At 62.4% G+C, this 57671-nt stretch carries 47 protein-coding genes, 1 tRNA gene and 1 pseudogene (1 of these 49 running past the window's edge); 24 read left to right on the top strand and 25 right to left on the bottom strand.

Features of this window, described 5'->3' with window-relative positions; genetic code table 11:
• Positions 1 to 493: 493 nt before the first annotated feature.
• Positions 494 to 568 (bottom strand) — tRNA-Gln (locus KJQ96_RS26245).
• Positions 569 to 844: 276 nt separating this feature from the next.
• Here KJQ96_RS26245 and KJQ96_RS26250 point away from each other — a divergent pair.
• Positions 845 to 2626, top strand: a complete 1782-nt coding sequence (locus KJQ96_RS26250; protein WP_213289301.1) for an acyl-CoA dehydrogenase — start codon at positions 845 to 847, stop codon at positions 2624 to 2626.
• A 202-nt stretch (positions 2627 to 2828) separates the two neighbouring features.
• On the top strand, positions 2829 to 4145 hold the full coding sequence (locus KJQ96_RS40445; RefSeq protein ID WP_249734550.1) for a hypothetical protein: 1317 nt from the start codon (positions 2829 to 2831) through the stop codon (positions 4143 to 4145).
• A gap of 57 nt (positions 4146 to 4202) precedes the next feature.
• On the opposite strand, the gene KJQ96_RS26260 is transcribed toward KJQ96_RS40445, so the two are convergent.
• On the bottom strand, positions 4203 to 5339 hold the full coding sequence (locus KJQ96_RS26260) for a hypothetical protein (RefSeq protein ID WP_213289302.1): 1137 nt from the start codon (positions 5337 to 5339) through the stop codon (positions 4203 to 4205).
• A 621-nt stretch (positions 5340 to 5960) separates the two neighbouring features.
• Between KJQ96_RS26260 and KJQ96_RS26265 the strand changes: the two genes are divergently transcribed.
• On the top strand, positions 5961 to 6176 hold the full coding sequence (locus tag KJQ96_RS26265; RefSeq protein WP_213289303.1) for a hypothetical protein: 216 nt from the start codon (positions 5961 to 5963) through the stop codon (positions 6174 to 6176).
• Positions 6177 to 7246: 1070 nt separating this feature from the next.
• Here KJQ96_RS26265 and KJQ96_RS26270 read toward each other — a convergent pair.
• The 4 genes from KJQ96_RS26270 to KJQ96_RS26285 form a co-directional block, all read right to left on the bottom strand.
• Positions 7247 to 9610 carry an ATP-binding protein gene (locus KJQ96_RS26270; RefSeq protein WP_213289304.1) on the bottom strand — a complete coding sequence of 788 codons (2364 nt, stop codon included), beginning with the start codon at positions 9608 to 9610 and terminating at the stop codon, positions 7247 to 7249.
• A gap of 10 nt (positions 9611 to 9620) precedes the next feature.
• Positions 9621 to 11066, bottom strand: a complete 1446-nt coding sequence (locus KJQ96_RS26275; protein WP_213289305.1) for a metallophosphoesterase — start codon at positions 11064 to 11066, stop codon at positions 9621 to 9623.
• A 347-nt stretch (positions 11067 to 11413) separates the two neighbouring features.
• A complete protein-coding gene (locus tag KJQ96_RS26280; RefSeq protein ID WP_213289306.1) occupies positions 11414 to 11617 on the bottom strand; it encodes a type II toxin-antitoxin system VapB family antitoxin in 204 nt (67 codons plus the stop codon).
• 133 nt (positions 11618 to 11750) lie between these two features.
• The gene (locus KJQ96_RS26285) at positions 11751 to 12713 is read right to left on the bottom strand and encodes a ring-cleaving dioxygenase (RefSeq protein WP_213289307.1); all 963 of its coding nucleotides are present in this window, start codon (positions 12711 to 12713) and stop codon (positions 11751 to 11753) included.
• Positions 12714 to 12990: 277 nt separating this feature from the next.
• Here KJQ96_RS26285 and KJQ96_RS26290 point away from each other — a divergent pair, with 277 nt between their 5' ends.
• The 8 genes and pseudogenes from KJQ96_RS26290 to KJQ96_RS26325 all read left to right on the top strand — a co-directional run bounded on the left by KJQ96_RS26290 (position 12991) and on the right by KJQ96_RS26325 (position 22623).
• Complete coding sequence (locus KJQ96_RS26290; protein WP_213289308.1) at positions 12991 to 14655, top strand: bifunctional UDP-sugar hydrolase/5'-nucleotidase; 1665 nt, start codon at positions 12991 to 12993, stop codon at positions 14653 to 14655.
• A 281-nt stretch (positions 14656 to 14936) separates the two neighbouring features.
• Positions 14937 to 15863, top strand: a complete 927-nt coding sequence (locus KJQ96_RS26295) for a histone deacetylase family protein (protein ID WP_213289309.1) — start codon at positions 14937 to 14939, stop codon at positions 15861 to 15863.
• A gap of 130 nt (positions 15864 to 15993) precedes the next feature.
• Positions 15994 to 16245 (top strand): exodeoxyribonuclease VII small subunit, encoded by a 252-nt coding sequence (locus KJQ96_RS26300; RefSeq protein ID WP_028346794.1) that lies wholly within the window; start codon positions 15994 to 15996, stop codon positions 16243 to 16245.
• A 145-nt stretch (positions 16246 to 16390) separates the two neighbouring features.
• Positions 16391 to 17689: a hypothetical protein gene (locus KJQ96_RS26305; protein ID WP_213289310.1), complete on the top strand. Its 1299-nt coding sequence runs from the start codon at positions 16391 to 16393 to the stop codon at positions 17687 to 17689.
• A 328-nt stretch (positions 17690 to 18017) separates the two neighbouring features.
• The gene (gene dxs / locus KJQ96_RS26310) at positions 18018 to 19964 is read left to right on the top strand and encodes a 1-deoxy-D-xylulose-5-phosphate synthase (protein ID WP_213289311.1); all 1947 of its coding nucleotides are present in this window, start codon (positions 18018 to 18020) and stop codon (positions 19962 to 19964) included.
• Between the two features lie 99 nt (positions 19965 to 20063).
• The gene (locus KJQ96_RS26315) at positions 20064 to 20636 is read left to right on the top strand and encodes a nucleoside 2-deoxyribosyltransferase (RefSeq protein ID WP_213289312.1); all 573 of its coding nucleotides are present in this window, start codon (positions 20064 to 20066) and stop codon (positions 20634 to 20636) included.
• Positions 20629 to 21383 (top strand): annotated as a pseudogene (locus KJQ96_RS26320) (TlyA family RNA methyltransferase). The gene KJQ96_RS26315 and the pseudogene KJQ96_RS26320 overlap by 8 nt, the downstream one beginning before the upstream one ends.
• The gene (locus tag KJQ96_RS26325) at positions 21376 to 22623 is read left to right on the top strand and encodes a methyltransferase (protein ID WP_213289313.1); all 1248 of its coding nucleotides are present in this window, start codon (positions 21376 to 21378) and stop codon (positions 22621 to 22623) included. The pseudogene KJQ96_RS26320 and the gene KJQ96_RS26325 overlap by 8 nt, the downstream one beginning before the upstream one ends.
• Positions 22624 to 22801: 178 nt before the next feature.
• Here the strand turns inward: KJQ96_RS26325 and KJQ96_RS26330 are convergent, their stop codons facing one another.
• Positions 22802 to 23674 carry a DUF1194 domain-containing protein gene (locus KJQ96_RS26330; protein WP_213289314.1) on the bottom strand — a complete coding sequence of 291 codons (873 nt, stop codon included), beginning with the start codon at positions 23672 to 23674 and terminating at the stop codon, positions 22802 to 22804.
• 343 nt (positions 23675 to 24017) lie between these two features.
• Between KJQ96_RS26330 and clpS the strand changes: the two genes are divergently transcribed.
• A complete protein-coding gene (gene clpS / locus KJQ96_RS26335) occupies positions 24018 to 24323 on the top strand; it encodes an ATP-dependent Clp protease adapter ClpS (RefSeq protein ID WP_028346801.1) in 306 nt (101 codons plus the stop codon).
• Positions 24324 to 24329: 6 nt separating this feature from the next.
• On the opposite strand, the gene KJQ96_RS26340 is transcribed toward clpS, so the two are convergent.
• The 4 genes from KJQ96_RS26340 to fabI all read right to left on the bottom strand — a co-directional run bounded on the left by KJQ96_RS26340 (position 24330) and on the right by fabI (position 28304).
• Positions 24330 to 25514, bottom strand: coding sequence for an adenylate/guanylate cyclase domain-containing protein (locus KJQ96_RS26340; RefSeq protein WP_213289378.1), 1185 nt, complete (start codon positions 25512 to 25514; stop codon positions 24330 to 24332).
• A gap of 75 nt (positions 25515 to 25589) precedes the next feature.
• Positions 25590 to 26675, bottom strand: coding sequence for a chorismate synthase (gene aroC / locus KJQ96_RS26345; RefSeq protein ID WP_213289315.1), 1086 nt, complete (start codon positions 26673 to 26675; stop codon positions 25590 to 25592).
• Between the two features lie 186 nt (positions 26676 to 26861).
• Entirely contained in the window at positions 26862 to 27461 is a 600-nt protein-coding gene (locus KJQ96_RS26350; protein WP_213289316.1) for a histidine phosphatase family protein, read from the bottom strand.
• Between the two features lie 12 nt (positions 27462 to 27473).
• Complete coding sequence (gene fabI, locus KJQ96_RS26355; RefSeq protein WP_213289317.1) at positions 27474 to 28304, bottom strand: enoyl-ACP reductase FabI; 831 nt, start codon at positions 28302 to 28304, stop codon at positions 27474 to 27476.
• Positions 28305 to 28488: 184 nt separating this feature from the next.
• On the opposite strand from fabI, the gene KJQ96_RS26360 reads away from it, so the two are divergent.
• Positions 28489 to 28977 (top strand): RNA polymerase sigma factor, encoded by a 489-nt coding sequence (locus KJQ96_RS26360; RefSeq protein WP_027537716.1) that lies wholly within the window; start codon positions 28489 to 28491, stop codon positions 28975 to 28977.
• A 52-nt stretch (positions 28978 to 29029) separates the two neighbouring features.
• Positions 29030 to 29800: an anti-sigma factor gene (locus KJQ96_RS26365; protein WP_213289318.1), complete on the top strand. Its 771-nt coding sequence runs from the start codon at positions 29030 to 29032 to the stop codon at positions 29798 to 29800.
• 402 nt (positions 29801 to 30202) lie between these two features.
• Here KJQ96_RS26365 and KJQ96_RS26370 read toward each other — a convergent pair whose 3' ends face one another.
• Positions 30203 to 31171, bottom strand: a complete 969-nt coding sequence (locus KJQ96_RS26370; protein WP_213289319.1) for a DnaJ C-terminal domain-containing protein — start codon at positions 31169 to 31171, stop codon at positions 30203 to 30205.
• Between the two features lie 124 nt (positions 31172 to 31295).
• Entirely contained in the window at positions 31296 to 31703 is a 408-nt protein-coding gene (locus tag KJQ96_RS26375; RefSeq protein ID WP_213289320.1) for an RT0821/Lpp0805 family surface protein, read from the bottom strand.
• A gap of 122 nt (positions 31704 to 31825) precedes the next feature.
• Between KJQ96_RS26375 and pdxH the strand changes: the two genes are divergently transcribed.
• A complete protein-coding gene (pdxH, locus tag KJQ96_RS26380) occupies positions 31826 to 32467 on the top strand; it encodes a pyridoxamine 5'-phosphate oxidase (protein ID WP_213289321.1) in 642 nt (213 codons plus the stop codon).
• Between the two features lie 41 nt (positions 32468 to 32508).
• Entirely contained in the window at positions 32509 to 33261 is a 753-nt protein-coding gene (locus KJQ96_RS26385; RefSeq protein WP_065748956.1) for an SDR family NAD(P)-dependent oxidoreductase, read from the top strand.
• A 118-nt stretch (positions 33262 to 33379) separates the two neighbouring features.
• Here KJQ96_RS26385 and KJQ96_RS26390 read toward each other — a convergent pair whose 3' ends face one another.
• Positions 33380 to 33601, bottom strand: a complete 222-nt coding sequence (locus KJQ96_RS26390; protein WP_213289322.1) for a hypothetical protein — start codon at positions 33599 to 33601, stop codon at positions 33380 to 33382.
• Between the two features lie 129 nt (positions 33602 to 33730).
• The gene (locus KJQ96_RS26395; protein ID WP_213289323.1) at positions 33731 to 34708 is read right to left on the bottom strand and encodes a magnesium transporter CorA family protein; all 978 of its coding nucleotides are present in this window, start codon (positions 34706 to 34708) and stop codon (positions 33731 to 33733) included.
• Positions 34709 to 35047: 339 nt separating this feature from the next.
• Between KJQ96_RS26395 and KJQ96_RS26400 the strand changes: the two genes are divergently transcribed.
• Positions 35048 to 35737 (top strand): L,D-transpeptidase, encoded by a 690-nt coding sequence (locus tag KJQ96_RS26400; protein WP_028346816.1) that lies wholly within the window; start codon positions 35048 to 35050, stop codon positions 35735 to 35737.
• A gap of 28 nt (positions 35738 to 35765) precedes the next feature.
• On the opposite strand, the gene KJQ96_RS26405 is transcribed toward KJQ96_RS26400, so the two are convergent.
• Positions 35766 to 36902, bottom strand: coding sequence for an extensin family protein (locus KJQ96_RS26405; protein WP_213289324.1), 1137 nt, complete (start codon positions 36900 to 36902; stop codon positions 35766 to 35768).
• Positions 36903 to 36985: 83 nt separating this feature from the next.
• Between KJQ96_RS26405 and KJQ96_RS26410 the strand changes: the two genes are divergently transcribed.
• On the top strand, positions 36986 to 38614 hold the full coding sequence (locus KJQ96_RS26410) for a fatty-acid--CoA ligase (RefSeq protein WP_213289325.1): 1629 nt from the start codon (positions 36986 to 36988) through the stop codon (positions 38612 to 38614).
• A gap of 104 nt (positions 38615 to 38718) precedes the next feature.
• On the opposite strand, the gene KJQ96_RS26415 is transcribed toward KJQ96_RS26410, so the two are convergent.
• On the bottom strand, positions 38719 to 39957 hold the full coding sequence (locus KJQ96_RS26415; protein ID WP_249734552.1) for a hypothetical protein: 1239 nt from the start codon (positions 39955 to 39957) through the stop codon (positions 38719 to 38721).
• A gap of 552 nt (positions 39958 to 40509) precedes the next feature.
• Between KJQ96_RS26415 and KJQ96_RS26420 the strand changes: the two genes are divergently transcribed.
• Positions 40510 to 41361, top strand: a complete 852-nt coding sequence (locus KJQ96_RS26420; RefSeq protein WP_057843390.1) for a DUF1499 domain-containing protein — start codon at positions 40510 to 40512, stop codon at positions 41359 to 41361.
• A gap of 137 nt (positions 41362 to 41498) precedes the next feature.
• Here the strand turns inward: KJQ96_RS26420 and KJQ96_RS26425 are convergent, their stop codons facing one another.
• The 4 genes from KJQ96_RS26425 to KJQ96_RS26440 form a co-directional block, all read right to left on the bottom strand.
• Positions 41499 to 42416: an MBL fold metallo-hydrolase gene (locus tag KJQ96_RS26425; RefSeq protein WP_213289326.1), complete on the bottom strand. Its 918-nt coding sequence runs from the start codon at positions 42414 to 42416 to the stop codon at positions 41499 to 41501.
• Positions 42417 to 42576: 160 nt separating this feature from the next.
• Positions 42577 to 43791 carry an acyl-CoA dehydrogenase gene (locus KJQ96_RS26430; RefSeq protein WP_213289327.1) on the bottom strand — a complete coding sequence of 405 codons (1215 nt, stop codon included), beginning with the start codon at positions 43789 to 43791 and terminating at the stop codon, positions 42577 to 42579.
• Between the two features lie 195 nt (positions 43792 to 43986).
• The gene (gene ribB, locus KJQ96_RS26435) at positions 43987 to 45060 is read right to left on the bottom strand and encodes a 3,4-dihydroxy-2-butanone-4-phosphate synthase (protein ID WP_213289328.1); all 1074 of its coding nucleotides are present in this window, start codon (positions 45058 to 45060) and stop codon (positions 43987 to 43989) included.
• Positions 45061 to 45543: 483 nt separating this feature from the next.
• Positions 45544 to 47271, bottom strand: a complete 1728-nt coding sequence (locus KJQ96_RS26440) for a cation:proton antiporter (RefSeq protein ID WP_213289329.1) — start codon at positions 47269 to 47271, stop codon at positions 45544 to 45546.
• Positions 47272 to 47347: 76 nt separating this feature from the next.
• Here KJQ96_RS26440 and KJQ96_RS26445 point away from each other — a divergent pair, with 76 nt between their 5' ends.
• Both KJQ96_RS26445 and KJQ96_RS26450 read left to right on the top strand, forming a co-directional pair.
• Entirely contained in the window at positions 47348 to 47731 is a 384-nt protein-coding gene (locus KJQ96_RS26445; protein ID WP_309142474.1) for a DUF3124 domain-containing protein, read from the top strand.
• A gap of 66 nt (positions 47732 to 47797) precedes the next feature.
• The gene (locus tag KJQ96_RS26450) at positions 47798 to 49039 is read left to right on the top strand and encodes a PLP-dependent aminotransferase family protein (RefSeq protein WP_213289331.1); all 1242 of its coding nucleotides are present in this window, start codon (positions 47798 to 47800) and stop codon (positions 49037 to 49039) included.
• Positions 49040 to 49054: 15 nt separating this feature from the next.
• Here KJQ96_RS26450 and KJQ96_RS26455 read toward each other — a convergent pair whose 3' ends face one another.
• The gene (locus tag KJQ96_RS26455; RefSeq protein ID WP_213289332.1) at positions 49055 to 50053 is read right to left on the bottom strand and encodes a tripartite tricarboxylate transporter substrate binding protein; all 999 of its coding nucleotides are present in this window, start codon (positions 50051 to 50053) and stop codon (positions 49055 to 49057) included.
• A gap of 35 nt (positions 50054 to 50088) precedes the next feature.
• On the opposite strand from KJQ96_RS26455, the gene KJQ96_RS26460 reads away from it, so the two are divergent.
• Both KJQ96_RS26460 and KJQ96_RS26465 read left to right on the top strand, forming a co-directional pair.
• Positions 50089 to 51786, top strand: coding sequence for an FAD-dependent oxidoreductase (locus KJQ96_RS26460; protein ID WP_249734554.1), 1698 nt, complete (start codon positions 50089 to 50091; stop codon positions 51784 to 51786).
• Positions 51787 to 51793: 7 nt separating this feature from the next.
• Entirely contained in the window at positions 51794 to 52672 is an 879-nt protein-coding gene (locus KJQ96_RS26465) for a DMT family transporter (RefSeq protein ID WP_213289333.1), read from the top strand.
• Positions 52673 to 52684: 12 nt separating this feature from the next.
• Here the strand turns inward: KJQ96_RS26465 and KJQ96_RS26470 are convergent, their stop codons facing one another.
• Positions 52685 to 53965, bottom strand: coding sequence for an amidohydrolase family protein (locus KJQ96_RS26470; RefSeq protein ID WP_213289334.1), 1281 nt, complete (start codon positions 53963 to 53965; stop codon positions 52685 to 52687).
• Positions 53966 to 54297: 332 nt separating this feature from the next.
• Here KJQ96_RS26470 and KJQ96_RS26475 point away from each other — a divergent pair, with 332 nt between their 5' ends.
• Positions 54298 to 54522: a hypothetical protein gene (locus tag KJQ96_RS26475; RefSeq protein ID WP_213289335.1), complete on the top strand. Its 225-nt coding sequence runs from the start codon at positions 54298 to 54300 to the stop codon at positions 54520 to 54522.
• A 103-nt stretch (positions 54523 to 54625) separates the two neighbouring features.
• On the opposite strand, the gene KJQ96_RS26480 is transcribed toward KJQ96_RS26475, so the two are convergent.
• A complete protein-coding gene (locus tag KJQ96_RS26480; protein ID WP_028346836.1) occupies positions 54626 to 55798 on the bottom strand; it encodes an acetyl-CoA C-acyltransferase in 1173 nt (390 codons plus the stop codon).
• Positions 55799 to 56164: 366 nt separating this feature from the next.
• On the bottom strand, positions 56165 to 57671 hold the 3' portion of the coding sequence (locus KJQ96_RS26485; RefSeq protein WP_213289336.1) for an alkaline phosphatase. It continues 68 nt past the right edge of the window; only the last 1507 of its 1575 coding nucleotides appear in the window; its start codon lies off the right edge, out of view; it ends in the stop codon at positions 56165 to 56167.

Below are 57671 nucleotides of genomic sequence, written 5' to 3' on the forward strand. Positions count from 1 at the left end.
AGGTTGTCACCCATGTCTTAGGTACAGTTTGTTACCTATGTGTCCGGGCCGGACAAAGTACGATTGGTAGCGGGGGAGCGACTCGAACCCCCGACCGAACATTCGGGTCATGGCTCTGCGGCAAGCGGCGACCCGTGGCGACGACCAGGCCGACCCCCTCGCTCACAATCTGATACGCGAACCGCCGCGGCTGCACGTTTAAGTCCTCCGGGTCCGGAATAGACTCGCAGCGGCTTGCCAAGTGCTCCTCGCCCGAAAAGCGATTTCAGCTCCAAACTGCTGCCAATCTCTCAGATTGTCCGATTTACCCGCCTCAATATCCTAATCTACGACGAGCATGCGATCGAACTGCACCAATCGATCTGCGCGCCGTATCTCATGGCGTGAAGGTGCAGAACAAACGAAAGCGCACGGCGATCTACGTTCGATGAGAGCAGCAGAACGCGGTTCAGAATGAAGCGACCGAAAAACGATTTAGGCAAGCAATATCAACTGGCTGGGGCGGGAGGGATCGAACCTCCGAATGGCGGAATCAAAATCCGCTGCCTTACCGCTTGGCTACGCCCCAAAAGGCCGGGCCGGGACGCGGGGACCGACGCGATCCGTATCCGGCACCGCCGGTCTATAGAGGGAGCCCCGCCATTTCAACAGGCAGCGGGGGCGAATTTCACCCCAAAATCAGCTCCCTCGATCGGACCCTTCAATATAGGGTCACTGCTTCCGGCCTCCCGGGCCGGTTTTGGCGCCCGGGGCGGGACCGATACCGCCTACCGGAGAGTTGAGAGAACCCCGGTTTCGTGGGAAGACGGCGGCAGCTCACTGCCCAAAAAGCGAGATTATCGTCATGACTTACCGCGCGCCGATCTCCGATATCCTGCTCGCGCTCAACCACGGCGCCGGCCTGCAGGCGGCCGTGAAGGCCGGCCATTACGGCGATTTCGACGCCGAGATCGCCGCCGCCGTGCTGGAGGAAGCCGGCAAATTCGCCGGCGACGTGCTGGCGCCGCTGAACCGGGTGGGCGACGAGCACGGCATCAAGCTTGCCGACAACAAGGTGACGACCGCGCCGGGCTGGCCCGATGCCTATCAGCGCTGGGCCGCCGCCGGGTGGAACGCAGTATCGGGCCCGGAAGCGTTTGGCGGCCAGGGCCTGCCGCTCGCCATCAACGCCGCCTGCACCGAAATCTGGAGCGCGTCGAACATCGCCTTCGGCCTCTGCCCGCTGCTCACGCTCTCGGCGATCGAGGCGCTCGACGCCCATGGCAGCGACGAACTGAAAAAGGTCTATCTGCAAAAACTCGTCTCCGGCGAATGGACCGGCACCATGCAGCTCACCGAGCCGCAGGCCGGCTCCGACGTCGGCGCACTGCGCACCCGTGCCGAACGCGCCGGCGACGGCACCTACCGCATCAAGGGCAGCAAAATCTTCATCACCTATGGCGACCACGACATGACCGACAACATCGTTCATTTCGTGCTGGCGCGCCTGCCCGATGCGCCCGCGGGCACCAAGGGGATCTCGTTGTTTTTGATTCCGAAGTTCCTCGTCAATGCCGACGGCTCGCTCGGGGCGCGCAACGACATCTATCCGTCCGGCGTCGAGCACAAGCTCGGCATGCACGCCTCCCCCACCTGCACCATGACGATGGGCGATCATGGCGGCGCGATAGGTTACCTGATCGGTGAGGAAAACAAGGGCATGCAATGCATGTTCACGATGATGAACCAAGCCCGCCTCGGCGTCGGCCTCGAAGGCGTAGGCATTGCCGACCGCGCCTATCAGCAGGCGCTGGCCTTTGCGCAAGAACGCAAACAGGGCCGCGCGATCGGCAAGAAGGGCGACGGGCTCGATCCGATCATCGTGCATCCCGACGTCAAGCGCATGCTGTTGCAGATGCGCAGCATGACGGCCGCGGCGCGTTCGATCTGTTACGCGACGGCGGTGGCGCTCGATATCTCCGCCCGCGCCAAGGACCCGAAGGTGCGCGCCGATGCGGCCGCGCGCGGCGCGCTGCTGACGCCGATCGCAAAGGCATTCTCCACCGATATCGGCAACGAGGTGACGTATCTCGGCGTGCAGATTCATGGCGGCATGGGCTTCATCGAGGAAACCGGCGCCGCGCAGCATTATCGCGACGCGCGCATCACCTCGATCTACGAGGGTACCAACGGCATCCAGTCGATCGACCTCGTGACGCGAAAACTCGCTGCGAATGGCGGCGCATCGGTGTGGGCGCTGCTCGACGAACTCGGCGGCATCGTCAAGCAGGTCGAAATCTCGAACGATCCCGCCTTCGGCACGACCGGCGCGAAACTGCGCGAGGCGCTCGGCTCGCTCGAGCGCGCCAGCAAGTGGCTGCTGGAGCGCGTGGCGTCTGCGCCGAACGACGCGCTCGCCGGCGCCACGCCTTATCTGCGCCTGTTCGGCTCGACGCTCGGCGGCTGCATGCTGGCCGGCGAAGCGCTGGCCGCGAAGAGCCATGGCGATGCCGGCAATCCGCAGCGCTACGTGACGGTCGCGCGGTTCTTTGCGGAGAATATTACCGTGCAGGCGGGCTCGCTGGAGAAGACAGTGACCGACAGTGCCGATGCGGTGAACGGCGCGGATGCGGCGCTGCTGGGGTAAGCCTTTGTCGGAGTACCGCACCAGAATCCCAAAAATGCACAACAAGTTCCATTGTGTCGCTCGTGGTTTTGAGGCAACACCCTTAAAAAAACAGATAATGCCGTAGTCTCCGGCCGTTGCGGATTCATTTCGCAATCCGAAGAATGAACCCTGTCGCGTGCTTGTGTAATCAGGCTCATGCGGAGCCTTGGGAGGCCGGATCATGGACCCCTGGCAATTGGCGACGACGGCGCAGCGCCGCATCAACGTTCTCGCGGCCCTGGCTCTCGTGAGTTGGACTCTCGTTTGTCTCGCTGGCTTCAATTCGGCTTCCACCGAACGCGTCAGCGCGTCTGTCGTCAGCGCTTCCATCAAGGATGCCGGTGCTTTCATCGAGAGTGCCGACGCGCCTTCAATTGTGGAACGTCAAGAGCCATCTCTCACCGCAACCGCCGAGCCTACGCGCACGCCGCCTGCAATCGCGCTGGCAAGCGCCGCCATCGATGCCATCGATGTGCCAATCCCTGCCGCATCCGTGATCGAGAAAGCGCCTGGCACGACGAAGGCGCCTGACACGACGAAAGCTCCTGATACGACGAAAGCTCCTGACACGACCGCAGGCTCGGATGAGCCGAAACCGGTTGTCGTGGCCGCACTGACCGATCCGGCGGAGGTACTGCCGCCGGAAGTTTCTTCCGCCGAGGTTGCGACGACGATCACACCCGATTCCGCACCCGACAATGCCGTGCAGGCTGTGCGCACCATCGAGATCAACGAGGAATGTCTGGTCGCAGAGCCCTGCATCGATCGCTATTTGTGGGCTCTCTACGAGCGCGCGCCCAAGATCGACGCCATCAAGGTGCATGAGTGGAGGAAAGTGACGGTCAAGAGGAAGGGCAAGACGGTGACTGTCACCAAAACCTTTACCAGGCGTGTCGACGACGATTTTACGTGGAAGGACCCGAAGGCCGCGGAAAGAGCCGGCATGACGATGATGGACTACGTGATCGGCGGCATGGACAAGAGCTTCAAGCTAAAGCTCTTTCATATGCTCCACGCGGCGGAGCAGGCCGGGCACTCGCCTGGCATCACCAGCGCGTTTCGCGATGACTACCGTCAATCAATCGCCAGCGGCCTGAAGGCGGCAAGCGATCGGTCCTACCATGGCGGGAGTTTGCGTGGCGGCTACGGCCGCGGACTCGCGGCTGACGTGGTGAGCGTCAAGGGCGCAAGCCGGGCGCAGCGATGGGTCTCCACGGACAAGTTCTGGAAATGGATCGATGAGCACGGCAAGGAATTTGGAATCGGACGGCCCTACCTCGACAGGGATCCGCCGCACGTCGGGCCGATCGACGGCAAGGAATATGCCTCCCGCCGCGGCGGAACGAACACGCAAGACGCGCAAGCGAGTGCAAAAAAGCGCGTCCGTGTGGCCGCACGGCACGATCACAAGCGGCACGATCACAAGGCAGCAAAACAGGCGAAAACCGTAGCAAAACAGGCGAAAACCGCGAAATTGTCGAGAGGCAGGACCATGTAACCGGTCCAACGAACGCCCTTACCGCCGATGACGGGTTCGGCGACCTCTCTAACTTAGCTAGCGTCGCGAACTAGCCGCAGCGACCGTCAAGGCGATCGCTGCGGGATCGCAGCAGAGCACCATCAACAATATCAGCCAGCGCACCGCGGCTTCGGGTGCGGCACCGACCATCATCGCGAGATACTGGATCGGTCCGGCGGATGCCTCGATGCGCGAACGTTCGCCGGCCAGCGCCGCGCGTTCCGCCTGCAGTCCAACCAGCGTTGCGGTGGCCGTCTGGCGTTGCGTATCCAGCCCGTCCCGCGTCGCGCGCTCCTGTGTTGCGATGTTGATGGCCCGCGTCACCCGGCCGCGCCGTGTCGATTCATCCACGGCACGGTCGATTTGCGCGATGCGGTTGGTCAAATCGGCCACGACAGCCGATTGCGCCGAGACGCGGGCATCGAGCGATTCGATGCGCTCGGTGACGCCGGAGCGCGCCGTGGCCGCGACGCTGACATGCGCCTCGACCAGTTTGCCGAACACGCCGGCGGCGTTGATCAGCGCAAGGCCGGCAACGAGTGCGACCATGACGAAACGCATTTTCCAGTTGGTCCGGCGCCAATGCGCCGCCAGCCATCCGGCGATCACGAGCTTGCCGGCCTCCATCGTGGCGGCAAGCACCATCACGGCAACCGGATCACCGGGAAATATTTCGGCCATGCCCGCGACTGAAAAATAGGCCGCAACCGTTGCCAGCGCGAGAGCCGCGGCAATGGCAAAGGTCCGGCTGGTGCGCTCGCTCCTTGGTGGGGCGGGAACGGGAGAAACGATCTCAGGCACAGCAGGCGCGGCCGAAACCGGCGGTGGCTCAAGCGGCGCGCTGGGCACTTCCGACTCGCTACTGATCTCAGTAGCCTTGACTTCCGTTGCCTTGTCTTCCGTTACTTTGACTTCCGTTGCCTTGGTCTTAGTCGCCCTGCCCGCCTTGGCACGCCCCGCCGCTGAAGCGGAGCGGCCACGTTTCTTTGCTGCTGGGGGCGTCTTGCCGGACGGTTCAGTGCTGAACTCTTCCGCCGGTGTTGCCACCAATCTGGGGGCGCGAGTTGAGGCATTGGCCCAGGCATCAAGCTGATGCCTGATGCGCGCAGCATCATTGTCGCCGTCCGTCAGTTCGGTCGCGGAGATCGCTCGCGTGGTTGCACGGCCTGTCATGGAGTCCTCGGAACCACGGCGACAACTGTCCCTGACTCGTGATCGTTGGCAACGTTTTCGACTTGCTCGCCAATCGCAAACTTCGACATCGAAAACTCCTTTGGATTCGTCGATGCGATTATATCTCCACGAGCGGGCCGTAGCTGCTCAACGATTCGCCCTCCGGAATTTAGGACGCCGGTTGTTGCACGAATGTCTCATCCTGCTCGTCGCGCGAAACCGCTTCACACGTTGCGCGCGAGGCGAACATGGCGCGATGTCAGGATTGAGTCCGAAATATTGTCGAGAACAAAATCAGTCGGACAATCCAAGTCTTCCATGCGGCTGAGCGTCATTACGTTCTGAACAACGCCATGCATAACTGTTGCTGCGTAATGACAGTCGGGCTAATCCGCCGCCGAGGCCGTAATTCTACGCTTTGCGAATCGCCCACGCCCGGATTCTACTTTCACCGCAATTGTTTCCCTTGAGCGTTCGACTAGATCGTCCCGCGCCGAAAACGGCGCGGCTTTGCAGTGCGTAGTTTTACGGGCCGATTCCCTTAAAGGCCGGACGCGCACCCTGCTGGCACGAACCCTGCATGGCGTGAGCGAACCGGGTATTCAGCAACGAAGGTCACCCATGCTCGTCACTCTCGTCGCCGTTCTCTGCAACAGCCAGCTCTGTCTCGAAAAGGTCGTTACCACCAGTGACCAGTCCGGCATCACCATGAGCGCCTGCGCGGTCAACGCGCAGATTGGAATCGCCGATTGGCTCGCCAAGGGGCCGTATCGCGAATGGCGATTGCAGCGCTACAAGTGCGTGCTCGGCAAATACGTTCCGAAGAACGAAGCCTGAGGCGCCGCAGACTACCTCACGTTAGCGCGGTTCTTTGCCTGATATAACGAACTTGTTTGCGTCAGCGTTCGTAAACATGACCTCGCCTTCTCGCGGCGCGGCTAGCGCCCGAGGTTTGCATGAACCTTTTCCCTCAAAAGAGGGAGCAGGGAATGCCGGGTGCTTGCTGCACCCGCGGTCTCGTGTGCAAGAGATAGTGAGATGCGCACACGAGCATACAGGTACAGCCGGAGCACTCCGGCATTCCCTGCACAATGGTTTGACGGCTTATGCCGAGCTCTCCCTGGAGACGAATTCCTCTTGCCTCCATCACTGCCGGCTTGATGGCCAAATCGATCCGGTTGGATCAACTTCGCCACCGGCAGCTTGGCACCAGCCACGGGTGTCAGGACCACACGGTTTTGCCGTACGCTTCAGCGCCGTACGTCTTGCGCGCCGTGTTCGCTCACGGACAACCGCCCTGCGAACAACGCCTCGCGCCTGACGCTGCCGCGTCCACCGCATCCCATCCCGCGTCCGTGACGATCGCGATCCGCCCCTCGTGAGGGATGAGACGGCGGGATTTCTAGTGCTGATTTGGGCTGATCGAAAAGGAAATTGTTTTTTCGGAGAGGACTGGACGGGGCAAATCACGTTGAAATAGCTGAGGAAATTAGTGTTTGCGCGCAGGGCCCAGGGATGCAGGCGATTGATTTGGCGCTGTCAAGGTAGTCGCAAAACTGCTTCCGCCTCTCCTTGGTATGAGCATCGCCGTCGCTTGGCCGGACTCGGGGTACGAACGTTATGGAACATCCTCGCGACTTTCGCTGACACAGTTTGCCTCTGCAATCGTCGGGCAGTTTCGCCGTGATGGCCGTGGCGGAGATTGGCGCGTCGTGAAGTCATCGAGGCCGTGAAGTCATCGAGAAAGAATAACCGGAGATCGCCGCAGTGTCACAAGGCCCGGTTAGGCAAGGAAGATGGCTCAGTCGCGAGCTGTGCGCCGCCGGCAGGCGGGCGTGAGGTAGGAAAAGGAGTCTATGGCCCAAGACATCTTTGGCACCAGGGGCTCTGGGTTTAGACCTAGATAACTAGGGCCCGAGCCTTCTCTTAATATCATCATCCTCAATTTCGGTCCTAATGATATCAGCGCGAACCTCAAACCGCTTCATTTCCCCAGCGTGCGGAACGAAGCTACGGTCAATTGCGCTTGGGATTGGAATAAATATTCGGTTTTTCAATACGATTGTAGCAGTCGGAAACGATCCACCGCCTGCTGGCGCTTCGATTGGCTCTCGCGTCTGGAGATCGTAATATAATCCGAACTGCTCAGAATGGTGAAGGAAGATGAACAATGTCTTTTGGCCACCCCATACAATCGTTGTCTTATGAGGCTGAAGGAAAAATTCTCCCATTTCTTCACGGACGCGATCCGAAATCGCAAGGAAGCACCTGTAACGACGTAACGCTGGTTCGTTGTCTTCAATTAGCAAGAGTTTGGCAGGGCTTTCCTTCTCAATTCTAGTGATGGCAGGAGCAGGAGCCGTTTCAGCTTCACTGAACGTTTGATCGGGAGAAGCCACCTGGAGAGCTTGCTCATTCTGAATTACGTCGCCAACAACTTGGCTCGCCTGTACGGTCGCACTCGGCTCGACATACTGGACGTTCATGCGGACAGCCATCTTAGACAGTTCAACTGCTTTATCGACTGTAATTCGCCCTTCGCGCTGGTCTTCCCAAATCTGAGGAAGGTTTCCTAGATCGCGATCGCCGTATTCAAACAATTCCCGCGATTTCCGGATCGCCTTGAGGAACGCTTCCGCACCTTGTCGAGTGCTGCTCGGCACGTAATCTGCCACCTTTGGAAACACAACATTTCGCACGAAATCCTTCGCCATTCCCGCAAAGGCCGCAATGTCCTGCTCGAACAAGTCGAACAACATTTTCACGGTCTGTCCTTCACGATTAAAGGTAAGCAGGACTTGCTCGCCCTGCCTTTGTGCTAAGAGCGGCTGACCGTGAGAGATTTCTCCGAAGCTGACTTCAGACTTCAGAAAATAATCAATATCTAGGAGCATCTCGATTCTGAAGGCAAAAGCGCTCTCCGCCAAATCGAGCTTGTCACGCGACTTCCGATGCCTGACCGTAGGGCTATCAGAGATTTTCTCCGTCTTGATTTTCGAGCTGATGTATAGCTGTTCACACTGCCGCCGCGGGTTTGATCGGGCCAGCACCAAAACAGGAGACTCTTCAGTAGCGTGCAACTTGATGATGCCTGGATCCGCGCCTTCATAAAGAAGCATAGGTTTTGCAGCGGTGATCATTGCAAGATCCGAAAGGGATACTCGGTCGTCAGGAACGATTGTAGCTTTTAGACGTCCTAGCAAATCAACGCGGTTATGCCGCGCGGCCCAAGCCATAAACGGCGTGCTGAGATCGCACTCGTCACGAGTGCCAATTATTTCGGATGCAAAGGAGTCGACCTCAACCATCATTGATTGAAGGAATTGCACCCCATCCACAGTAATTGCTTCGCGCCCGGCAGTTGGCTCCAAAACTAGGAGATCAACAACGCCGCCAAATTGATACGCGGAACTCACGGAAGCATTAGCAAGCCCGAAACCACTACGAAACGCTCGCAGCGTCGAAATCCCGCTCCGAAGCACCATTCGCCCCGCTAGGGGATTACCGCTCCAAATAAGTCGTGTCAGTTCCAACCACACATCCGCATTGTTTGACATCACAAATTTTGCGTCCGCGATAAGGCGTGCTCCGATTCTACGGTCGACAAAGTTGGTTTGCCATGCGACAGGCACCATCGGAACGGCGGTTTCGATCGCTTGCTGGCTAACGAGTTCTCCATTCACATAGATAGGAATATCAACAAGGAAAACGAAACTCTTAATATACTCTCGCGCTTGATCAACATTTACATGAGAATTGGGAGAAATATGCGCTGTCACCACCGTTCCGGCTGAAGGTTCGCTATCCAGCCGACGCAATTCAACGCAGTCTTCCTTGAGCGAAAGTTTCGCTTTTTCTGCATGGCTGTGAGACCGCTCGCCTGTGATAGCACTTTGCGTTTCAACCGTGAGCGCATCAGCTATTCCAAAGCTAGCCATTGCACCGATGCCAAAGGTCCCTACTACCCCGGCAGCGCGCGCCTCGTCATTGTTCTTGCTACTGCTGCCAGCCTTCCAGAAATGTTCTCGTAGATCCAAGGACGTCATGCCGAGTCCATTGTCCGCGACCGTCACTTCAACAGGAGTTATTGTTATTTTTATTTCCGGATTAAAGCCATTTCCTTCTCTGTGAATTCTCTGTCGAATGGCATCAAACGCATTCTGAGTGTTTTCACGTAGCAATGCCAAAGGACTTTGGTAAATTTGTTTGGCAAACAGCTCAATTATGCGTTGAGCGTCAAATTCAAAAGGGATCAGTTCTGTAGTTGTCATCGCGGCCCTTTCATGAGTCGCAACAGAGCGATTCGCTCCGCAAGGCTACGCCGTATTGGCTCCTCGAGACCCTCAGCGCAGTTAGAACCTCTTCGGCACCATCAAGGTCACCCAAATTAGTTAGGGCTGCTATTAGAGTGGTAGTTTCGCTGGTTGAGTGCGAGTCGGCGAATAGCGCTTTTAAGAAGGTCCAATCTTCGCACCGCAAGGCAGCCTCTGTTGCGATTTTTCGAGCATAAGACCCGATTGGAGCCGGTATTGACCGAATATAATCTAAGGCTGCTTTCCAGTCGCGGCTACCAAGAGCGCGTTCAGCTTGTTCGATTGCTCGGCGTTCGTTTTGCTGCGCCACATTCACTTGTCGCCCAGCAGCATCAAGAGGAATCTGCCAACCGATCTCAGTGTAGCCCTGAAGAAATCCTTGTCCGGATGCTCGCGTAAAATGACCACCTTCAATCATTTCTCTGACGTGAACCCTAGCGCCTGAATAATCGTCGTTGATCACAATCAGATTGTATTGACGATTGACCCCGCGTGGGAGTTCTCGAAATCCAGCGCAAAGGCTCCCAGCGCTAACGACCGCCATTTCCTGCGATCGCTCGCGATGTACGTAGTAAGCCGCCGCAGCGGCTACATGTTGATGACCATGCATTCCAAGCTGAAAACCGTGTCCAGCTAATTGGTAGACCTCATTAATGTCCAAATAATCCACGCGCGTTGGGGGGCCTTGAACGCTGTGATGCCAGAGCGCGACCTTCAGCATGGATTGTCGTTCTCGGTCTCGCAGATCGAGATAGCATCGTCCAACAACTCCCGGCCTAAATGACCCCGAATAAGAAAAACAATCGTTTCCGTGCGTTGAGTCGAATGCTGCTACGACAACGCGCCCATCATCTAAATCGAAAAACTGGTATCCGCGGTGACGATCAATTCGAACACTAGTTCCGGCGTAAAATCTCTCAGTGAATTCCCAGTAAGCATCGAGTCTAGCAGCATAACGATTCGGATTTGCGATCCGATAAAGCTGCAAGTCTTTCCAAGACCACCTATAGCCAGATCCTGGCTCGTTTATCGTTGCATATACGTTCTGACGTGCCGGGTCACCGTCTGGCACAACCTCCATCGAACTCAGGGCGGTATTCCAACAAACATCGTGGTTCCCGGGGATGATCACCATCTTGCTCCGATCCCCGTTCAGAAACCGCTTGGTGAGTTGATCTAGGAAATCTTCTGCTACAAGGTATTGTTCGCGGACGACCTTTTCCCAATCGGACTGGCCAAGTCGGGCACCCTGCATCAAATCGCCGCTCACGATAATTGCGTCCGGTGGCGGTACTGCGGGAGTTTCCCCTATGTACCTGTCATGGTCATTCACCAAAGCAGCTACAAGAGCGGTGTTGTCGACAGGCTCTTCCGGCGATCTATGCAGGTCCGAAATATGCAAAAGTGTGAACAAAGAATTGGCCTGCTAATACTCGGATAAGATGGCGCAGCCTGAACAACTCCCGCTAGGATTGTCAAGCGACTACTCCCGAAATCCACGATGCCGACAAATGGGACCATTCAGCATTTTGACGGCACGCAGTATTGGCTATTCGGCCAATCCGTTTGTCGGGAGCAAGTGCCGGTTGTAGCAGAGTCCACCTCGCGGGCGGCCCGCTCGCTGTCGAGACCTTGCAGCACCTCGCAAAGCATCAACTCGCCGACGATAATCGCCCCGTGCCGAGTAGTGCGCGCGATCGCCGGACATCAGGCGCATTGCGCCGTTGAGGAAATCGATCCAGACGCTGCTGTCGACAACGATCACCCGGCCCCTTGCCCCTTTCGACTGCGGGCGAGGTTGCCGCGCCACCGGTACTTGCCAAAAGCCCTATCGACTTCCTGCTGTCCGCGCAGCCTGATCATCAGGCGCAGCGCCTGTTCCACCGTCTGCTTCTTGGTTCGCTGGCCAGAGGCTTTTTGCGCTTCGGCCATCAACGCGTCGTCGATTTCGATATTGGTGCGCATGACCAGTCTCGATGTGATGTGTATGGATCGATGATACTATACACATCCAGGCGGCGCAGTGGCGGCACGGGATGATGGGTTTCGCTTCCGCCTTCGCTCGTTGAGCTACGGCGGACAAGTCGCTCTACCCATCCTACAAGATACACGAAATCGGCTTCAGCCCCGCCTCGATCGCTGCCCTTCGCGGCTCCAGGAACGGCGGCAGCGCCAGTTTCTCGCCGAGCGCTTCTATAGGCTCATCCGTCGCAAAGCCCGGGCCATCCGTCGCGATCTCGAACAGGATGCCGTTGGGCTCACGGAAATAGAGGCTGCGGAAATAGAAGCGGTCGATCTCGCCGCTGTTGGGGATGCGGAGCTCGTTCAGCCGCTGCGTCCAGGCGTGGTACTGCGTCTCGTCGGGGGTACGGAACGCGACATGGTGGACACCGCCGGCGCCCTGGCGGGCGACTGGCGAGGCCTTGTCTTCGAGCACATGCAGCTCCGCGGCGGGGCTACTCTGTCCCTTTGCTTCGCCCATCTCGAAGACATGAATCTCCGCGCCGTGGGCGGCGTACTCGCGCACGCGGCGCATGTTCATGATCTCGGTCAGCACGAAGGCGGTGCGCGACAGCTCATGCACGGTCAGCACGATCGGACCGAGGCCGCGGATCTGGTGCTCTGATGGCACCGGGCTGCGCTCCCATGGCGAGGCCGGCCCCACACCGGCATCGTCGACCAGCACCAGCCGCTGCCCCTCGCCGTCCTCGAACGGCAGCGTCAGCCGGCCGTCGACTTCGATGATATCGCGGGTCGCCGCGCCCGCCTTCTTGAGGCGATCCCGCCAGTAGCCGAGGGTCTTCTCGCCGGCGACGCGCAGGCCGGTGCGCGAAATCGAGTTGGTTCCGCGCCGCTCGGGGGCCGCGGGAAAATCGAAGAAGGTGAGATCGGTGCCGGGATTGGCTTTGCCGTCCGCATAGAACAGGTGATAGGCGCTGACGTCGTCCTGGTTGACGGTCTTCTTCACCAGCCGCATGCCGAGCAGGCCGGTGTAAAACGCCAAATTCTCCCGCGGTTTCGCCGAGATCGCGGTCAGGTGATGAATTCCGCCTAGCTGCATTGCGTTATCCTCGTAGTCGCGAAAAATCGCGTGGGATAGTTGGGCCTTTTACCGGATCATGTAGGATGTGGCCGAATGATTGGCCAGTGGCACTGTCGCCGCCTGCTACCGTGTAGGGTGGGCAAAGGCGCGTGAGCGCCGTGCCCACCATCTTTCCGCTTAGAGCAAGTTCGATTGTGTGTGGTGGGCACGCTTCCGCCTTCGCTCTTCGAGCTACGGCGGACAAGTCGCTTTGCCCACCCTACAAAGTCCAGCCTTGATCCTGTATATCGGTGCCATGAGAACTCTCTTCCGTCCCATTCTTGCATTGTTGATCTTGTTTGCGCCTGCGACGCCATCAGGCGCGCAAACCACCGCGCCGGTCGACCTGCGCATCCTCGCGATCAACGATTTTCACGGCTACCTTCGCCCGCCGCAGGGCGGGATCACGATCACCGATCCCGAGGACAGGACGAAGAAGATCACGGTCCCCGCCGGCGGCGCAGAGCATATGGCGACGCTGGTGAGCCAGCTTCGTGACGGGCGCAAGAACTCGATCTTCGTCGCGGCCGGCGACTTGATCGGCGCCAGCCCATTCCTGTCGGCGATGTTCCATGACGAGCCGACGATCGAAGCGCTGTCGATAATGGGTCTGGCGCTTTCCTCCGTCGGCAATCATGAGTTCGACGAGGGCAAGGACGAACTCTTGCGCATGCAGAATGGCGGCTGCCATCCGGTCGACAAATGCCAGGGGCCGCACCCGTTTACGGGCGCGAAATTCCGCTATCTCGCCGCCAGCACGATCGAGAAGAGCAGCGGCAAGACGGTGTTTCCTCCATACGAAATCCGGACATTCGACGGCATCCCGGTCGCCTTCATCGGCCTGACGCTGAAAGGCACGCCGGGTCTCGTTGCACCTGTCGGTGTTGCCGACCTGGAATTCCGCGACGAGGCGGATACGGTGAACGCGCTGATCCCTGAACTGAAGGCGCGCGGCGCCGAGGCGATCGTCGTCCTGATCCACGAAGGCGGATTGCCGACCGGCGACTACAACGAGTGCCCTGGCATTTCGGGGCCGATCGTCGACATCGTGAAAAAGTTCGACAAGGCGGTGGATGTCGTGGTCTCCGGCCATACTCATCGCGCCTATAACTGCGAGATCGACGGACGGCTCGTTACCTCCGGCGACAAATACGGCACGCTCGTCACCGCGATCGATCTCAAGCTCGATCCCGTGACGCGCGACGTCATCAGCGCCAAGGCCGACAATACCATCGTCCGCACCGCAACGCTGGCGAAGGACGCCCAACAGACTGCGCTGATCGAATCCTATGACCGGCTGGCCGCGCCGATCGCCAACCGCCCAGCGGGCTCGGTGACGGCAACGCTGTCGCGCGTGCCCAATGCCGCCGGCGAGAGTCCGCTCGGCGACATCATCGCCGATGCGCATCTCGCCGCGACCAGCAGCGAGACGAAAGGCGGCGCGGTCATCGCGTTCACCAATCCCGGCGGCGTGCGCGCCGACGTAACGCGGAAGGAAGATGGCGCGGTGACCTATGGCGACGTGTTCGCCAGCCAGCCGTTCCGCAATCAACTGGTGACGCTGACGCTCACGGGCAAGCAGATCAAGGACATGCTGGAGCAGCAATGGCTCGATCCGAAGCGCCCTCGGATCCTGCAGGTGTCGAAGGGATTCGCCTATGCGTGGGACGCGACCAAGCCTGACGGCGAACGCGTGCTGCCCGAGCGGATGTTGCTGAACGGGCAACCGGTCGATCCGGCCGCGAGTTATCGCGTCACCGTCAACAATTTCCTTTTCGTCGGCGGCGACGGTTTCACCGTGCTCACGCAAGGAACCGCACCGCAGGTCGGCATCTACGACGTCGACGCGCTGTACGCCTATTTCAAGGCAAACAGCCCGGTCAGCCCGACCGCTGCCGATCGCATCACCAGGATCAATTAGCGGCGACGCGCGCGGGGCAGCATTCCCCGGATGCTGCGCAGCACGAAGTGGTGCGCTGCTGATCCGGGGTCCACGTGTTGCAGTTGTGGGTCCCGGCTCTGCGGTGCACCGTCACCAGACGATGCTTCGCATCGCCGGGGAGACGCTGCACCGCGTCCGGGACGCGAAAATCTCGAAGAAAAGCCGCCTTCGTTTGAGGAAGGCTCCAGGCCTTTCCGAGCGGCCCTTAAGAGCCTAGATTAGCCGCTCCTTACCGGCGCGCCCTAACGCCAGGATTTTGCATGACGCTGCTTCTGACCCATACCGCTTGTCTCGACCATGTCACGCCTCCGGGGCACCCCGAGCGCCCGGACCGGCTGCGCGCGGTCGCCGAGGTGCTGAGGGAAGAGCGTTTCAAGCCGCTCTCGCGCGGCGATGCGCCGGAGGGCGATCTTGATTTCGTCACGCTTTGCCATGGCGAACATTATATCGGCGAACTCCGCCACATCGCCCCTCAGAGCGGGATGATCTATATCGACGGCGACACCTCGATGTCGCCGGGCACTTGGGAAGCGGTGATGCGTGGCGTCGGCGGCGCGGTGGCTGCAACGGATGCGGTGATGTCCGGAACCCACCAGAACGCTTTCGTCGCGGTGCGCCCGCCCGGCCATCATGCCGAGGTTTCGAAGCCGATGGGCTTCTGCTTCTTCGACAATGTCGCGATCGCCGCACGTCACGCCCAGCGCAAATACGGCATTGGCCACGCCGCGATCGTCGATTTCGACGTCCATCACGGCAACGGCACGCAGGACATCTTTTGGCACGATCCGACCGTGATGTATTGCTCGACGCACCAGATGCCGCTGTTTCCGGGCACCGGCGCCAGCGGTGAGCGCGGCGAGCATGACACCATCGTCAATGCGCCGCTGGCTTCCGAAGACGGCAGCGCAAAATTCCGCGCCGCGTTCGAAAACCTGATCCTGCCGCAATTGCAGAAGTTCTCGCCGGAACTGATCATCATCTCCGCCGGCTTTGACGCGCATTACCGCGACCCCCTCGCCTCGATCAACCTGAAGGCGGACGATTTCGGCTGGGTCACCCGCAAGCTGATGGATGTGGCGGACCATAGCGCTGGCGGGCGGGTTGTCTCGGTGCTGGAGGGCGGCTACGACCTGCAGGGGCTGAAAGAGTCGGTGGCGGCGCATGTCACGGCGCTGATGGGCGCGTAAATCTCCGCCACAATAGGCCCTCAAAAGCCCTTGTTTCGACGCGTTTTCTTCACGCGAGCCGGTACCCACGTCGCTCGAAAACGCTATAGTTTGATTCCGCGCCTCAATGGCGCGCATTCGGGAACTAGATATGGCCGAAAATAACCAGATGGACGTCAAAAAGCTCTCCTTCGAGCGCGCGATCGAGGAGCTTGAATCGATCGTGAAACGGCTCGAGGACGGCAAGGTGCCGCTGGAGGAATCGGTCGCGATCTACGAACGTGGCGAGGCGCTCAAGCGCCGCTGCGAAGAATTGCTGCGGCAGGCGGAAGCCCGGGTCGACAAGATCACGACCGATGCGAACGGCCAGGTCACGGGGACCGAGCCGCTCGACGTGCAGTAAACCTGCCGTCTGGCTTTCGGGGTTCGCGCAACAATCGGGAATATTGGGCAGATTCCGCCCTCCCGCCGTGGGAGGCGGACCAGCCGAATTAGTTCTTTGCCCCCCGCACAGCCTGATATAGTCCGCTCACATTTGGGGACAGTACGTGCGCGTCGAGCACCGCCATATCATCTATATTCAGGGCTACGATCCGCGCGGGCTGGCGCAATATTATCGCATGTTCCGGACCGAGCTGCGCAAGTTCGGCCGGCTTTATCAGCTCCAGGCCACCATCAGCCGGCCAAAGGTGGCATCCGACGACGAGATCGCGTCCTGGACCATCGATACCAAGGCTGAGGACTGGCAGACACGCACGTCCTACGACTTCCTCCGGTTCGAGGACTTCATCCAGCAAGACCTGGCGGCGCCGATCTGGCGCACGGTGTTCAGCGCGGTCTGGATCTATTGGCGTCTCCTCTTCTCCGGCACCATCGCCCGCTTCGGCAAGGCGAACTGGCGTTTTGCGACTTTCATCACCTATCCGCACCTGATGCTGTTGCTGGAAGCCGCGTGTGCTGCGGCCATCGCCTTCGTGTTCGAGAAAGGCCTGAACGCCATCGGCATTCCCGACGCATTCAGCATCGCTACCGCCGCCGCCATCTTCGTGGCGCTGCTCGGGGCCGTGCTGAAATATACGGAGAATGCCACCTACGTGCTTTATCTCCTGTGCGACACGATCTGGACCTGGGAGTTCTCGCACCGCGAGCGCCCGGAATGGGACCAGCGCATCGACCGTTTTGCGCAGCATCTGGTCAATATCGCCAAGAGCACCGACGCCGACGAGATCGTCATCGTCGGCCATAGTTCCGGGTCGTTCCTGTCGACGGAAATGCTGGCGCGTGCGCTCAAGCTCGATCCCGCGCTCGGCCGTCACGGGCCGCGGATCGTGCTGCTGACGATCGGCGGCAATTTCCCGATCGTCGGCTATCACGCCGTATCGAAAGAATTTCGCGAGCATCTGCGGATGCTGGCAGTCGAGCCGTCGATCGACTGGATCGACTGTCAGGCCCGCAAGGACGTGATGAATTTCTACCAGTTCGATCCGATCACGAGCCACGGCATCGACGTCGGGGCGGCGCGGCGCAACCCGAAGATCGTGCCGGTTCGCTTCCGTGACATCATCCGGCCCGAGCACTACAAGAAATTCCGCTGGCAGTTCTTCCGCGTGCATTTCCAGTTCGTGATGGCAAACGAACGGCCCAACGCCTACGACTTCTTCATGATCGTCTGCGGGCCGGTCCCGCTTAGCGCGCGCATGGCCGTCCCCGACGCCGCGCTTGATGTCGTTACCGGCGATTCCGGAGCCCGCGATCGGGCCTGGAAGAGGATCGAAGCGGCCACCGCCGCGGCCACAAGTGCCGCCGATTTGAGCAAACTGGAACCATCCGTCCGCCGCAGCGGTTGAAAAATCGGCTTTTTTCGGCGCTGCGCCCCGGAACCGAATCGGCGCTCCGGGTTGGCTTTGGCGGCGGCTTTGGTGTAAAGCTTGCGGTTCTATGCGCTGGGGAAAGCAGCCTGCCGGGCAACTTTCCACGGCTGCAAGCACCTCAAATAGCTAAAGAAACTGAACCGGGAAGGGTTAGAAGCGACTAAGTGATGCATATCACATGGTTTAAACCGGAGTGCATCTAGGCTTTCAGATCAGGTATCGGCCTGCCCGACAGGCAGGTGGGTCCGGATTTTCGCGGCGCGGTTAACGCGCTTCCCGTCTCGCGTCGGGCCTTTATCCCGACATGCAAAATTGGAATATCGCAGTGACCACATATAGTAAGACGCCGCTTCTCGATACCATCCGAACGCCCGATGATCTTCGCAAGCTCAAGATCGAGCAGGTGCGGCAGGTCGCGGACGAACTCCGCCAGGAAACCATCGACGCCGTCTCGGTGACCGGCGGCCACTTCGGCGCCGGCCTCGGCGTCGTGGAACTGACCACCGCGATCCACTACATCTTCGACACGCCGCGCGACCGGCTGATCTGGGACGTCGGCCACCAGGCCTACCCGCACAAGATCCTGACCGGCCGCCGCGACCGCATCCGCACGCTGCGCACCGGCGGCGGCCTCTCCGGCTTCACCAAGCGCAGCGAAAGCGACTACGACCCGTTCGGCGCGGCGCATTCCTCCACCTCGATTTCCGCCGGCCTCGGCATGGCCGTGGCGCGCGACCTCTCCGGCGGCAAAAACAACGTCATTGCCGTGATCGGCGACGGTGCGATGTCGGCCGGCATGGCCTATGAAGCCATGAACAATGCGGGCGCAATGAATTCGCGGCTGATCGTCATCCTCAACGACAACGACATGTCGATTGCGCCGCCGGTCGGCGCGATGAGCGCGTACCTGTCGCGGCTCTATTCCGGCAAGACCTACCGCTCGCTGCGCGAGGCGGCCAAGCAGATCAACAAGCGTCTGCCGAAGATCCTCGCCAACCGCGCCAACCGCGTCGAGGAATACTCCCGCGGCTTCATGATGGACGGCGGCACGCTGTTCGAGGAGCTCGGCTTCTATTACGTCGGCCCGATCGACGGCCATAATCTCGACCATCTGCTGCCTGTTTTGAAGAACGTCCGCGACATGGAGACCGGCCCGATCCTGGTTCACGTCGTGACACAAAAGGGCAAGGGCTACGCCCCCGCGGAAGCCTCAGCCGACAAGTATCACGCCGTGGTCAAATTCGACGTCGCCACCGGAGCGCAGGCCAAGGCCAAGCCGAATGCGCCGGCCTACCAGAACGTGTTCGGCCAGAGCCTGGTCAAGGAAGCCGAGAAGGACGACAAGATCGTCGCCATCACCGCCGCGATGCCGTCGGGTACCGGCGTCGACATCTTCAACAAGTCGTTTCCGGAGCGCACCTTCGACGTCGGCATTGCCGAGCAGCATGCGGTGACGTTTGCGGCGGGGCTTGCCACCGAAGGCTACAAGCCGTTCTGCGCGATCTACTCGACCTTCCTGCAGCGCGGCTATGACCAGGTGGTGCATGACGTTGCGATCCAGAGCCTGCCGGTCCGCTTCGCGATCGACCGCGCCGGCCTGGTCGGCGCCGACGGCGCCACCCATGCCGGTTCGTTCGACAACGCCTATCTCGGCTGCCTGCCGAACTTCGTCATCATGGCGGCGTCCGACGAAGCCGAACTGGTGCACATGGTCGCCACGCAAGTCGCGATCAACGACCGGCCGAGCGCGGTGCGTTATCCGCGCGGAGAAGGCCGCGGCGTCGAAATGCCCGAGGTCGGCATTCCCCTCGAGATCGGCAAGGGCCGCATCGTCCGCCAGGGCAGCAAGGTCGCCCTGCTCTCGTTCGGCACGCGAATGGCCGAATGCGAAAAGGCTGCCGACGAACTCGCCGCCCACGGCCTGTCCACCACCATCGCCGACGCCCGCTTCATGAAGCCGCTCGACGTCGATCTGGTGCTGAAACTGGCGCGCGACCACGAGGTGCTGCTCACCATCGAGGAAGGCTCGATCGGCGGCTTCGGCTCGCACGTCATGCAGACGCTGGCCGAGCACGGCATGCTCGACGGCGGCTTGCGCATGCGTGCGATGATCCTGCCCGATGAGTTCATTGACCACGACTCGCCGGCCGCGATGTATGCCCATGCCGGCCTCGACGCCAAGGGCATCGTTGCCAAGGTGTTCGACGCGCTCGGCAAGGACTACAAGACAGAAACCGTCAAGCTCGCCTGAGGCACAGCCTCCTTCGGTTCTGACCCGATCAGAACCGAAGGCTTGACTGTCTCGAAGGCTTGACTGTCTCGAAGCCTTGGCTCTTTCGCCGGTAGCCCCATGAAGATCTATCTGGCAGGTCCCGATGTGTTCCTGCCGGATTCAACCGAGATCGGGCGCCGGAAAGCCGCGATCTGCGCCCGCTATGGGCTGACCGGCCTTTACCCGCTCGATAACGCGGTTAACCTTGCCGCCGCCGACGCGTCGCTTTCGATCTTCAAGGGCAACGAAGCAATGATGGATGCGGCGGACGCGATCATTGCCAATCTTACGCCGTTTCGCGGCCCCAGTGCCGACGCCGGCACGGTCTATGAACTCGGCTACATGGCCGGTCGCGGTAAGCTCTGCCTGGCCTATAGCAACGACCCCGCGGTCTATGTTGAGCGGGTAAAGCGGAACTACGATGTGACCAAATCCGCCACCGGCCATCTGATCGACGGCGACGGGCTGGCGGTGGAAGATTTCGGCCTGCCCGACAATCTCATGATGATCCACACGCTCGATCTGCATGGTGCTAGACTGGTGACGCCGCAGCAGCGGCCGCAGGATATCTGGCACGATCTCACCTCGTTCGAGGCCTGCGTCGCTGTGGCGGCGGATCGCGCTACGGCAAATCGGACTGAACTTGGCTGACAAGAGCGACAGCAAAACCTCTCCCCGCACGCGCGTGGACGTGCTGCTGGTCGAGCGCGGCCTGTTCGAAAGCCGCGCCCGCGCACGCGCTGCGATCGACGCCGGTGGCGTGACGGCCGACGGCAGGCCCGTGTTGAAGGCGTCGGAGATGATCGCCGCCAATGCCGAATTGTCCGCCCAGCAGCGCACCCTTACGTCTCGCGCGGCGGCGTCAAGCTCGCCGGCGCGCTGGAGCAGTATCCGATCGAGATCGAGGACCATGTCTGCCTCGACGTCGGCGCCTCCACCGGCGGCTTTACCGAAGTGCTGCTGGCGAACGGCGCCAGCCTCGTCTTCGCCATCGATGTCGGGCGCGGCCAGTTGCATCCGTCGCTGCAGAGCCATCCCAAAGTCGTATCGATGGAAGAAACCGACATCCGCCAGTTCGAGGGCAAGCGCCTGCCCGCGCGGCCCGATGTCGTCGTTATCGACGTCAGCTTCATTTCGTTGAAGGCGGTGCTGCCTGTGGCGCTGGAGCTTGCGGCAGCGCCAACGCAGTTCCTGGCGCTGATCAAGCCGCAGTTCGAGGCGGAACGAAAGCACTCCAAGCACGGCATCATCCGCAATGCGATGGTGCATCAGGCAATCTGCGACGACATCTCGGCGTTCGCCGCCTCGCTCGGCTGCACCGATATCCAGGTGTTTCCGTCATCGATCAAAGGTCGCGACGGCAATATCGAGTTCTTCATGGGCGCGCGCCGTGGCTGAGAGCGAACGCCTCGTCATCGACCATGTCGGCCATCACGGCGACGGCGTCGCCATATCAGGCGGCGGCAACATCTATGTGCCGTACGCGCTCGGCGGCGAAACAATAGAGGCCGGTCCGGTTCCCGGCCAACATCCCGACCGCCGGCGATTGCTCAAGGTCGAGACAGCAAGCGTCGAGCGCGTCGCACCGTTCTGTCCGCATTTCGGCGTCTGCGGCGGCTGTGCGATCCAGCACTGGGACGCCGAGCCCTATCGCGGCTGGAAGCGCGAGCTCGTGGCGACGACGCTTTCGCAGGCAGGAATCGATTGCGACGTCGCAGCCCTCGTCGACGCCCATGGCGCGGGCCGCCGGCGCATCACCCTGCACGGCCGAATCGGAACGCATGGCGTGCTCAAGGTCGGCTATGCAGCGGCCGGGTCGCACGACATCATTCCGATCGATCGCTGCCCGATCCTCGATCCGCAATTGAGTGGCGCGATCGAGGCCGCCTGGGCCATCGCCGAGCCGTTGATCGCGATGGGCAAGCCGCTCGACATCCAGATCACCGCGACCAACAGCGGTCTCGACGTCGATGTGCGTGGCTCCGGGCCGGTATCTTCAGCCATGATCGCGCGGCTGTCGCGCATCGCCGAACAACACCGGCTGGCGCGGCTGACGCGCCATGGCGAACTGGTACTGATGCGAACGCCGCCCGTAATCTCGATTGGCGCGGCGCAGGTCACGCTGCCGCCCGGCTCGTTCCTGCAGGCCACGGTGGCGGGCGAGCAGGCGCTGGCTGCGCTCGTCTTCGAGCATTGCAAGCGCAGCAAACATGTCGCCGACCTGTTCTGCGGCGTCGGCCCCTTCGCGCTGCGGCTTGCGGCGAAGTCGCGTGTCACCGCTTTCGACAGCGACACCGGCGCGGTGGCAGCCTTGCAGAAAGCCGCGACGTCCACCTCAGGGCTGAAGCCGGTCAAGGCCGAGGCACGCGACCTGTTCCGACGCCCGCTGATGCCGCAGGAATTGCGCGACTACGACGCCGTCGTGTTCGATCCTCCGCGGCAGGGCGCGCAAGCGCAGGTGACCCAGATCGCGGCGAGCAAGGTGCCGACGGTGGTTGCAGTATCATGCAACGTCACGACATTCGCGCGCGATGCAAAGATCTTGATCGACGGCGGTTTTAAAATCGAAGGCGTCACACCCGTCGACCAGTTCCGCCACACGCCGCATGTGGAACTGGTGGCGCGGTTCAAGAGGTAAGCGCGCTTCTTACCCTCCCCCGGAGGAGGAGGGTCGACGCTCATGAAATGAGCGGCGGGGTGGGGTGATGGTCCATCCTCTCGATCAGTGCCCGAGTGGAGAGATCACCCCACCCCGTCTCGCATTTCGCTGCGCTCATGCGAGCCGACCCTCCCCCTCCAGGGGAGGGTAAGCAAGGCTACCTCCCCCACCTGTCCTGCCAGATCTTCTCGCCTATCATGCAATTGACGCGCGGCTCCCTGCCCGCTGCAGGCACCACCGGGCGTTCGGGCGTGCGGCCAGCGATCTCAAGCAGCAGCTTGGTGCGGATGGCTTCCTTGAACTTGTCGCGGTCCTTGATGGTCACCACGAACGAGCCGGGGCCGCCGATGACGCAGTCCTCGTAATAGAAATCGAGATTGTCGATATCCATGGTGGAGTAAGACGGCTCCTTCACCATGATTGGCAGGCCATTGATGACGATGCCCTTTTCCAGCGCGGCATCGCGCGCGATGAGGACCGGCGCGCCGTTGTTGTTCGGGCCATCGCCCGAGATATCGATCACCCGCCGCAAACCGCGGTGCGGGCTCTCGTCGAACAGCGGCAGGGCGAAGTTGATCGCACCCGAAATCGAAGTGCGCGATGCCCGGCGGATCGGGGTCTTGACGATCTCGTTGGCGACGGCATCGGCCGTCTCGGGTCCGTCGATCACGCGCCAGGGGATGATGATCTTTTGATCGGTCGATGCCGCCCACTCGAAATAGGTGATCGCGATCCTGCCGTTCGGCCCGCTCTTGAGCGCCTGCAAAAACTCCTTGGAGACGATCGCCTGCGCGTAACCTTCCCGCTGCAGCGCCAGTTCATCCATATCCATCGAATAAGAGACGTCGACGGCAAGGACGAGTTCGAGGTCGACGGTCGGATTGGCGTCCTTATCGGCCAGTTGGCCAGCAGCGGCGTTGGCCTGATGGGTTGCCCGGTTCGTTGGGTTCGGCGCGGCAATACCTGCCACGTCGCCGCCAGCGAGCATGCCGGCTACAAGCACGACCCCGATCGAGACATACCAGCGCATTGCGGCCCTCCCGTCGAACGTCAGTGATGGTGACATGCAAAATGGCCGACGCAAAGCGCTGAAATCATTTGTCCTTCACATTCGGGTTAGGATCAGGCTTGGTCCACGGCATGCCGCTCGGCCGGTTCCACGCTGCCGATTGCCGTGACCGAGCCGGCGCGATGGCCGCCCGGATCGAGCTGAAACCCTCGGCATCCCCCGGTTTCAGGACCGGCCCGGAGCCTGTAAACTGATCGAGACGGCCGTCAGCCGCGGCGATCAGACCATGGCGCAGCGCCTGGCGGACTGCCGCGCCAACTGAACGCGGCTGGCTCGTCGGATTTCCTTCGCTTCGGGACTACAAATGGCAGATACCGTCGTCACGCCAAAAACCAAGGTCAAAACTAAGGTCGAACGGCCGCGCCTGCACAAGGTCATCCTGATCAATGACGACTACACGCCGCGCGAATTCGTCGTCACGGTGCTGAAGGCCGAATTTCGCATGACCGAGGATCAGGCCCACAAGGTCATGATCACCGCGCACCGCCGCGGCGTCTGCGTCGTCGCCGTGTTCACCAAGGACGTTGCCGAGACCAAGGCGACCCGCGCCACCGACGCCGGTCGCGCCAAGGGCTATCCGCTGCTGTTCACGACCGAGCCGGAGGAGTAGTCGCCCTCAGCCCGCCGACATTTCGTCGGCCAGCCCGTAGACGCGCGCGGCCTTGGAGAAGCCGGCGACAGGAAACTCGCCAAGCTCGCTCCAGCCGCCGCGGCAAATTCCGGCAAAGCCTTCGGAGGCGACAACGGTGCGGCCGAGCTGGCTGGCGATCTTTTCCAGCCGCGCCGCGAGATTGACCGCGGGACCGATGCAAGTGAAGTCGAGCCGGTTGCCGCCGCCGATATTGCCATAGAGAATGCGTCCGACATGCAGGGCGAGGCCGAAACGAAAACGTTCGACCGCATCTCCAATCGGATAATTCAGCTCGGCCACGCTGGCCCGGGATTCGTGGGCAGCCTCCAGCACGTGCGAGCAGACCTTCTGTTCGTCGCCGACATATTCATCGATCGGGAACACCGCGAGCAGCCCGTCGCCCATATATTTCAGCACATCGCCGCCGTGCTTCTTGATCGCCGTGACCTGGCAATCGAAATAGCGGTTCAGAATGTCCACGACGGCCTCGGGAGGCAGCCGGTCCGATAACGCCGTGAAGCCACGCAGATCGGACAGCCAGATCGCGGCATTCATCGTCTCGGTGTGGCCGCGGCGAATTTGCCCGCCCATGATCCGCTCACCGGCGCTGTTGCCGACATAGGTGTCCAGAAGACTCGCGGCCATGCGGTTCAAACTAAGGATCTCGACCACCCGCGCCAGTGGCTTTGCGAGGCTCCGCAGCGCCGCCAACTGTTCCTCCGTAAAGCCGCCCGGCTGTTTGGTGGTCCAGCTCGATGCGTTCACGGTGCCGCCGATGAAGGGCAGCGGCAGCGCGACATAATCCGTAACGCCTTCGGCGCGAACGTCGTCGATGATTGGAAAACGGCTGCTCTGGGGATCATCGATGCGCGCTCGAACTTCAATCCCCTGCTGGAACACGATGATCAGCGGGCTGTTGTGAAAAACCGGTGACTGCAGGATATTGTAATCGACCGAACCGACCTCGACCTCGGCACCTGGCTTCCAGATAAAGCTGCGCCCATAGATTTCGGGATGCAGGGTACGAACGAAGACGCCGACGCGCCACAGCGGCAAGCCGGCCGCCACCATTCGCTCGCAGCACTCGGCCATGAACCGGGTCGGACTGGTCGCGGTCCGCCCGCCGTCGATCAGCCAGTCGGTCAGCTTCTGCAGTTCGGAGATATCCATCACGCCGGTATTTGCCGCGCAAGTTCGGCGCGCGTCAAGGCGACAGGAACGCTTGACGTTGAGAAGCGTCCGGCGTCAGCCGACCTGCCCGCGGTGGCGCAGGAAATGATCCGCCAGCACGCAGGCCATCATCGCCTCTCCGACCGGAACCGCGCGGATACCGACGCAGGGGTCGTGGCGGCCTTTTGTCATGATGTCGGTGTCGGCGCCGGCACGATCCACCGTCTTGCGCGGCGAGAGTATCGACGAGGTCGGCTTCACCGCAAAGCGCACCACCACCGGCTGGCCGGTTGAGATGCCGCCGAGCACGCCGCCGGCATTATTCGACAGGAAGCGCGTGCCGTTATTGCCGGTGCGCATCTCATCGGCGTTTTCCTCGCCCGACAATTCGGCAGCAGCAAAGCCCGCGCCGATCTCGACGCCTTTCACCGCATTGATGCTCATCATGGCCGCCGCCAGGTCGGCGTCCAGCTTGGCGTAGATCGGCGCGCCCCATCCTGCTGGCACGCCTTCGGCGACCACTTCGATAACCGCGCCGATCGAGGAGCCGCTCTTGCGGATGCCGTCCAGATACTGCTCGAAGAAAGCAGCCTTGTCCTTGTCGGGACAAAAGAACGGATTGTGCGCGATCTCGTCCCAGTCCCACTTGTTGCGATCGATCTTGTGCGGGCCCATCTGCACCAGCGCGCCGCGCACCTTCACCTCGGGCAGAATTTTGCGCGCGATGGCGCCGGCCGCGACGCGGCTTGCGGTCTCGCGCGCCGACGAGCGGCCGCCGCCGCGATAATCGCGCAGGCCGTATTTGGCCTCATAGGTGAAGTCGGCATGCCCCGGCCGAAACTTGTCCTTGATCTCGGAATAGTCCTTGGAGCGCTGGTCGGTGTTTTCGATCAACAGCGCGATCGGCGTTCCCGTCGTCACCTGCATGCCGGTTTCCGGATGGGCCATCACGCCGGACAGGATCTTGACCGCATCCGGCTCCTGGCGCTGGGTGGTGAAGCGCGACTGGCCCGGACGGCGGCGATCGAGATCGTGCTGGATGTCCTCTGATGTCAGCGGGATCAGCGGCGGACAACCGTCGACCACACAGCCGATCGCGACCCCGTGGCTTTCGCCGAAGGTCGTGACGCGGAAGAGATGGCCGAAGGTGTTGTGGGACATGGTGCGCTTGGCTCGTAAGTCAGTATTGACGTGTCGTAACGCGCGGGGCCACGGCGGTCAAACTGCGGTGTCATTCCGGGGCGCCCGAAGGGCGAACTATGGGGCGCCCCTTGCGCCCCTGAGAATCTCGAGATTCCGGGTTCGATGCTTCGCATCGCCCCGGAATGACGCCCTTAAACGCCGCACTTAACTATACTTCTTAAGCCCGCCGCCGCGGAACACGTAGACCGCGCCCTGCTCGATTACGAGGTCGGCGGCGCTGGCCGGCGTCTCGATGCCGAGCGCCACCATCAGCGCCCGCGCGGTGCCGCCATGGGCCACGGCGACGGTATCCGCGCGCACGGAATCGTACCAGTCGCGCATCCGGTGCTGCACCTCGGCATAGGTCTCGCCGCCTTCCGGCGCCATCGTCCACTTCGCTGTCAGCCGCTTGGCGTAGAGCACGGGGTCGGCGGCCTGCATCTCGGCCAGAGTCGAGCCCTCCCAGACGCCGTAGCGGATCTCACGCAGGCGGTCGTCGAGCGCGTAGACTTCCGGCGGAAGTTCTAGGGCGCCACGCACCAATTCCATCGTCGCCCGTGCGCGGCCGAGCGGGCTGGCGACAAACGGCAGCGCGAACTTGTCGCGGCCGTCCCGCTTCAGGAGATCCGAGAGGACATTGCCGGCGTGGGCCGCCTGCTTGCGGCCGAGATCGTTCAGCGGAATGTCCTGCGCGCCCTGCAGCCTGCCTTCCGCGTTCCACGACGTCTCGCCATGGCGGATGTAGTAGATCACGGGCGCAGGCATCGGACTTTACGGCTATTCCTTGGCTACCGAATTGGAGAGCGAGATATCAGGCGCGTCGGGGCGCTTCATGCCGACGACGTGATAGCCGGAATCGACGTGATGAACCTCGCCGGTGACGCCGCGCGACAGGTCCGACAACAGATACAGCGCGCTGCTGCCTACTTCCTCGATGCTCACGGTGCGGCGCAGCGGCGCGTTGTATTCATTCCACTTCAGAATGTACCGGAAGTCGCCGATGCCGGAGGCCGCCAGCGTCTTGATCGGCCCCGCCGAGATTGCGTTGACGCGGATGTTCTTTTCACCAAGGTCGGCGGCGAGATAGCGCACGCTGGCTTCCAGGGCTGCCTTCGCGACCCCCATGACGTTGTAATGCGGCATCCATTTCTCGGCGCCGTAATAGGTCAGCGTCAGGATCGAGCCGCCCTCGGTCATCAGCTTCTCGGCGCGCTGCGTGATCGCAGTCAGCGAATAGCAGGAGATCAGCATGCTCCTGGAGAAATTATCCTGCGTCGTCTCCAGATAGCGGCCGTCGAGTTGGTCCTTGTCGGCGAACGCGATGGCGTGGACCACGAAATCGATCTTGCCCCACTTTTCGCGGAGCACATCGAACACCGCATCGATCGTCGCGGTATCGGTGACGTCGCAATGGCCCAGCAGGAGGCCGTTCAGTTCCTTGGCCAGCGGTTCGACCCGTTTTTTCAGCGCATCGCCCTGCCACGTGAGCGCGATTTCCGCGCCCGCGTCGTGGCATGCCTTGGCGATGCCCCAGGCGATCGAGCGGTTGTTGGCAACGCCGAGGATCACCCCGCGCTTGCCCTGCATCAGACCTGATTTTTGCGACATCCGGTTTCCAATCGAGCTTCCCTGTGGGGCTTGGAGGTACACCAGCAGTCCAGCGCGGTCGAGCCTAAATCGGGTCTCGGATTAACGCTGTTCCGGATCGGCCTCAATGGCTGGAATAGACGCGGCGATTGGGTGTTATGCTAGGTAAGGCGTTCGCGCCCGCAACTCTTGCAATCTGGTCCCGATGAGCGCGTTTCGTCAAAGTGTCGAAGCCATGATTCCGGCGCTCCGCCGCTATGCACGCGCACTCGCGCGCGATGCCGACATCGCCGACGACCTGGTGCAGGATACGCTGGTGCGTGCGTTGCGTTCCGAGCGGCTGTTTCTCGGCGGCGACGTCAGGAGCTGGCTCTACACGATCCTGACCAATTTGAACAAGAACCGGCGGCGGTCGCTGGCGCGGCGGCCGCAGTTCATGCCGCTGCTCGACAACAACCCGGACGCCAGCGGCACCGAGGCGGAGGGCCGCGATATTGCGCGTGCGCTGGCAACGTTGGTGGAAGAACAGCGCTCGGTGCTGCTCCTGGTGATGCTGGAAGGGCTGAGCTACCGCGAGGTCGCCGACATCCAGGGCGTGCCGATCGGCACCGTAATGTCCCGGCTTGCTCGCGCACGCGCGCATGTCAAAGCTTCGCTCGAGGGCGAACGCGCGGCGCTCAGGCGGGTGAAATGACGAAGGCGCATGAAACGCGTTACGCAGCAGATCAGGATAGACAGAGACGACAATGACCGATCGCAACATTCCCGTCACCGAAGACGAGCTGCATGCTTACGTCGACGGCGAGCTGCCGGCAGAACGCCGCGGCGACGTCGAAGCGTGGCTCGCCTCGCATCCCGACGATGCGGCGCGGGTGCGGTCGTGGCGCGCGATGGCGGAAGCGCTGCATACCAGGTACGATTCGGTTGTCGACGAGGCGGTGCCGAGACGGCTCGACATCGAACGGCTGGTGCGACAGCCGCGCAGATGGGTGTACGGCGCGGTGGCGGCGACGCTGGCGGCGTTCATCGCCGGCGGCGGCACCGGCTGGTTCGCACGCGGCGCGGCGACGGCACCTTCGGCTTTCCAGAATCTGACGGTGCATGCGATCGAAGCGCACCGGCTTTACGTGGTGGAAGTGCGGCATCCCGTCGAGGTGCCGGGCAGCGAACGCCATCATCTGCAGCAATGGCTGACCAAGCGCTGCGGCTGGGTCGTCCGCGCGCCGGAACTGGCGGGGGCTGGATTGAAACTCGTCGGCGGACGGCTGTTGCCGGGTTCCGGCGGCCCGGCATCCTTCATGATGTATGAGAGCGCCTCAGGCGAACGCTTCACGATCTACACCGCAAAATCGGACGCCGAGGCGACCCAAATGCGGTACGCGGCGGAAGGCAAGGAGAGCACTCTGTTCTGGGCCGACGACGGCATCGTCTATGCGGTGGTGTCCACCGGCGCCGACCGCGGGCGGCTGACCCAGATCGCCCAGGCCGTCTACGACCAGATGGAAAAGAAGGGCTGACCAGCAGCGCAGGTGGAACTCAGCGGAACCCGCGGCCGTTGCGACTGGATCACGTGTTCCCGGATTGCGCGTCGCTTCGTCCCAGGCTAGGGCGGCGAAAAGCGACGAATTGGCAACACTCGCGCCGCTTGTCCAAATTCTGACATCGAAAATCTGGAATCAAAACACCGACGCGTCTCATTAATGCACCGGGTGATCACGCGAAAATGAGTAGCGCTCGATCCGCCGATCGGCGCAAGCGGCCTCGATCGGGGTTTGGTACCGCGCTGGTCCCCCTTTCGAGGCCGCCCCTTTTCCGGGAAACCCTTAGTTTCCAGGAAAGAAGTGCGCTTTTTGGGAAACTCCTGCTCGGAACCCCGCTATCCAATTCCACACAAAATCTGCGCCGCGAACCCGGCCGAATCAGCCGAGATCGCTGCGCGGATTGTAAGGGTGGCCATCGCGCCACTTGCGCATCAATGCCTCGAGCTCGCTATCGTTCCCGTCGGGCAAAATAATTCGGGTGGTGACGAGCAGGTCCCCGGTTTCCCCGGGCTTGGGCAGGCCCTTGCCCTTGAGGCGGAAGGTGCGGCCACTCGAGGTATTTTTCGGGATCGAGAGCTCGACCGCGCCACCCAGGGTGGGCACGCGGACCTTGCCGCCCAACACCGCCTCATAGAGCGTGATGGGCAGATCCAGGCGCAAATCGCTGCCATCGACCTTGAAGAAGGGATGCGGGGCGATGCTGACCGTAATCAGGAGATCACCCGGCGGGTGGCCTGGCGCGGTTTCGCCCTGCCCCTTTAGCCGGATCTGCTGACCGGCGGCGACGCCTGCGGGGATCTTGACGTTGAGCTCCTTGCCGGTCGGCAAACGGACGCGCTTTTCCCCGCCCTTGACGGACTCTTCCAGCGACACCGTCATGGTGACGTTCAGATCGAGATCGAGGCCGATTCCACCGGTGTCGAATTCAAAGGTTCGGCCGCCGCCGGCACGTCCGCTCCTGGCTGCGCCGCCGAACATGCTGTTGAGGATGTCCTCGAAGCCCGCGCCGCCCATGCCGCCGGGGCCGCCGCCGCTGCGGAAAGTGTAGGATTCGAAACCGCCTCCACCAGCTCGGCCGCGCGGGTCGCCGGAAAAACCTCCACCAGGAAAGCCTTGGAAGCGCGGCTTGCCATCGGCATCGATCTCGCCGCGATCGAACTGCTTGCGCTTGTCCTCGTCGCCGATGATCTCGTTGGCGGCGTTGATCTCGGAAAATCGCGCCGCAGCCTTCGGATCGTTCTTGTTGTTGTCGGGGTGATGCTTCTTGGCGAGCTTGCGGTAGGCACTCTTGATCGCCGTAGCGCTGGCGCCTCGCGGCACCCCCAAGACCTCATAGGGGTCGCGCATCCGTCACGTCTCCTTCACGGAAATTCGGTTCTTGAAGCTTAGGGCAATTCGCCCGCTTTGGCTTCATCTGGGGAGCCAGTTGCATTTTTGCAACTACCACGTCGCTTGAAGTCGATTTGAGGCGTTATCCCCTCGTCCACGGCTTAATTGTATGGATTTCCCATCGACCATGGCCTGCCTTGCAGGCGGCGCCCTGCAGCCAGCTTTCCGAGCGGCCGTTGACGTAGCTCGCCAGGAAATCCCGGCAGGTGCGCCCATCTTCCGCAGAATAGGCCTGGGATAGCGGCGTCACCGAGCCGCGCGCGCCGGTTTCCGGATTTTCCCAGGGCTGGCTGGAATCCTTGTCGCCCTTGGTCAGCACGTCGGAAGCGGCGGTACGGGCAAAGGCGAGATCGCTCTCAGTCGGCACCGGTGGAGCGGCCGGCTGCTTGCCCAGTGCACCCGTGACGTCGGCAGCGCCCATCTTGGCGTAGGCATCCGGGCGCGACAGGCTGCAGCCGCCCGAGCCGAGACCGATCAAAATCAACGTCATCGCAGCGCCCCTCGACCCGATCGCCGATAGGCCAACGCGTCCCCATGCCCTATATAGGGCGTGCCCGGATCGGGGCTGCAACGCGTTCTGGGACGCGAGGGTACGCAACTGGGACTCCTGACATGACGGACACGACCTCAATCAAACACCCGGCACCGTTAACATCAGGTGATTTTACCGCGGCCGAGGAACCGTTTGCGCTGTTCGCCGAGTGGTTTGCAGAAGCCGTGAAGTCCGAGCCGAACGATCCGAACGCGATGGCGCTGGCAACCGTCGATGCCGACGGGCTACCCGATGTCCGGATGGTACTGATGAAGGGGTATGATGCGGATGGTTTCGTGTTCTACAGCCACATCGCCAGCCAGAAGGGCCGCGAACTCGCCGCAAATCCTAAGGCCGCTTTACTATTTCACTGGAAGTCGCTGCGCCGTCAGGTGCGCATCCGCGGCAGCGTGACGCCGGTAACGGATGAGGAAGCCGATGCCTATTTCGCGACGCGTCCGAAGCAGGCACAGATCGGCGCCTGGGCCAGCAAGCAGTCGCAACCGCTGGAGAGCCGCTTCGCCTTCGAGCAGGCAATCGCCAAGTTCGCGGCCAAATACGTCATCGGCGAAGTGCCGCGCCCGCCCGGCTGGAGCGGTTGGCGCATCACGCCCCAGCGCTTCGAATTCTGGCACGACCGACCGTACCGCCTGCACGACCGCATCGAATTCCGCCGCGATGCGCCGTCACAAGCCTGGAGCAAGTTGCGGCTCTATCCCTGACGCTAAACGCACGCGACGACGTTCAAAGTTGAAAGGCCTGCATGCCCGCTCCATCCAATGCGCCACGGCGCACGCTGCTTCTGACCGGTGCCAGCCGCGGCATCGGCCATGCCACCGCGATCCGGTTTTCCTCGGCGGGCTGGCGCGTCATCACCTGTTCGCGGCATGCCTTCCCGGAAGTCTGCCCGTGGGGCGCCGGCCCGGAGGATCACATCGAGGTCGACCTCGGCAGCCATGACGACACCGTGCGCGCGATTTCCGAGATTCGCAGGCGGCTGGAGAACGACGAGCTGCACGCGCTGGTCAACAATGCGGCGATCTCGCCGAAGGCGCCGGGCGGCGGGCGGCTCGGCACCATGGACACCGATGTCGAAACCTGGAACCACGTCTTTCACGTCAACTTCTTCGCGCCGATCATGATCGCGCGCGGACTGCTCGAGGAGTTGAAACACGCCAGGGGCGCGGTGGTGAACGTCACCTCGATCGCGGGCTCGCGCGTGCACCCGTTCGCGGGCGCGGCCTATGCGACCTCGAAGGCGGCGCTCGCCGCGCTGACGCGCGAGATGGCGTTCGATTTCGGCCGCGTCGGCGTCCGCGTCAACGCGATCGCGCCCGGCGAGATCGACACCTCGATCCTGTCGCCGGGCACCGAGAAGATCGTCGAGCAGCAGATTCCGATGCACCGCCTCGGCACGCCGGACGAGGTGGCGAAGATCATCTACGTGTTGTGCACGGAAACCAGTTCGTATGTGAACGGCGCCGAGATTCACATCAACGGCGGCCAGCACGTTTAGTGCATAACGTGATCTTGTAGGATGGGTAGAGCGCAGCGAAAGCCATCAACCGGCTCGCGATGAAGCGATGGGTATCGCTTCGCTCCACCCATCCTACGCTACGTCGCATGCTTGCCGTTCATTCCGCGCAAAACTTCCGCTGCGCAGTGCGCAGAGCAGTGGTCGCAGCGACGTTGAATGTGCTCGAACACTCGTCCTCATTCTCGCCGTCCGCCAGCACAGCACCGCAGTGCCGGCAAAACCGCGTCGAGAACGCCTGTGCCTTGCCAACGCTGCGGCCCTGCTGATAGCGGGCCAGATCAATGACGTTGCGTGGCGACATTATGAGTTTCTCAACCATGGGATCCTCGCGGCCTGAGAGACACGTTATCGCAGACAAGTTTCGACCATTCGTTCAGTCCACCGCTCAAATTTTAGCGGTGGGATTGAGTCGATCTTTCGCACATCGGGAACCGCACGGAACTGTGATCTACAGCCACTTCTTCCATCTGAAGAACAAGTACGGCAGCACTGCTGCCATGAGCATCATGAGCAGCGCCATCGGATAGCCGTGCGACCATTCGAGTTCCGGCATCACCTTGAAGTTCATGCCGTAGACCGACGCGATCAAGGTCGGCGGCATCAGCACCACCGCCATTACCGAGAACAGCTTGATGATGTTGTTCTGTTCAAGATTGACGACGCCGAGCATGGCATCGAGCGTGAAGGTGATCTTGTTGGAGAGGTAGGAGGCGTGGTCGGTCAGGGAGCCGACGTCGCGCTGCATGGTCTTGAGCTGCTCGCGCATATCCTTGGACCATTTGACACCCTCCACCACCGCCGACAGGAAGGTGACGACGCGGCCGATCGAGACCAGGCTCTCGCGGATCTTCGAGACCAGATCCCCCTTGCGCCCGATCGCGATCAGGATCTGCGAGTATCGCTTGGCCTGGCCATGCCGTGCGCTTTCGGGCTCGAAGATGTCATGCGAGACCTGGTCGACCTCGGCGCCGGCGCGCTCCAGGATGTCGGCGCAACGGTCGATCACCGCGTCGAGCAGTTCCATCAGCACCATCTCGCCCGATATTGCGGGCAGGCATGAGCGCGCCAGCTTGTGCTCAACGAGCGCAAACGGCTTCGGCTCGTCGTAGCGCACCGTGACGAGGCGATGGCCAGCGAGGATGAAGGTGACGGCCGTGGTCTTCGGCATATCGGTGTCGGATTGGCACATCAGCGTCGCCGTCATGTAGCGGGCGGCGTTCTCGATATAGAGCCGGCTGGAAATCTCGATTTCCTGCATGTCCTCCCGGGTTGGTACTGCAATCCCCGTCAGCCGCTCGACCGCGCGGTCCTCCTGGCTCGTCGGGTTCAACAGGTCGATCCAGACCGCATTGTCCGGCAATGCCGCCGGGTTCACGGCCGGAAGCTTCTTCAGGGTAGATTCGAAGGGAACAAACACCGAAAACATAGGCAACTCCGGAACCAGTGGAAATCCCACCCAGCCGCACTAAACCCGATTCTGGCAAGCGCTTCATGACCCGTGCATTAACCGGCGGTCGACATTTAAGGCAGCCGGGTGGCGGCGGCGCGGCAGCGATTTGGCCTCGCGCCATCCCTGCCCAGAAATCAACCGGAACTCGCAAAATTTGCGGCATAAAAGCCACAGCCGGCCTTCCGCAGCGCAGAATGGACATGCAAATGCTGGCATGTCAGCCGGCTTTTGCGGATAATGAGATTAATGGAATCGTCGCGTTTGAGGCGCAAGATTGTGGCTTGCGAACGCCTGACTTTCGATTGGAAGTGTACCATGTCGTCGCTGAAAGTATTTGCGGGGCTGCTCGCCGCCGGCCTTGCGTTGTCCGGCTGCATGCCGGCAACCACCTATCAAGCCGCCCCTGAAGCCACCCTCAAGCCGAACGACAAGGCCCAGCTTGCCAAGGCGCGCTACGCCGCGGTCAAGCCCCCGGAACCGTTCCGCCGCGCCATCGTCGACTATCACCGCAAGGAACTGCCCGGTACCATCGTTGTCGATTCCGACAACCATTACCTCTATCTGGTCCAGGACGGCGGCAAGGCGATCCGCTATGGCGTCACCGTCGGCGAGGAAGCTCTCGCATTTTCCGGCATCGCGCGCGTCGGCAACATGGCGGAATGGCCGAAATGGACGCCGACCGCCGACATTCACAAGCGTATCGAAGGCCTGCCGGCCTCGGTGCCCGGCGGCGTCGACAATCCGCTCGGCGCCCGCGCGCTCTACCTGTACCAGGGGAACCGCGACACGCTGTTCCGCATCCACGGCACCAACCAGCCGGAATATATCGGCGCCTCGATCTCGTCGGGCTGCATCCGCATGACCAACGAGGACGTCATCGACCTCTACAGCCGGGTGAAGACGGGCACCGTGGTCGTCGTGCTCGAACCCAAGCAGGGCGATTCGCCGTTCAATTCCAAGATGGCGCTGCAGGGCGGCGGCAACAGCAGCTCGATGGCGCAGTAGCCGACGCCGGCTACACTGCAATGGAAGATCAAGAGCGCCGGTTTTTCCGGCGCTTTTTCGTTGCGGGCTTGTCCTCGCGCGCCGGCTCGGCCTTTTCCGATTTCTCGCCATTCGATTCAGCGTCCGACTTGGCCGCATCGGGCTTCGCACCAGACTTGTTCGCATCAGGCTTGTCAGACCTGTTCGCGTCGGATTTGGCGTCGTCGGGTTTGGCGGCGACCTCGCGCGGCGGCGCTTCCTCGGGCCGTTCGGCCGGCAATAGCGGCGCTCTCTGCGGCAGCGGGTCCCAGACGTCCCATTGGCAGATCCGGTAATTGCCGCGTCGTTCCATCAGATCGAGATGGATGTGGTCCTCGTGATACCAGTCCGAACCCGGGCCGAGCACGGTCGAGAACCGCGTGCAGGCGGAGTGCAGCACGGTCTCGCGCAATTTCCGCGGCACGGTCCGGTCGGTTAGCGAGATCGAGGTGCCATCGGTGAGCTTGAAGGCGCGCACGTCGAGTGCATTGGCGCGGCCGTGCTCGGAGAGTTTTGCGCCGACGATGCGGTTACGGCCGCGGCACTCGAACGAATCGAAATTATCGAGGTCGGAAACGGCGCTGCCGAGGCGCTCCGCGAGCGGCGCGATGTCGTTGCGGATCCACTCGGCCAGCGCAGACGCCATGGGACAACGCAGGATCGCTGCCGGCTTCACCGACACCCGCCGCTTGTCCGGCAGCACGATCGCCTCTAGCCGCACCAGATCCTCGCCGCCGCAGCCGTTGGCGCCACGAATATCCGGGATGCTGGGAGCGATGGCGACTTCGTCCGTCAGCGCCAGCCGGCACGCCGATGGCTGCGGCGCCGGCGCTGCCTGCTCCTTGGCCTTGTCCTTCTCGGAGGATGCCTGTTCCTTCTCGGGTGGATGCTCGGCAGACGGCGCATCAGCGGGACGCGGCTTCGGCAGCGGCACGACGGCGTGGCGCGCCTTTGCTCGCGGACGTGGTTGTAAATGCCTGAACAGGTTGTCCCACGGCGCGGCGTGCGAAGCCTTTGCCGCCCAGGCCGGCTCGACTGGCATGCCAATCAGCAGCGCGGCCGCGGCAGCGGTAACCATTGCCGCTGCAATGCGGCCAAAGGCGCCATTAGCCCATTTTCGGCTTGCTTTCTGCGCGGTAAAGTTCATTTCAATTCCATGAACTTAACCCCGATCCGCCAGCAATGTTCGCGGATCGTGCGGCAATAAACAACCATCGGAGGAAAGTGCGTATGCTCGGATTGATGCAAGACTGGCCTTTGCTTTGCCATCGGATTATCGAACACGCGGCGAAGTATCACGGCACGCAAGAGGTCGTCACGCGGTCGGTCGAAGGTCCCATTCATCGCACCAATTACGCCAAAATTCATGCACGCGCGCTGAAAGTATCGCAGCGGCTCGACCGCGACGGCATCAAGCTCGGTGACCGTGTCGCCACCATCGCCTGGAACACCTGGCGCCATCTCGAGTGCTGGTATGGCATCATGGGAATCGGCGCGATTTGCCACACCGTCAATCCGCGGCTGTTCCCGGACCAGATCGCCTGGATCATCAACCACGCGCAGGACCGCGTGGTGATCACCGATACCACCTTCGTGCCGATCCTGGAAAAGATCGCGGCCAACCTGCCGAGCGTCGAGCGCTACATCGTGCTGACCGACAAGGTGCATATGCCGCAGACCACGCTGAAAAACGCGATCGCCTATGAGCATTGGATCGCGGAAGCGGACGGCAAGTTCACGTGGAAGGACTTTGACGAGAATACCGCGGCCGCGATGTGCTACACTTCGGGCACCACCGGCGACCCCAAAGGCGTGTTGTATTCGCATCGCTCCAACGTGCTGCACGGGCTGATGGCCAACAACGTCGACGCGCTCGGCACCAGCGCCGCCGAGACCATGCTGCCGGTGGTGCCGTTGTTCCATGCCAATAGCTGGGGCATCGCATTCTCCGCGCCTTCGATGGGCACCAAGCTCGTGATGCCCGGCGCCAAGCTCGACGGTGCCTCGGTCTATGAACTGCTGGATACCGAGAAAGTCACCCATACCGCCGGCGTGCCGACGGTGTGGCTGATGCTGCTGAACCACATGTCGGCCAACAATCTGAAGCTGCCCCACCTGAAGAGCGTGGTGTGCGGCGGCTCGGCGATGCCGCGCTCGATGATCAAGTCGTTCGTCGACATGGGCGTGCGTGTGCGCCACGCCTGGGGCATGACCGAGATGAGCCCGATCGGCACCGTAGCCGCGCTGAAGCCGCCGTTTGCCGAACTCACCGGCGAGGAGCGGCTCGACATCCTGCAGACCCAGGGCTACCCGCCGTTCGGCGTCGAGATGAAGATCACCGACGATGCCGGCAAGGAACTGCCGTGGGACGGCAAGACCTTCGGCCGCCTCAAAGTGAGCGGGCCCGCGGTCGCCAAGGCCTATTTCAAGGTCGATACCGACATCCTCGACGAGGATGGCTATTTCGACACCGGCGACGTCGCCACCATCGACCAGCATGGCTACATGCGGATCACCGACCGCTCCAAGGACGTCATCAAGTCCGGCGGCGAATGGATCTCGTCGATCGACCTCGAAAACCTCGCGGTCGGCCATCCCGCGGTCGCGGAAGCCGCTGTCATCGGCGTCTACCATCCCAAATGGGACGAACGTCCGCTGCTGATCGTGCAACTCAAGGCCGGCCAGCAGGCAAGCCGCGAGGACATCCTGAAATTCATGGATGGCAAGATCGCGAAATGGTGGATGCCCGACGACGTCGTCTTTGTCGACGGCATCCCGCACACCGCAACCGGCAAGATCCTGAAGACCGCGCTGCGCGAGCAGTTCAAGAGCTACCGCTTCCCGAACGCGGCGGCGTGACGCGAAGCCTGGGCTCGATTCAAAGAGGTCGCCTTCCGGCAAAGCGGGGGCGGCCTCTTCCTAAGAAATCTTACTCAAGCGGCGTGCAGCACGCCCGCCCAAGATCAGCGCGAGAGCGCCAAGGCGTCGAGCCGTCGCTGCGCGTCGGGTTCGCCCCATTCCTTTGCCCGCTGATACCAGATGCGGGCCTGCGCGACGTCCGCCAGCGGGCCATCGGCGCCCATCTGCCTGAGCCGCGCCGGATCGTAGGTCGAGCCGACGAGCAGCGCCGCGCGCGCATCCTGCGCTTCCGCTCCACGCATCAGCACCAGCCGCGCCGACTGCACATCACCGGCGGCGAGCAGGTCCTGCCCGCGTTTGATCAGGGCAGCGATTTCCTTCGGATCGAGGCTTCGCACGACTTCCGCCTGCTGCCGCACGGCCGGCATCGGCGGCGCGGCTGCGGCCATGGCGACCGGCGGCGGCGGTGCGGCGGCCGGGGCTACAGCAACCGGCGCGGCAACGACCGGGGCTGGCGCGGCAACTGGCGGCGCAGCGACAGGGGCCCTTGGCACGGGCGCCCAGGTCAGTCGCGTGGAGGTGCCGGTGAGCGCCACACCGTTGCTGTCACGCAGCTCCGCGGTCACCAGCATCTGGCCGGTGAAGCCATCCGGCGGAATGACCGAAACGCCGGAAATCTCCGTCGCCGACACGCGCCATTCGCTCGGACCGACACGCTTGCCGGATGTGAGCCGGGCGCCGGCACTAACTCCATTGATGGATACGTAGGCGTCGGGCGGCGGAGAGCCGACGTGGATTCCGAGCGGCACGGGATCGTTGGTGAACCCGCTGCCGTCCTGTACGGCCAAGGTCGCCGTACGCCTCGCTGGCTGCGGCTGCGGCGCCGGAAGCACCGACGATTTCACCGACTGCCAGGCGGCCGAAAGCGACACGTTATCCTGGTTGGCCGAGCGCTGCGACGACGGAATGGCCATGACGAGCAGCATCGCGATGCTCGCCGCGATCGCCACGGCGATCGAGAAACGGATGACCTGCTGGAACAGCGCGCGGCGTCCCGACAGGTCGCGGAGCACGGATGGCGCTTCGACCGGCGCCGTCTCCCTCGCCTCCTGCATGGCCTGGGCCACGGCTTTGGTGAACATTTCGGAATCCTGGCGGCGCGCAGGCTTGCTGAAGGGCTGCAAGGGCGGTCCTTCCGTTGGCATTCGCGGACGCCAGCCGTCGTCGTTCTGCATCAGCATCGTGCCCGGTTGATCGCTGCTCGTCCGTTCCCTCTGCTCACGCGGCGCATAATATGCCGGATCGTTCGGGCCGACATATCGTTCGTGCTTTGCATCACTCATACTGAACACTCGCCCTCATGGGGCCTTCCGCCAGCCCCGCGGACGTATGCCGATTGCACCCTATGCGATCCTAGAACTCCGGGGGCACAACCGCAATTTTTTTGCGACTCCGCCCGCAACAAGAACCAAGAGTTGAGATCATCCTGCAGCGCTTCCGGCTGACGCCCGCCGTTCCCCCTTTGGCTGGCGTTCGCCGGCGTCCCGTGCAGGACAGTCCCGTGTTGCGGCAAATACGACAACCCAGCGGCGAGAGGTAGACGAAAATTGGACCAACTTCAATGTACAACTAATAATCAATTTACAGGGATGGTTACCCATAAGGTTGCTGCACGCAGCGCATTTGCCCGACTAGAAGCGGGATGCCTTTCTTCGAATCGTCAGTCCGCTCTACCTCTTTGATTTGAGCATGATCTTTCCGGTACCCACTTTTCCGGATCATGCTCTAGTATTGCCTGCAAACTTGAAATTCGCGCCACGCCGTGGTCTCAAGCTTGCGAGTTTGCAGCCGGCCCCACCAGCCACACAGATTTCAGAAACCCGGCAGATTCACCGATGGCCCGAAGGTTTTCCTCTCCTTACCAGTCGGAGCCCGTGTCCAGCCTCGCTACCTGGTCGCGCAACCTCGCCATCTTCGCCGTGGTCGCGGTGGTGGTGTCGATCATCATCGTCCGCTTCGGCTTCCTGGAGGTAAAACCCGCGCTGGCGACGTTCTTCGGCGCGCTCGGTCTGGCCGTGCTTTCTATCCTGGTGGGCCTCGCCGCCTTTGCCGCGATCTGGCAGAACGGCTCGCGCGGCATGGGCCGGATCGTGCTGGCGTTCCTGATCAGCGCCCTTCTGCTCGCCTACCCGGCCTACCTCGCTCTGCAATACCGCAAGCTGCCACCCATCCACGACATCACCACCGATCCGATCGATCCGCCGCGCTTTGAGGCGCTGGCGCGGCTGCGCAGCGGCGAAGGCGCCAACTCCGCGGTCTATGCCGGGCTCTATTCGGCCGAGCAGCAGCGGATCGCCTATCCCGACATCGAGACCGTGGAACTCGAAGTGCCTCCGCAGCGGGCCTATGAGGTGACGCTGGCGCTGGTCAACAAGCGCAAATGGCTCGTAATCGACGAACGGCCGCCGCAGCCGCCGCGCCGCATCGCCCGCATCGAGGCCGTGGCGCGAACGCCGATCATGGGATTCCGCGAGGACATCTCGATCCGCATCACGCCCGACGGCGACGACTCGCGCGTCGATATCCGCTCCTCCTCGCGCTATTTCGAAAGTGACCTCGGCAGCAACGCCGCCCGCATCTCAAAACTGATCGAGGACATCAACGCCGCCGTCGATAACGCCAAGCCGGCGGCGCCGAAGAAGCCGCAGACGCCGGCCAAGGCGCAGGCGAAAAATGTGAAGAAGTGACGCGCGAAAGCGCGTCATTCCGGGATGGTGCGTTAGCACCAGACCTCAGGGGTGCAATTGCACCCTGGGGAATCTCGAGATTCTCAGGTGCGCAAGTGCGCACCATAGTTCGTGCTTCGCACGCCCCGGAATGACGGTTACGCCAGCCGGTACGTCCCGCCGATCACCGGATCGCCATCGGTCGCGACGATCCCGCGGGCGACCAGGTCTTCCAGATGCGCCAGCACGGAATAGCCGGCGGCATTCGTCAGCCGCGGGTCGATGCCGATATAGATCGCGCGCACCATGGTCGGGATGTCGGCCTCGCCCTTGGCAAGCCGATGCAGGATCGAGGCTTCGCGGGCCTGGCGGTGCCGGGTCAGGAAACGGACGTAACGCGGCCCTTCCGGAATTTCCGGCCCGTGGCCTGAAAAATACAGATCCTCCTCGCGAGCTTCCAGCCGCGCCAGCGAGGCCATGTAGTCGCTCATCGATCCGTCCGGCGGTGCGACGATCGAGGTCGACCAGCCCATCACGTGGTCGCCGACGAAATTGATCTTTCGCTCGGGCCAGGCGAACGCCAGATGATTGGCCGTGTGGCCGGGGGTTGCGACCGCTTCCAGCGCCCAGCCCTGCCCTTCGACGACGTCGCCGTCCTTGACTTGGATATCGGGCCGGAAATCGCGGTCGGCGCCGGATTCCGGATTGTGCTTTTCGCTCTCGAAGCGTGGCCGCGAGGCGCGGTGCGGCCCCTCGGCATAAACGGGCGCGCCGGTGGCCGCCTTGATCCGCGCGGTGTTCGGCGAATGGTCGCGGTGGGTGTGGGTGACGAGAATATGCGTCACCGTCTCACCGCGCACGGCGTCGAGCAACGCCTTGGCATGCGCATCATCATCGGGACCGGGATCGATGATCGCGACATTGCCCTTGCCTACGATGTAGCTGACCGTGCCGGTGAAGGTGAACGGGCTCGGATTGTTGCAGAGGATACGCCGCACGCCCGGCCGCGGCTCATCGACGACGCCAGGCTTCAGCGGAAAATCGCGATTGAACGGGATGTCGTCGTTGTCGGCCATGGGGAGTTCCTACCATCACTCCCGTCATACCCCGCGAAGGCGGGGTATCCAGTAATCACTGACGTTCGAGAAGAAACGAATCGCCGCAGCGTACTGGATCGCCCGCCTTCGCGGGCGATGACGGCATAATGTGGGGCTACTTCTGCGCGCCCCTCACATTTTACGAAAACGCCTGAATCCCCGTGATTGCCCGGCCCAGGATCAGGGCGTGGACGTCGTGGGTGCCTTCATAGGTGTTCACGGTTTCCAGGTTCGCGGTATGGCGCATCACGTGGTACTCGATCTGGATGCCATTGCCGCCGTGCATGTCACGCGAGACGCGGGCGATGTCGAGCGCCTTGCCGCAATTGTTGCGCTTGACGATCGAGATCATTTCCGGCGCCATCTTGCCCTCGTCCATCAGGCGACCGACCCGCAATGAGGCCTGAAGGCCGAGCGCAATCTCGGTTTCCATGTCGGCGAGCTTCTTCTGCACGAGCTGCGTTGCCGCTAGCGGCCGGTTGAACTGCTTGCGGTCGAGCGTGTATTGGCGCGCGCGGTGCATGCAGTCTTCCGCCGCACCCATTGCGCCCCAGGAGATGCCGTAGCGGGCGCGGTTGAGGCAGCCGAACGGTCCCTTCAGGCCCGATACGTTGGGCAGCAGCGCACTCTCCGGCACCACCACGCCGTCCATCACGATCTCACCGGTGATCGAGGCGCGTAGGGACAGCTTGCCGCCGATCTTCGGCGCCGACAGGCCCTTCATGCCCTTCTCGAGAATGAAGCCGCGGATCTGGTTGTCATGCGCGGCCGACTTGGCCCAGACGACGAAGACGTCGGCGATCGGGGCGTTGGAAATCCACATCTTGCTGCCGCTGATGCGATAGCCGTCCGACACCTTCTCGGCGCGGGTCTTCATGCCGCCGGGATCGGAGCCGGCATCCGGCTCGGTCAGGCCGAAGCAGCCGACCCACTCGCCGGTGGCAAGCTTCGGCAGGTATTTCTTGCGCTGGTTCTCTTCGCCATAGGCGTAGATCGGGTACATCACCAGCGACGACTGCACCGAGTTCATCGAGCGATAGCCGGAATCGACCCGCTCGATCTCGCGCGCCACCAGGCCATAGGCGACGTAGCTCGCGTTCGCGCAGCCATATTCTTCCGGCAGCGTGACACCGATCAGGCCGAGCTCGCCCATCTCGTTGAAGATCTCGCGGTCGGTCTTCTCTTCCAGATATGCATTGATGACGCGCGGCAACAGCTTGTCCTGCGCATAGGCACGCGCGGTGTCGCGGATCATGCGTTCGTCTTCGGTGAGCTGGTCGTCGAGCAGGAACGGATCGTCCCACTGGAAGGAAGCCGCCTCCGGCTTGTCCTTGGCTTGAGGGCGCACGCTCATGAAAATCCCTTTCGCATCACTGTCCTCATGGAAATTGTCAACAAATTAATGCGCTATCGGCAGAAGCGCAAATGGATTGGGTGACGTCTCTCACCTGTCATTCCGGGATGCGCGAAGCGCAGACCCGGAATCTCGAGATTCTCAGGGAGCAAGGGCGCCCCATAGTTCGCGCTATCGCGCGCCCCGGAATAACGACTACTCCAACTTTTCGTTGGAAACGATCTCGATGCCGAAACCGGATAATCCCTTGTAGTCGTGCACCGACGAGGTGAGATTGACGATCGAGGTGATGCCGAGATCGCGCAGGATCTGGGCACCAACGCCGACTTCGCGCCATTGCCGGTGCCGGTCCGCCTCTGCTGTTTTCTGTTCGCCGACCGGCTCGACGGGAACTCCGGCCGCGCCGTCGCGCAAGTAAACCAGCACGCCGCGGCCGGCCTTCTTGAAATGGTCCAGCACGATCTGCATCCGCGCCTGGCCGGTGAAGAGATCCTTGACGATATTGGGCTTGTGCAAGCGTGTCAGCACGTTCTTGCCGTCGCCGATGCCGTTATAGACGAAGGCAGCATGCGCGATCTCATCGAAGGGCGAGCGATAGGCATAGCCCTGCAGCGGACCGATCGGGCTGTCGGTGGTAAACGTTGCGACCCGCTCGATCAACTTTTCGCGCGCCTGACGGTAGGCGATCATGTCAGCGATTGTGACGTGCTTGAGCTTGTGAGCGGCGGCGAATTTCGTCACCTGCTCGCCCTTCATCACGGTGCCGTCGTCGTTCATCAATTCAGAGATGACGCCGACCGGCGGCAGGCCCGAAAGCTTGCAGAGATCGACCGCCGCTTCGGTATGGCCGGAGCGCAGCAGCACGCCACCGTCGCGGGCGATCAGCGGAAAGATGTGACCGGGCCGGGCAAAATCATTGGCGCCGGCGTTGGGATTGGCGAGCGCGCGGCAGCAGGAGGCGCGCTCCTCCGCCGAAATGCCGGTGCCGCCATCGGGCTTGTAGTCGATCGAGACGGTAAAAGCGGTGGTGTGATTGGACTCGTTATGCGCCACCATCGGATCGAGCCGCAGCCGCCTGGCGTCGTCGGTGGTGATCGGCGCGCAGACGATGCCGGAGGTGTGGCGGATAATGAATGCCATCTTCTCCGCGGTGCAGAGCGAAGCCGCAACGATCAGATCGCCCTCGCCCTCGCGATCATCATCGTCGGTGACGACGACGAGTTCGCCTTTGGCAAAGGCTTGCAGAACTTCCTGGATGCTATCGGCCATTTCTCAAAATCTCGCCAAATCTAGCTAGCTTCAGCCAGTGCATTAGCCGGACTCCATTGCCGGCGCCAGCGTCAATACGCAGGGCAGAACCTCGCCGGCGGGCGCGAGGCGGCCATGCTGCGGCGGTGCTGAAGCGGGATAAATTGTCGACGATTTCCGCCCGGTGGCATCGGCCGGTTTCGTCCCGATCAGGCGTAGATATGCCGCCTTGCCGGAGAAGTCAGCCCGCGGCGCCCGTCTTTTGCCGCTAGCATGCTGATTTTTGTTTAGATCGATTTGGCCGCAGACGCGCTTCAACTCTCCCGCTTGCGGGGTCGAGACGAGCGAAGCTCGCTCTTAGGTCGGCGCGAAGCGCCGGGTGGGGGCTCTTTCCACTCAGGCAGTGTCGCCCGCGGAGACACCCCCGCCCCAAACCCTCCCCCGCAAGCGGGAGAGGGAGCGCACCTTATTCGTGGTCGCAGTCAAACCTAATGTTGTCAGGCTCTACGGCAGCACCTCGCGGCGCTCGCTGAGCAGCGCATCGGTCTCGGCGCGCTTGTCCTCCAGGAGCCCGGCCTGGGCGGCTTCGATCACCTTGTAGAGTTCGTGGGCGTCGCTGAGCCGCGTCACCGTCACGTAGTCGGCGCCGGCCTCGTAGAGGTCGTTGACGTTGGCCAGGATCTCCGCGGTGGCGACGATTTTGGCGGTCGGGTTGAGCGAGCGGACGTGCCGGACCAGCTTTTCGTTGTCGGCGCCCTTCAACAACGAATCCGGGATGCTGAGGATGATCAGCTCGGCCTTGCCGACGCCGGCATGCACCAGCGTATCGACGTTGCTGATGTCGCCATACACCACGTGCATGCCGCGGTCCGTCAAGGTCCTAAACACCAGCGGATTGAAGTCGATCACCGTGATCTGCTCCAGCGCCGCCGGATTGAGGCGCTCGATCTCGGCAACCAGGGCGCTGGCGGCGCGGAAGAACCCGAGAATGACAATCCGGCGCGCCTCCCCGTGCCCGCCCTCGTGCCCTCCGTCGGCCTCATGCTTGTGATCGAGATCGCGCAAGCCGATCCGCTTCAGCGGACCGATCAGGCCGCGCGTGACCTGGTCGCTGCGGCCCATGACGAAGGTGCTCAGGACCGCCAGCACCACGAAGGCGAACGACGCCGCGCTCGACGTTTCCGGGCTGATATGGTGTGCCAGCACGCCGGTCTGGATCACGACCAGCGAGAATTCCGAAATCTGCGCCAGGTTGATCGCCGGCAACAGGCTCGCGCGCAGTCCCTGCTTCATCAGATAAAGCGGCGTGAACGTCGTCACCATGCGGCTGACGACGGTGAACGCCGCGATCGCGAGCGCCAGCCCGATCACCGACGCACCGGGGATCGGGATGGTCATGCCGAGCGAGACGAAGAACAGCGTGATGAAGAAGTCGCGCAGCGTCGTCACCTTGGCGGTGACGTCGAGCGCATAGGGGAATGTCGACAGCGATACGCCAGCGACGAGCGAGCCCATCTCGCGTGACAGGTGCAGCCGCTCCGCGATCTCGCCGATCAGGAAACACCAGGCCAATGCGCCGAGCAGGATCAGCTCGGGCCGGCGCGCGATCTGGTGGAACAGCCACGGCAGCACATAGCGGCTGAGCACCAGCGCGGTCGCTACCAGCACGCCGACCCGGGCGATCGACAAGAGGATCACGCTCACTTGCAGATTGTCGAGGCTCGGCTGCACCGCCAGGAACAGGATCGCGAAGACGTCCTGCAGCACCAGCACACCGAGCGTAATCCGCCCGGGCAGCGTGTCGAGCTCGCGCTTCTCGTACAGCACCTTGACGATGATGACCGTGCTCGACAGCGCGCAGGCGATGCAGAGATAGAGCGCGTCGAAATGCCCGCTCCCCATCGACAGGCCGATCCCGATAAAGAACAATATTCCGAGCAGGACGCCGCCGACCAATTGCCCGCCCGCGGCAAACAGAATCACCTTGCCGGCGCGCACGATCTTCTTCAGGTCGATTTCCAGCCCGATCATGAATAACATGAAGATCAGGCCGAGCTCGGAGATGACGGTGATCGAATCCTGCGACTCGATCCACTTCATGCCGAATGGACCAATGACGAACCCGGCGATAAGGTAGGCCAAAATCAATGGCTGCCGAGAAAAATGTGCCAGCAGGCCGAGCCCCCAGGCGAACAGGATGCATAAGGTGATGTCGCGAATAAGCTCGTGCATGGTTCCGGATTTCCCCCTTTTGCAACCTAGAGGTCTCGGCGCAAGGGTCAAACAAGCAATGTGTCACAGCCATAGAATGGGGGCTTTTCTCGCGATTCTGGCCGTGTTGTCGATCCCTTACGCCCTCACCGCCAGCGCCCGGACCGCAGGCGGAATCGAACAGAATTTCGCAACCTCCCGCCCCCTGATCCCCGAGCGGATCGCCTATTTCGACACATCAGGCAAGATGGCGGGGAGCTACCTCAAGTCCCCGATTGCGTTAAAACCCCTCGCGACCGTAGAGGTCTTCATCGCCGCAAACGACGTGAGCGGCGAAACGAGAGCCAATTCCGTGGTCGACTGGGCGGCCACGGGCGAGATCGCCGAGCCCACGGTCGAGGCGCTGATGGTCGGCGGCCTCGGCGCCGTTCATCATGCGTTCATCAGACAGGCCGATCAGGATCGTCGGCAAGAAGGCTGAACGACGACGAGATAGAGAGCCGACCTATTGGCCCTCTCAACAAGAAACAAGATGGAGTGAACATTCATGTCTACCGCTTCCTTTGATTTTGCGTCCTTGCTGCCCGCCGGATTGCCGGCGCCGGCAGCGCGGTGGACCGGCCTTGCCAGATACAGCTTTGTCGGTGGCAACAATGATCCCGAGCAGGTTCCGGTCGATGGCCTGATCGACGCCGTCAATACCGTACTCCGGCGCGAAGGCAAGACGCTCGCGACCTACGGCCTCGCCAGCGGCCCGCAGGGCTATCGCCCCTTGCGCGAATTCCTCAGCGCGAAACTCAAGCGCGACGCCGGCATTGCCTGCATTGCCGACGATATCATGATCGTCTCCGGTTCGCTGCAGGCGCTCGATCTCGTCAATCAAACCTTGCTGGCGCGCGGAGACACCGTACTGGTCGAGCAGGAGACCTATCAGGGCGCGCTGACCCGGCTGACGCGGCTCGGTGTCAAGGCGATCGGCATCCCTCTCGATGAGCAGGGCATGCGGATGGATGCGCTGGCGGCAGCCCTTGCCGACCACAAAAGCCGCGGCATCACGCCGAAATATATCTATACCATCCCGACCGTGCAGAATCCGACCGGCAGCATCCTGCCGGAGACGCGGCGCGCCGAGATGCTGAAGCTGTCGCAGCAATATGGCGTCCCGATTTTCGAGGACGATTGCTACGCCGATCTGATATGGAGCGGCGAGCGGCCGCCCGCGATCTACGCCATGAGCAAGCATGGCGGCGTCATCCACATCGGCTCGTTCTCGAAGTCGATCGCGCCGGCGCTGCGGGTCGGCTTCATCGTGGCACCCTGGGAGATGATGTCGCGGATGCTGGCGCTGAAGACCGACGCCGGAAGCGGCGCGCTGGAGCAGATGGTGCTGGCCGAGTATTGCGCGCCGCATTTTTCGACCCATGTGCCGAAGCTGACGCGCGGCCTGCGCGCCAAGCTCGACACGCTGATGGAAGCGCTCAGCGAGCAGTTCGGCACCTCGGCCGAATTCGAGGAGCCCGAGGGCGGCATCTTCCTGTGGGTGAAGCTGCCCGACAATGTCGACACGCTAAAACTCTATCAGGCCGCGCTTGTCGCCGGCGTCGCCATCAACCCGGGGCCTGAATGGTCGACCGACAAGGCCTATGCCGGCAGCCGGCTGCGGCTGTGCTTCGCCAGTCCCTCGCATGAACAGATCCGCGAAGGCGTCGCCGTGCTCGCCGAAGTCTGCCGCAAGGAGTTCGGCGTGCCGGCACGGATCGCGAATGTGGAGAAGCGGGCGCGGAGTTGAGCCGGGTCCGCTGTCCTATTCAGCCTTGATCCCGGCCTCGGTGATCAGCTTGCCCCGTTTCACGCTTTCGCTCTGGATGAATTTTGCAAAAGCCTCGGGCGAGGTGGGCGCGGGTTCGGCGCCGAGAGCGCGGATTTTCTCGATCGCCGCGGGGTCGCTCAACGCCTTCACGAAGGCGGCATTCAGCGTTTTGATTACGTCGGGCGGCGTGCCGGCGGGCGCGACGATGCCGAACCAGCCGACGGATTCGAATCCGGAGAGGCCCTGCTCCGCCAGCGTCGGAACATCGGGCAGGAAGGCCACGCGTTTCGCGGCAGAGACTCCGAGCGCCTTCAACTTGCCGTCGCCGATCAACTGCTTGGATGCAGGGATATCCAGCACGGCCAGCGGGACGTGGCCGGCAAGAACATCCGTCGTCGCCGGCGCGGTGCCGCGATAGGCGATCAACTGAATTCCGACACCGGCCTTCTGGTTGAACAAGGCCGAGGTCAGGTGCATCGCCGTGCCGTTGCCGCCATGGCCGATCGACAGACCCGCCGCTTGAGCCTTGGTCTTGTCCTTGGCCTTGGCAATGACATCGGCGACAGAGGCAATGGCCGATTGTTGCGAAGACACCAGCACGAACGGGATTTCCGCCAGCAAGGTGACCGGCGCCAGATCCTTGATCGGATCGAACGCCATCGCCGCGCGGTTGAGATGGGGGTTGACGGTCAGCACGCCGGCTGCGGCCACGCCGAGCGTGTAGCCATCAGGCGCTGCCTGCGCCACCGCGCCGATCCCGATATTGCCGCCCGCGCCCGCCCTGTTCTCGATGACGATGGGCTGACGCAGCGTTTCCGATAATAACGGCTGCAGGGCGCGGATGACGATATCGGCGCTGCCGCCAGGCGGAAACGTCACGATGATCTTGATGGGTTGATCGGGATATGCGTTTGCTGCTTCAATCGCCGACAGCGACAGCGACAAAGCAACAACAAGGGCGCGGATCATGCCTTGCCGGATCGACGGAAACATTGAGGGTCCCCCGATGATCTCTGTGGCGCTCAGTAATGCATGATCGTCCCAACGCAGCAAGCGACAAGGCGGCAAGTGACATGGTGAAGACCAGCGTTCTCGTGGTCGGCGGCGGTCCGGTTGGTCTCACCTTGGCAATGGACCTCGCATCGCGGGGAATATCCGTCACTGTCGTGGAAACACGCGCCGCCGGCGAGCCGCCGAGCGTGAAATGCAACCACGTCTCGTCGCGCTCGATGGAGATTTTTCGCAGGCTCGGCCTAGCGCAGAAGCTCCGCGACGCCGGATTGCCGGCCGACTATCCGAACGATTGCTCTTACCGCACCGCGGCAACCGGCATCGAGCTCTCGCGTATCCTCATTCCCTGCCGGCGCGATCGCTATACCGCCACCGGCGGGCCAGACACCGGTTGGCCGACGGCCGAGCCGCCGCACCGCATCAATCAGATCTATATGGAACCCGTGCTGTTCGCCCACGCCGCCGCCATCGACGGGCTGCAGATTCTGAACCGCACCGCATTCGAGGATTTCAGCGAAGTCGATGAGGGCATCGTTGCAACCGTCCGCAACCTCGATACCGGAGCCGCCCTTCAGATTCACGCCGATTTCATCGTTGGCTGCGACGGGGCGCGGTCGCTGGTTCGCAAGGCGATCGACGTCAACCTGCAGGGAACGCCGATCATCCAGCGCGTGCAGTCGACCTACATCCGCGCGCCCGCCCTGCTCGGCCTGATGGATCGGCCCGCCTGGATGACGCTGTCGCTCAATCCGCGGCGCTGTGGCACGGTTGTCACGATCGACGGCCGCGAGAAGTGGCTGATCCACAATCACCTCAATCGCGAGGATGAGACTTTCGAATCCGTCGATCGCGATGCTTCGATCCGCGCCATCCTCGGCGTCGGCGCCGATTTCGAATACGAGATTCTGAGCAAGGAGGACTGGGTCGGCCGCCGCCTCGTCGCCGACCGGTTTCGCAAGGGCCGCGCGTTCATCTGTGGCGATGCCGCCCATCTGTGGATGCCCTACGCCGGGTACGGCATGAATGCCGGGATCGCGGACGCGACCAACCTCGCCTGGCTGCTCGCCGCCTATCTGCAGGGATGGGCCGACGTCGCCATCCTCGATGCCTATGAGGCCGAGCGCCTGCCCATCACCGAACAAGTGTCGCGCTTTGCGATGGAGATGGCAGGCAAGGTCTTGAGCCAGCGCCGCACTGTCCCTGATGAAATCGAGCAGCCGGGGCCGGAGGGCGATGCTGTCCGCAAGCAGGTCGGGCAAGCGGCTTATGACCTGAACGTGCAGCAATATTGCTGTGCCGGCCTCAACTTCGGGTATTTCTACGATCGCTCGCCGATCATCGCCTATGACGGCGCCGAGCATCCGGGCTTTACGATGGCGGACTTCACGCCGTCCTCGATACCGGGCTGCCGGCTTCCGTTTACGAAATTGCCGGACGGGCGGGTGGTCTATGATGCGCTGGGGCCGGGCTACACGCTTTTGCGCTACGATCCGGGTGTTGTGGTTGCGCCCTTGGCCGATGCTATGCGCGCCAATGGCGTCCCGTTTGAAATCGTCGATGTACCCGGCGACCAAGCGCCGCCGCCCGGCGGCCACAAACTCATCCTTGCGCGCACCGACCAGCACGTCGCCTGGCGGGGCGATGCTATCCCCGATGATCCCGCGCCACTCGTCAACAAGTTGATCGGCCGAAGCCTCACCCCCAGCCCGGATTGATTCCCTGATGACGGAGGCGCGCTCCCAGCATCGCCTAGGCATTGCCCTGGTCGTCGCCGCCGCCATCGCCTGGAGCACGGCGCCGCTCTTTACAAGGCTGCTTCCCTACGACTCCTGGACCATCCTGTTCTGGCGCGGATTGTTCGGCGGCGGCCTGATCATGTTGTTGATGGTGCTGTTGCAAGGGCGTGCCGGCCTGCGAGATTTGGCCAGGATGGACAAGAACGGCTGGCTTGTCGCATCGTTTTCGACATTGGCGATGATCGCCTTCATCCCTTCGCTGCAGCTCACGAACGTATCCAATGTAGCCATCATCATCGCGACCGGTCCCTTCCTCGCGGCGGGGCTGGCCTGGATATGGCTGCGGGAAATCCCGCAACTGCGAACCATGCTCGCAAGTATCGTGGCACTCTGCGGCGTCATGATCATCGTCGGTAACGCACGCGCCGGTTCCGACATTCTCGGGATCGCCCTCGCCTGCTTCATGGCGCTGGCGATCGCTGCGATGACAGTCATGGTACGGCGGCACAGGAATACATCGATGGTCGCCGCGGCGGCGATGTCGAACATGCTGGGCAGCGTTATCAGCATTCCCTTCGCCCACGGAATAGCTGCAATAACGTGGTTCGACCTGTTTATTCTCGCAATGTTCGGATGCTTTCAGGTCGCCCTCGGCCTCACGCTGTTTTTCCTGGGTTCGCGGCTGCTGCCTTCCGGGCAAGCCGCCCTGATCTCCACGCTAGAGACGCCGCTGATGCCGTTCTGGATATGGGTGGGATTCGGCGAGGTGCCCACACTGCGGGTCCTCGCTGGCGGCGCTCTGGTGATGGGCGCCGTCATTGCCGACATCGTCGGCGATATCCGCGCGCAGCGGCCCTCAAAATGAATGGGCGGCGGCTCACCGCACGGCGAACGGCGCCTGATAGGGGCGGCCGAACGGCACGCCGTTGATCACGGTCTGCACGGGCTTGAGCAACAGCTTGCCCTCGCGCTTGTTATTGCGGGTGTCGACGAACGAGGTCTGCGCCTCCACCAGATCCAGGATGGCGACGTCGCCGGGTGCGCCGATCTGCAGCGTGCCGATCTTGGGCGCGCGGTTGATGATTTTCGCCGGCGTCGAAGTCGCTGCCGCCACCACCTGCTCTAATGTGAGGCCGAGCGCGATGAACTTGCTCATTACATTCGGCAAATACGGCATGCCCGGCGAGTTGCCGGAGTAGACGTGGATATCGGAGGAAATCGTATCCGGCATGCAGCCGCCGGGAAGCGCGACCTCCGCCACCGTGAAATCGAAGCTGCCGCCACCATGACCGACATCGAACATCACGCCGCGCTGCTTGGCTGAGAGCGCTGCCGGCAGCAGCTTGCCGTCCTGCACGATGTTGGTGAAGACGCCGCCGATGTTCGGCGCGCCGGAATAGGCGTGCGTCAGCACATCGCCCGGCCGCATCAGGTCGAGAGTCTCCGACATCAGCTCCTTGGTCTCGACGCCGCCGATATGCACCATCATCTTGGCCGGCCAGCCGCACATCTCGCAGGCCTTGATGCCGCGCTTCAGCGGCTCCAACCCGTGCCTGGCGATCACGTTCTCCGACATCCTGACCTTCACGCCGAGCAGGAAGTCTGGATTTTCCGCCAGCGCCATCGCGCAGGCATCGACTTGCGCGTAATCGATGTTGTAGAGCTCGGCGACCGGGAAACCGGACAATCCGTTGTTGGCGATGTGCACGAAGGCATAAATTCGCGCCCGCGATTGCGCCACGATGTAACGCCGCAGCGCCGCGAGATTGTTGACGCCGGCATCGCCTGCCGACACCACCGTGGTGGTGGCCTGCGCCTGCACCAGCTCGTCGGCGGGAATGCCGATCGCCGAACCGTAGGGGTAGACGTGCGAATGCAGATCGATCAGGCCGGGTGTCACCAGCTTGCCTGAGGCATCGATGGTCTTGGCGGCGCGCGCGCCCGGAATCTCGTTCTCGACGGCCTCGATCGTGCCCCAGCGGATACCGATATCGCGCTTGCCCTTGAGCGACTGGCTCGGATCGAGCACATCGCCGCCCTTGATCACGAGGTCGAACTTGTCATTCGGCCCCATCGCGCCATAGGCGCTTCCGGACATCGCGGCGACCGCGGCCGATCCGGTCAGGCTCAGGAAATGACGGCGTGAAAGCCCGCTCATGGCAGCCTCCCCAATTTGATTGCTATGGCGCGATGATGCGCCCGCTCCCAGCCTTCCGCAAGCAAGAGTAAAGCCTGCCCATTCTCGTCCCACGCTGGATTGAAGCGCGGCGCTGCCGGTTTCCGGTGGGCGCTTGCTGTATCGACGTTCGCAGCTTTGCCTCTCGCGGCGCACGCATGCGCGACGGCCACAACAAGAGAAGCGATCGGACGATGATCGATTCGGGCTGCATCACACACGCGTCTGAACACGCGTTCAGAATTCTCTTCAATTTCCGCGGGAACGTTCTGCAAAATTTGATGTTCTATCCTCGCTCAATTGAGGAGGATCGGATGAAGAAGCTTGGATACGTCATCGCCGCACTCGGCGCGCTCGTCATTGCGGCGCCGTCGATTGCGGGCGCCGAGACCGTCGTGATCAAGAAGCGCGGCTACCACGTAGGACACCATCACCACCATCACGGCGCGCGTGCCGAATTCAGGCGACATCGCGGCTGGCATCGCGGACACCATCATGGCCACAGGACCGTGGTCATCAAGAAGAAGTATCGTTACTGACGCCTCGGATCGCATCGCGCGTTCGGTCCGGATGCCCCAAACGAAAAATGGCCCCTCGCGGGGCCATTCTCTTTGTTTTGCGTGTCGCTGCGTTCGAAAAATCTCAGCTATAGATCTCGAACAGGCCGGCGCCGCCCTGGCCGCCGCCGATGCACATCGTGACGACGCCCCACTTGGCCTTGCGCCGGCGGCCTTCCTGCAGGATGTGGCCGGTGAGACGCGCACCGGTCATGCCGAAGGGGTGGCCGATCGCGATCGAGCCACCGTTGACGTTGTACTTCTCCGGATCGATGCCGAGCTTGTCGCGGGAATAGAGACACTGGCTGGCGAAGGCTTCGTTGAGCTCCCAGAGATCGATGTCGTCGATCTTCAGGCCATGGCGCTTCAGAAGTTTTGGCACGGCGTAGATCGGGCCGATGCCCATCTCGTCCGGCTCGCAGCCCGCCGCCGCCCAGGCGACGAAGCGGCCCATCGGGTTGAGACCGCGCTTCTCGGCATCCTTGGCTTCCATCAGAACGACCGCCGCCGCGCCATCCGAAAGCTGGCTGGCGTTGCCGGCGGTGACGTACTTGCCCGGGCCCTTGACCGGCTCGAGCTTGCCAAGGCCTTCCATCGTCGTGTCGGGACGATTGCACTCGTCGCGGTCGACGGTGTAGTCGACGATGCTCTCCGCCTTGGTCTGCTTGTCGACCACCTTCATCTTGGTCTTCATCGGGACGATTTCGTCCTTGAACTTGTTGGCCTGCTGGGCGGCGGCCATGCGGCGCTGCGATTCCAGCGAGTACTCGTCCTGATATTCACGGCTGAGCTTGTAGCGCTCGGCAACGATATCGGCGGTATCGATCATCGCCATGAAGATATCGGGCGCGACCTTGAGCAGGTCCGGATCGATCGATTCCTTGGGCGAGCCGCCGCCGGGGATCGAGATGCTCTCGACGCCGCCGGCCACGATGCAGTCGGCACCGTCAGAGCGGATCGAGTTGGCGGCCATCGCGATGGTCTGCAGGCCGGAGGAGCAGAAGCGGTTCACCGAGACGCCGGCGGTCGACTTCGGCAATCCCGCGAGCAGCGCGGCCTGGCGGCCGATATTCGGCGCGCCATGCGCGCAATTGCCCAGATAGCAGTCCTCGACATATTCCTTGTCGACGCCGGCGCGCTCGACGGCGTGCTTGATGGCGTGAGCCGCCATCGACATCGGCGGGGTGATGTTGAACCCGCCGCGGCCGGACTTCGCCAGCCCCGTACGTGCATAGGAAACGATGACAGCTTCACGCATTTGAAAGACCTCCCTTTGATTGCGATCCAGTATGGACTGGAGCCGCGGCAGTGTGTAGCGAAAACCCGAATTCCGGCGGGCGGAACAGAATGAACCGCAGGCCGTCTCAAGGCCGGGATTTGCACACTGCCTGTCCGTCGGCAAGGGCGCGTTTGGCTTCCCGCCGCGTTAAGCCGACGCGCGACGCTCCAGCTATTTCACTAAGCGAAATTGACCTCTGGAGATCGCCGCGCGAAAGGCAATCAGGACCCAGTCAGGGGTGCGATGGTAAGGGCGTTCGCCGCCGCGCTCGAGGGGTGATCATCGCCCTCTCCGTGCAAATCGTGGTCGGCTTCTATCTGCCGGTGCGCCCCTAACAACGCCGCCTCAGATATGCTGCGCCATGATCCGGCCGGGCCGCGCATCCGGGCGGGGCTCGATATCGACCGACCACAGGTCGCGGTCGTCGACGTCCTTCAATGTCACGGTCATGACTCCGGTCTTGCCGTCGATATCGACGCGGCCGAAAAACTGTAGGCCGAAACAGGGAGCGAGATTCTCGCCGTCGCACCCCTTCTCGAACATCGCTTTCGGGCCGAACGTATTGTCGAGCGGGGCCGGCGCCCAGGTGCCCGCATGCAGCGGGCCGGAGACGAACTCCCAGAACGGCTCGAAATCCTGATAGATCGCGCGGCTCGGATCGTAGTAGTGCGCGGCCGTGTAATGCATATCGGCGGTCAGCCACACAATGTTGCGGATGCCGGCGCGCTTCATGAACGACAGCAAATCGGCGATCTCATGCTCGCGCCGCTCCGGCGGGCCGTCGCCGAGCGCAATCGCGTCCTCGCTGACTAGGCCGATCGGCATGTCGGCCGCGATCACCTTCCAGGTGGCGTCTGAAGCCACCAGTTCGCGCTTCAGCCAGGCCAGTTGCGCCGCGCCGAGGATGCAGGTGTCGCTGTGGTCGTCGCGCCGGTTCAAAGTGGAATCGCGGTAACTGCGCATGTCGATCATGAAGACATCGAGCAGCGGGCCGTAGGCGATCTTGCGATAGATGCGGCCGTCTTCCTGTGCGGGTGCCGCCCGCATCGGCATGAATTCATGGAACGCGCGGCGCCCCCGGGTCACCAGATGCGAGCTGCCGTCCTCGGCATGGCCGCTCGCGTCGGCGGTGCCGATCGGCGCCCAGTCGTTGGTGACCTCGTGATCGTCCCATTGCGCGAACAAGGGCACGGCAGCATGGAAGGCGCGAAAATTTTGATCGAGCCAGTTGTATTTGTAGTTGCCGCGGAACTGCGCGAGGGTTTGGGCGACGACAGACTTTTCCTCGGTAACGAGGTTTCGCCAGACCCCGCCGTCGGGCAGCTTCAGTTCCCGCTCCACCGGGCAGTCCGCATAGATGTGGTCGCCGCAATGGATGAAGAAGTCCGGGCGGTTGTCGAGCATGGTGCGGTAAGTCCGCATGCCGCCGCGGCTTTCGTCGATGCCCCAGCCCTGCCCCGTCGTATCGCCCGACCAGGCGAACGACACCGAGCTGCGCGCCGTGGGCGCGGTGCGGAAGTGCCCGAGCTGCGTCTCGCCGGCGATCCCCGGCTCGCTTTCAAACCGCACGCGATAGAAAATATCCTGCCCCGGCGGCAATCCATCGAGCAGAACCTTCGAAGTGAAATCGGCATCCGGCAACGCATTGGCAGAAGCCGTGCCAATGATGGTCTTGAAATCTTCGCTGGCCGAACATTCGACCTGCATCCGCGCCGCCCGGTCGGCGCGCGCCCAGACCACGGCGGAATTGGCCGAGACATCGCCCGATTGAATGCCGCTGGTAATGAGCGGCCGATCCGCGACGCGGCTGAGGGAGGGTCTGGCGAGGCCACCGAAACCAGCGACGGCGAAT

Origin of the sequence: Bradyrhizobium sp. sGM-13, from assembly GCF_018398875.1 — a bacterium.
Lineage (GTDB): Bacteria > Pseudomonadota > Alphaproteobacteria > Rhizobiales > Xanthobacteraceae > Bradyrhizobium.

What these genes read in the sequence shown, in the direction of transcription:
- KJQ96_RS26250 (WP_213289301.1), top strand. Translation starts at nt 845, where the DNA reads ATGACTTACCGCGCGCCGATCTCCGATATCCTGCTCGCGCTCAACCAC.
- KJQ96_RS40445 (WP_249734550.1), top strand. Translation starts at nt 2,829, where the DNA reads ATGGACCCCTGGCAATTGGCGACGACGGCGCAGCGCCGCATCAACGTT.
- KJQ96_RS26260 (WP_213289302.1), bottom strand. Translation starts at nt 5,339, where the DNA reads ATGACAGGCCGTGCAACCACGCGAGCGATCTCCGCGACCGAACTGACG.
- KJQ96_RS26265 (WP_213289303.1), top strand. Translation starts at nt 5,961, where the DNA reads ATGCTCGTCACTCTCGTCGCCGTTCTCTGCAACAGCCAGCTCTGTCTC.
- KJQ96_RS26270 (WP_213289304.1), bottom strand. Translation starts at nt 9,610, where the DNA reads ATGACAACTACAGAACTGATCCCTTTTGAATTTGACGCTCAACGCATA.
- KJQ96_RS26280 (WP_213289306.1), bottom strand. Translation starts at nt 11,617, where the DNA reads ATGCGCACCAATATCGAAATCGACGACGCGTTGATGGCCGAAGCGCAA.
- KJQ96_RS26285 (WP_213289307.1), bottom strand. Translation starts at nt 12,713, where the DNA reads ATGCAGCTAGGCGGAATTCATCACCTGACCGCGATCTCGGCGAAACCG.
- KJQ96_RS26290 (WP_213289308.1), top strand. Translation starts at nt 12,991, where the DNA reads ATGAGAACTCTCTTCCGTCCCATTCTTGCATTGTTGATCTTGTTTGCG.
- KJQ96_RS26295 (WP_213289309.1), top strand. Translation starts at nt 14,937, where the DNA reads ATGACGCTGCTTCTGACCCATACCGCTTGTCTCGACCATGTCACGCCT.
- KJQ96_RS26300 (WP_028346794.1), top strand. Translation starts at nt 15,994, where the DNA reads ATGGCCGAAAATAACCAGATGGACGTCAAAAAGCTCTCCTTCGAGCGC.
- dxs (WP_213289311.1), top strand. Translation starts at nt 18,018, where the DNA reads ATGCAAAATTGGAATATCGCAGTGACCACATATAGTAAGACGCCGCTT.
- KJQ96_RS26315 (WP_213289312.1), top strand. Translation starts at nt 20,064, where the DNA reads ATGAAGATCTATCTGGCAGGTCCCGATGTGTTCCTGCCGGATTCAACC.
- KJQ96_RS26330 (WP_213289314.1), bottom strand. Translation starts at nt 23,674, where the DNA reads ATGCGCTGGTATGTCTCGATCGGGGTCGTGCTTGTAGCCGGCATGCTC.
- clpS (WP_028346801.1), top strand. Translation starts at nt 24,018, where the DNA reads ATGGCAGATACCGTCGTCACGCCAAAAACCAAGGTCAAAACTAAGGTC.
- KJQ96_RS26340 (WP_213289378.1), bottom strand. Translation starts at nt 25,514, where the DNA reads ATGGATATCTCCGAACTGCAGAAGCTGACCGACTGGCTGATCGACGGC.
- aroC (WP_213289315.1), bottom strand. Translation starts at nt 26,675, where the DNA reads ATGTCCCACAACACCTTCGGCCATCTCTTCCGCGTCACGACCTTCGGC.
- KJQ96_RS26350 (WP_213289316.1), bottom strand. Translation starts at nt 27,461, where the DNA reads ATGCCTGCGCCCGTGATCTACTACATCCGCCATGGCGAGACGTCGTGG.
- fabI (WP_213289317.1), bottom strand. Translation starts at nt 28,304, where the DNA reads ATGTCGCAAAAATCAGGTCTGATGCAGGGCAAGCGCGGGGTGATCCTC.
- KJQ96_RS26360 (WP_027537716.1), top strand. Translation starts at nt 28,489, where the DNA reads ATGAGCGCGTTTCGTCAAAGTGTCGAAGCCATGATTCCGGCGCTCCGC.
- KJQ96_RS26365 (WP_213289318.1), top strand. Translation starts at nt 29,030, where the DNA reads ATGACCGATCGCAACATTCCCGTCACCGAAGACGAGCTGCATGCTTAC.
- KJQ96_RS26370 (WP_213289319.1), bottom strand. Translation starts at nt 31,171, where the DNA reads ATGCGCGACCCCTATGAGGTCTTGGGGGTGCCGCGAGGCGCCAGCGCT.
- KJQ96_RS26375 (WP_213289320.1), bottom strand. Translation starts at nt 31,703, where the DNA reads ATGACGTTGATTTTGATCGGTCTCGGCTCGGGCGGCTGCAGCCTGTCG.
- pdxH (WP_213289321.1), top strand. Translation starts at nt 31,826, where the DNA reads ATGACGGACACGACCTCAATCAAACACCCGGCACCGTTAACATCAGGT.
- KJQ96_RS26385 (WP_065748956.1), top strand. Translation starts at nt 32,509, where the DNA reads ATGCCCGCTCCATCCAATGCGCCACGGCGCACGCTGCTTCTGACCGGT.
- KJQ96_RS26390 (WP_213289322.1), bottom strand. Translation starts at nt 33,601, where the DNA reads ATGGTTGAGAAACTCATAATGTCGCCACGCAACGTCATTGATCTGGCC.
- KJQ96_RS26395 (WP_213289323.1), bottom strand. Translation starts at nt 34,708, where the DNA reads ATGTTTTCGGTGTTTGTTCCCTTCGAATCTACCCTGAAGAAGCTTCCG.
- KJQ96_RS26400 (WP_028346816.1), top strand. Translation starts at nt 35,048, where the DNA reads ATGTCGTCGCTGAAAGTATTTGCGGGGCTGCTCGCCGCCGGCCTTGCG.
- KJQ96_RS26405 (WP_213289324.1), bottom strand. Translation starts at nt 36,902, where the DNA reads ATGAACTTTACCGCGCAGAAAGCAAGCCGAAAATGGGCTAATGGCGCC.
- KJQ96_RS26410 (WP_213289325.1), top strand. Translation starts at nt 36,986, where the DNA reads ATGCTCGGATTGATGCAAGACTGGCCTTTGCTTTGCCATCGGATTATC.
- KJQ96_RS26415 (WP_249734552.1), bottom strand. Translation starts at nt 39,957, where the DNA reads ATGAGTGATGCAAAGCACGAACGATATGTCGGCCCGAACGATCCGGCA.
- KJQ96_RS26420 (WP_057843390.1), top strand. Translation starts at nt 40,510, where the DNA reads ATGGCCCGAAGGTTTTCCTCTCCTTACCAGTCGGAGCCCGTGTCCAGC.
- KJQ96_RS26425 (WP_213289326.1), bottom strand. Translation starts at nt 42,416, where the DNA reads ATGGCCGACAACGACGACATCCCGTTCAATCGCGATTTTCCGCTGAAG.
- KJQ96_RS26430 (WP_213289327.1), bottom strand. Translation starts at nt 43,791, where the DNA reads ATGAGCGTGCGCCCTCAAGCCAAGGACAAGCCGGAGGCGGCTTCCTTC.
- ribB (WP_213289328.1), bottom strand. Translation starts at nt 45,060, where the DNA reads ATGGCCGATAGCATCCAGGAAGTTCTGCAAGCCTTTGCCAAAGGCGAA.
- KJQ96_RS26440 (WP_213289329.1), bottom strand. Translation starts at nt 47,271, where the DNA reads ATGCACGAGCTTATTCGCGACATCACCTTATGCATCCTGTTCGCCTGG.
- KJQ96_RS26445 (WP_309142474.1), top strand. Translation starts at nt 47,348, where the DNA reads ATGGGGGCTTTTCTCGCGATTCTGGCCGTGTTGTCGATCCCTTACGCC.
- KJQ96_RS26450 (WP_213289331.1), top strand. Translation starts at nt 47,798, where the DNA reads ATGTCTACCGCTTCCTTTGATTTTGCGTCCTTGCTGCCCGCCGGATTG.
- KJQ96_RS26455 (WP_213289332.1), bottom strand. Translation starts at nt 50,053, where the DNA reads ATGTTTCCGTCGATCCGGCAAGGCATGATCCGCGCCCTTGTTGTTGCT.
- KJQ96_RS26460 (WP_249734554.1), top strand. Translation starts at nt 50,089, where the DNA reads ATGCATGATCGTCCCAACGCAGCAAGCGACAAGGCGGCAAGTGACATG.
- KJQ96_RS26465 (WP_213289333.1), top strand. Translation starts at nt 51,794, where the DNA reads ATGACGGAGGCGCGCTCCCAGCATCGCCTAGGCATTGCCCTGGTCGTC.
- KJQ96_RS26470 (WP_213289334.1), bottom strand. Translation starts at nt 53,965, where the DNA reads ATGAGCGGGCTTTCACGCCGTCATTTCCTGAGCCTGACCGGATCGGCC.
- KJQ96_RS26475 (WP_213289335.1), top strand. Translation starts at nt 54,298, where the DNA reads ATGAAGAAGCTTGGATACGTCATCGCCGCACTCGGCGCGCTCGTCATT.
- KJQ96_RS26480 (WP_028346836.1), bottom strand. Translation starts at nt 55,798, where the DNA reads ATGCGTGAAGCTGTCATCGTTTCCTATGCACGTACGGGGCTGGCGAAG.